Source organism: Nitrospinaceae bacterium (genome assembly GCA_018669005.1).
Taxonomy (GTDB): domain Bacteria; phylum UBA8248; class UBA8248; order UBA8248; family UBA8248; genus UBA8248.
Genome location: JABJAL010000076.1, coordinates 1 through 55319 on the forward strand (window position 1 = coordinate 1; position 55319 = coordinate 55319).

At 52.8% G+C, this 55319-nt stretch carries 51 protein-coding genes, 1 tRNA gene and 1 pseudogene; 35 read left to right on the forward strand and 18 right to left on the reverse strand.

Translation table 11 applies throughout. The features are described from left to right. The 3 genes from HOJ95_11840 to HOJ95_11850 form a co-directional block, all read right to left on the reverse strand. A partial coding sequence (locus tag HOJ95_11840) for a hypothetical protein (GenBank protein MBT6395391.1) occupies window positions 1–989 on the reverse strand: 989 nt, incomplete at its 3' end. A 107-nt stretch (window positions 990–1096) separates the two neighbouring features. Beyond that, window positions 1097–2068: a TAXI family TRAP transporter solute-binding subunit gene (locus tag HOJ95_11845; protein ID MBT6395392.1), complete on the reverse strand. Its 972-nt coding sequence runs from the start codon at window positions 2066–2068 to the stop codon at window positions 1097–1099. A gap of 175 nt (window positions 2069–2243) precedes the next feature. Further along, window positions 2244–2621: a hypothetical protein gene (locus HOJ95_11850; protein MBT6395393.1), complete on the reverse strand. Its 378-nt coding sequence runs from the start codon at window positions 2619–2621 to the stop codon at window positions 2244–2246. Window positions 2622–2699: 78 nt separating this feature from the next. Between HOJ95_11850 and HOJ95_11855 the strand changes: the two genes are divergently transcribed. Beyond that, a complete protein-coding gene (locus HOJ95_11855) occupies window positions 2700–3146 on the forward strand; it encodes a hypothetical protein (protein MBT6395394.1) in 447 nt (148 codons plus the stop codon). An 80-nt stretch (window positions 3147–3226) separates the two neighbouring features. On the opposite strand, the gene HOJ95_11860 is transcribed toward HOJ95_11855, so the two are convergent. From HOJ95_11860 to HOJ95_11870, 3 genes are all read right to left on the reverse strand, one after another. Then, window positions 3227–3679: a hypothetical protein gene (locus HOJ95_11860; protein ID MBT6395395.1), complete on the reverse strand. Its 453-nt coding sequence runs from the start codon at window positions 3677–3679 to the stop codon at window positions 3227–3229. A 148-nt stretch (window positions 3680–3827) separates the two neighbouring features. Continuing rightward, window positions 3828–4700 carry a DMT family transporter gene (locus HOJ95_11865; GenBank protein MBT6395396.1) on the reverse strand — a complete coding sequence of 291 codons (873 nt, stop codon included), beginning with the start codon at window positions 4698–4700 and terminating at the stop codon, window positions 3828–3830. A gap of 24 nt (window positions 4701–4724) precedes the next feature. Next, window positions 4725–5606, reverse strand: a complete 882-nt coding sequence (locus HOJ95_11870; GenBank protein ID MBT6395397.1) for a DMT family transporter — start codon at window positions 5604–5606, stop codon at window positions 4725–4727. A gap of 455 nt (window positions 5607–6061) precedes the next feature. On the opposite strand from HOJ95_11870, the gene HOJ95_11875 reads away from it, so the two are divergent. The 8 genes from HOJ95_11875 (at window position 6062) to gatB (ending at window position 14623) form a co-directional block, all read left to right on the forward strand. Beyond that, window positions 6062–7543, forward strand: a complete 1482-nt coding sequence (locus HOJ95_11875; GenBank protein ID MBT6395398.1) for a DegQ family serine endoprotease — start codon at window positions 6062–6064, stop codon at window positions 7541–7543. A gap of 12 nt (window positions 7544–7555) precedes the next feature. Then, window positions 7556–8461 (forward strand): hypothetical protein, encoded by a 906-nt coding sequence (locus HOJ95_11880; protein MBT6395399.1) that lies wholly within the window; start codon window positions 7556–7558, stop codon window positions 8459–8461. 30 nt (window positions 8462–8491) lie between these two features. Beyond that, a complete protein-coding gene (locus HOJ95_11885) occupies window positions 8492–8632 on the forward strand; it encodes a hypothetical protein (protein ID MBT6395400.1) in 141 nt (46 codons plus the stop codon). A gap of 21 nt (window positions 8633–8653) precedes the next feature. Continuing rightward, window positions 8654–9406 (forward strand): methyltransferase domain-containing protein, encoded by a 753-nt coding sequence (locus tag HOJ95_11890; GenBank protein MBT6395401.1) that lies wholly within the window; start codon window positions 8654–8656, stop codon window positions 9404–9406. Between the two features lie 74 nt (window positions 9407–9480). Continuing rightward, window positions 9481–10596 (forward strand): ATP-dependent 6-phosphofructokinase, encoded by a 1116-nt coding sequence (locus HOJ95_11895; protein ID MBT6395402.1) that lies wholly within the window; start codon window positions 9481–9483, stop codon window positions 10594–10596. 33 nt (window positions 10597–10629) lie between these two features. Further along, the gene (gene gatA / locus HOJ95_11900) at window positions 10630–12102 is read left to right on the forward strand and encodes an Asp-tRNA(Asn)/Glu-tRNA(Gln) amidotransferase subunit GatA (protein MBT6395403.1); all 1473 of its coding nucleotides are present in this window, start codon (window positions 10630–10632) and stop codon (window positions 12100–12102) included. A gap of 19 nt (window positions 12103–12121) precedes the next feature. Further along, window positions 12122–13159, forward strand: coding sequence for an isocitrate dehydrogenase (locus HOJ95_11905; GenBank protein ID MBT6395404.1), 1038 nt, complete (start codon window positions 12122–12124; stop codon window positions 13157–13159). Between the two features lie 15 nt (window positions 13160–13174). Next, window positions 13175–14623 (forward strand): Asp-tRNA(Asn)/Glu-tRNA(Gln) amidotransferase subunit GatB, encoded by a 1449-nt coding sequence (gene gatB, locus HOJ95_11910; protein MBT6395405.1) that lies wholly within the window; start codon window positions 13175–13177, stop codon window positions 14621–14623. Between the two features lie 6 nt (window positions 14624–14629). Here gatB and HOJ95_11915 read toward each other — a convergent pair whose 3' ends face one another. Both HOJ95_11915 and HOJ95_11920 read right to left on the reverse strand, forming a co-directional pair. Then, window positions 14630–15178 (reverse strand): hypothetical protein, encoded by a 549-nt coding sequence (locus HOJ95_11915; protein ID MBT6395406.1) that lies wholly within the window; start codon window positions 15176–15178, stop codon window positions 14630–14632. Continuing rightward, window positions 15139–15615, reverse strand: coding sequence for a cytochrome c (locus HOJ95_11920; GenBank protein ID MBT6395407.1), 477 nt, complete (start codon window positions 15613–15615; stop codon window positions 15139–15141). The genes HOJ95_11915 and HOJ95_11920 overlap by 40 nt, the downstream gene beginning before the upstream one ends. 1125 nt (window positions 15616–16740) lie before the next feature. Between HOJ95_11920 and HOJ95_11925 the strand changes: the two genes are divergently transcribed. Both HOJ95_11925 and HOJ95_11930 read left to right on the forward strand, forming a co-directional pair. Further along, window positions 16741–17757, forward strand: a complete 1017-nt coding sequence (locus HOJ95_11925) for a hypothetical protein (GenBank protein ID MBT6395408.1) — start codon at window positions 16741–16743, stop codon at window positions 17755–17757. Window positions 17758–18105: 348 nt separating this feature from the next. Continuing rightward, window positions 18106–18318 (forward strand): cold-shock protein, encoded by a 213-nt coding sequence (locus HOJ95_11930; protein MBT6395409.1) that lies wholly within the window; start codon window positions 18106–18108, stop codon window positions 18316–18318. Between the two features lie 130 nt (window positions 18319–18448). Here the strand turns inward: HOJ95_11930 and HOJ95_11935 are convergent, their stop codons facing one another. Continuing rightward, window positions 18449–18880: a methylmalonyl-CoA epimerase gene (locus tag HOJ95_11935; GenBank protein MBT6395410.1), complete on the reverse strand. Its 432-nt coding sequence runs from the start codon at window positions 18878–18880 to the stop codon at window positions 18449–18451. A 233-nt stretch (window positions 18881–19113) separates the two neighbouring features. Between HOJ95_11935 and HOJ95_11940 the strand changes: the two genes are divergently transcribed. Next, window positions 19114–19998, forward strand: a complete 885-nt coding sequence (locus HOJ95_11940) for a hypothetical protein (protein MBT6395411.1) — start codon at window positions 19114–19116, stop codon at window positions 19996–19998. 6 nt (window positions 19999–20004) lie between these two features. Here the strand turns inward: HOJ95_11940 and HOJ95_11945 are convergent, their stop codons facing one another. Next, complete coding sequence (locus HOJ95_11945; GenBank protein ID MBT6395412.1) at window positions 20005–20739, reverse strand: TVP38/TMEM64 family protein; 735 nt, start codon at window positions 20737–20739, stop codon at window positions 20005–20007. Window positions 20740–21010: 271 nt separating this feature from the next. Between HOJ95_11945 and HOJ95_11950 the strand changes: the two genes are divergently transcribed. From HOJ95_11950 to HOJ95_11960, 3 genes are read left to right on the forward strand one after another with little or no spacing between them, the layout of a single operon-like run. Further along, complete coding sequence (locus tag HOJ95_11950; protein MBT6395413.1) at window positions 21011–21757, forward strand: methyltransferase domain-containing protein; 747 nt, start codon at window positions 21011–21013, stop codon at window positions 21755–21757. Further along, on the forward strand, window positions 21646–22989 hold the full coding sequence (gene queG, locus HOJ95_11955) for a tRNA epoxyqueuosine(34) reductase QueG (GenBank protein ID MBT6395414.1): 1344 nt from the start codon (window positions 21646–21648) through the stop codon (window positions 22987–22989). The genes HOJ95_11950 and queG overlap by 112 nt, the downstream gene beginning before the upstream one ends. Before the next feature lie 49 nt (window positions 22990–23038). Further along, window positions 23039–23842: an alpha/beta fold hydrolase gene (locus tag HOJ95_11960; protein ID MBT6395415.1), complete on the forward strand. Its 804-nt coding sequence runs from the start codon at window positions 23039–23041 to the stop codon at window positions 23840–23842. Window positions 23843–23857: 15 nt separating this feature from the next. Here the strand turns inward: HOJ95_11960 and HOJ95_11965 are convergent, their stop codons facing one another. Further along, on the reverse strand, window positions 23858–24634 hold the full coding sequence (locus HOJ95_11965) for an inositol monophosphatase (GenBank protein MBT6395416.1): 777 nt from the start codon (window positions 24632–24634) through the stop codon (window positions 23858–23860). Between the two features lie 216 nt (window positions 24635–24850). Between HOJ95_11965 and HOJ95_11970 the strand changes: the two genes are divergently transcribed. The 8 genes from HOJ95_11970 (at window position 24851) to HOJ95_12005 (ending at window position 32134) form a co-directional block, all read left to right on the forward strand. Continuing rightward, window positions 24851–25618 (forward strand): GntR family transcriptional regulator, encoded by a 768-nt coding sequence (locus HOJ95_11970; protein MBT6395417.1) that lies wholly within the window; start codon window positions 24851–24853, stop codon window positions 25616–25618. An 18-nt stretch (window positions 25619–25636) separates the two neighbouring features. Then, window positions 25637–26083, forward strand: coding sequence for a heme-binding protein (locus tag HOJ95_11975; GenBank protein MBT6395418.1), 447 nt, complete (start codon window positions 25637–25639; stop codon window positions 26081–26083). A 47-nt stretch (window positions 26084–26130) separates the two neighbouring features. Beyond that, window positions 26131–27060 (forward strand): MBL fold metallo-hydrolase, encoded by a 930-nt coding sequence (locus HOJ95_11980; GenBank protein MBT6395419.1) that lies wholly within the window; start codon window positions 26131–26133, stop codon window positions 27058–27060. Window positions 27061–27225: 165 nt separating this feature from the next. After that, the gene (locus HOJ95_11985; GenBank protein ID MBT6395420.1) at window positions 27226–28203 is read left to right on the forward strand and encodes a tripartite tricarboxylate transporter substrate binding protein; all 978 of its coding nucleotides are present in this window, start codon (window positions 27226–27228) and stop codon (window positions 28201–28203) included. A gap of 128 nt (window positions 28204–28331) precedes the next feature. Continuing rightward, a complete protein-coding gene (locus tag HOJ95_11990; protein ID MBT6395421.1) occupies window positions 28332–28787 on the forward strand; it encodes a tripartite tricarboxylate transporter TctB family protein in 456 nt (151 codons plus the stop codon). Window positions 28788–28790: 3 nt separating this feature from the next. Then, a complete protein-coding gene (locus HOJ95_11995) occupies window positions 28791–30290 on the forward strand; it encodes a C4-dicarboxylate ABC transporter permease (GenBank protein MBT6395422.1) in 1500 nt (499 codons plus the stop codon). A 16-nt stretch (window positions 30291–30306) separates the two neighbouring features. Then, window positions 30307–31314: a Gfo/Idh/MocA family oxidoreductase gene (locus tag HOJ95_12000; GenBank protein ID MBT6395423.1), complete on the forward strand. Its 1008-nt coding sequence runs from the start codon at window positions 30307–30309 to the stop codon at window positions 31312–31314. Between the two features lie 16 nt (window positions 31315–31330). Then, complete coding sequence (locus tag HOJ95_12005) at window positions 31331–32134, forward strand: alpha/beta fold hydrolase (protein ID MBT6395424.1); 804 nt, start codon at window positions 31331–31333, stop codon at window positions 32132–32134. Window positions 32135–32253: 119 nt separating this feature from the next. On the opposite strand, the gene HOJ95_12010 is transcribed toward HOJ95_12005, so the two are convergent. The 4 genes from HOJ95_12010 to HOJ95_12025 form a co-directional block, all read right to left on the reverse strand. Beyond that, entirely contained in the window at window positions 32254–33291 is a 1038-nt protein-coding gene (locus tag HOJ95_12010) for an adenylate/guanylate cyclase domain-containing protein (GenBank protein ID MBT6395425.1), read from the reverse strand. Window positions 33292–33375: 84 nt separating this feature from the next. After that, complete coding sequence (locus HOJ95_12015) at window positions 33376–36579, reverse strand: efflux RND transporter permease subunit (protein ID MBT6395426.1); 3204 nt, start codon at window positions 36577–36579, stop codon at window positions 33376–33378. Beyond that, the gene (locus HOJ95_12020; protein MBT6395427.1) at window positions 36576–37178 is read right to left on the reverse strand and encodes a metal-dependent hydrolase; all 603 of its coding nucleotides are present in this window, start codon (window positions 37176–37178) and stop codon (window positions 36576–36578) included. The genes HOJ95_12015 and HOJ95_12020 overlap by 4 nt, the downstream gene beginning before the upstream one ends. Window positions 37179–37207: 29 nt before the next feature. Beyond that, the gene (locus HOJ95_12025; protein MBT6395428.1) at window positions 37208–38545 is read right to left on the reverse strand and encodes an efflux RND transporter periplasmic adaptor subunit; all 1338 of its coding nucleotides are present in this window, start codon (window positions 38543–38545) and stop codon (window positions 37208–37210) included. A 375-nt stretch (window positions 38546–38920) separates the two neighbouring features. Between HOJ95_12025 and HOJ95_12030 the strand changes: the two genes are divergently transcribed. From HOJ95_12030 to HOJ95_12050, 5 genes are all read left to right on the forward strand, one after another. Continuing rightward, window positions 38921–40525 carry an FAD-dependent thymidylate synthase gene (locus HOJ95_12030; protein ID MBT6395429.1) on the forward strand — a complete coding sequence of 535 codons (1605 nt, stop codon included), beginning with the start codon at window positions 38921–38923 and terminating at the stop codon, window positions 40523–40525. A 235-nt stretch (window positions 40526–40760) separates the two neighbouring features. After that, complete coding sequence (locus HOJ95_12035) at window positions 40761–40907, forward strand: hypothetical protein (protein ID MBT6395430.1); 147 nt, start codon at window positions 40761–40763, stop codon at window positions 40905–40907. A 656-nt stretch (window positions 40908–41563) separates the two neighbouring features. Beyond that, entirely contained in the window at window positions 41564–42151 is a 588-nt protein-coding gene (locus tag HOJ95_12040; protein ID MBT6395431.1) for a hypothetical protein, read from the forward strand. Window positions 42152–42288: 137 nt separating this feature from the next. After that, window positions 42289–42828 (forward strand): TRAP transporter small permease subunit, encoded by a 540-nt coding sequence (locus HOJ95_12045; protein MBT6395432.1) that lies wholly within the window; start codon window positions 42289–42291, stop codon window positions 42826–42828. Next, the gene (locus tag HOJ95_12050; GenBank protein MBT6395433.1) at window positions 42828–44174 is read left to right on the forward strand and encodes a TRAP transporter large permease subunit; all 1347 of its coding nucleotides are present in this window, start codon (window positions 42828–42830) and stop codon (window positions 44172–44174) included. Before HOJ95_12045 ends, HOJ95_12050 begins: the two co-directional genes overlap by 1 nt. A gap of 74 nt (window positions 44175–44248) precedes the next feature. Here HOJ95_12050 and HOJ95_12055 read toward each other — a convergent pair whose 3' ends face one another. From HOJ95_12055 to HOJ95_12065, 3 genes are all read right to left on the reverse strand, one after another. Further along, window positions 44249–45340 carry an ABC transporter substrate-binding protein gene (locus HOJ95_12055; GenBank protein ID MBT6395434.1) on the reverse strand — a complete coding sequence of 364 codons (1092 nt, stop codon included), beginning with the start codon at window positions 45338–45340 and terminating at the stop codon, window positions 44249–44251. Window positions 45341–45655: 315 nt separating this feature from the next. Next, window positions 45656–47788, reverse strand: coding sequence for an oxaloacetate-decarboxylating malate dehydrogenase (gene maeA, locus HOJ95_12060; GenBank protein MBT6395435.1), 2133 nt, complete (start codon window positions 47786–47788; stop codon window positions 45656–45658). Between the two features lie 817 nt (window positions 47789–48605). Next, window positions 48606–48682: transfer RNA gene (locus HOJ95_12065), tRNA-Arg, on the reverse strand. A 355-nt stretch (window positions 48683–49037) separates the two neighbouring features. Here HOJ95_12065 and coxB point away from each other — a divergent pair. The 7 genes and pseudogenes from coxB to HOJ95_12100 form a co-directional block, all read left to right on the forward strand. After that, window positions 49038–49706 (forward strand): cytochrome c oxidase subunit II, encoded by a 669-nt coding sequence (gene coxB / locus HOJ95_12070; protein ID MBT6395436.1) that lies wholly within the window; start codon window positions 49038–49040, stop codon window positions 49704–49706. An 81-nt stretch (window positions 49707–49787) separates the two neighbouring features. Then, window positions 49788–51338, forward strand: a pseudogene (locus HOJ95_12075) (cytochrome c oxidase subunit I). A gap of 441 nt (window positions 51339–51779) precedes the next feature. Further along, on the forward strand, window positions 51780–52715 hold the full coding sequence (locus tag HOJ95_12080; GenBank protein MBT6395437.1) for a hypothetical protein: 936 nt from the start codon (window positions 51780–51782) through the stop codon (window positions 52713–52715). Continuing rightward, window positions 52712–53617, forward strand: a complete 906-nt coding sequence (gene cyoE / locus HOJ95_12085; GenBank protein ID MBT6395438.1) for a protoheme IX farnesyltransferase — start codon at window positions 52712–52714, stop codon at window positions 53615–53617. Before HOJ95_12080 ends, cyoE begins: the two co-directional genes overlap by 4 nt. 137 nt (window positions 53618–53754) lie before the next feature. Next, window positions 53755–54429 (forward strand): heme-copper oxidase subunit III, encoded by a 675-nt coding sequence (locus tag HOJ95_12090; GenBank protein MBT6395439.1) that lies wholly within the window; start codon window positions 53755–53757, stop codon window positions 54427–54429. A gap of 68 nt (window positions 54430–54497) precedes the next feature. Beyond that, window positions 54498–54734: a hypothetical protein gene (locus HOJ95_12095; protein ID MBT6395440.1), complete on the forward strand. Its 237-nt coding sequence runs from the start codon at window positions 54498–54500 to the stop codon at window positions 54732–54734. 19 nt (window positions 54735–54753) lie between these two features. Continuing rightward, window positions 54754–55319 (forward strand): bb3-type cytochrome oxidase subunit IV (locus HOJ95_12100; GenBank protein MBT6395441.1); only part of this gene is annotated, 566 nt, incomplete at its 3' end.

Below are 55319 nucleotides of genomic sequence, written 5' to 3' on the forward strand. Positions count from 1 at the left end.
TAGGAGAGATCGATGAATACATCTCCGACCTTGGTTTTTTCGAGAAAAACACCGAATAGGATAAATAGAAACACATAACTCGCATAAACATTTGCGATGACACCAAAGATGCCGTCGTTTCCATAAATGAAGCTGACAACTTCATTATATGAAAATCCTTTATGAAGAAGCCGCCCGGGGAAATAATTGCCGTACATGGCGTAGCAAAAGAACGAGACCCCCAACAAAGGAAGCACCCACCCCAGTATCCGGCGACACATCTCGATAGAAACGATGATAGCGATCGTGCCCATAAAAACGTCTGGCCACAGAACCAGTCCCGCACGATCTCCCCGGTCGGCGAAATTCATGATGTATTCCACCGTGAAGACGACAACCCCTGCACAAAGGAGAAGGTCCACCGAAGAGGGCCGCCTTATTGGAGCGCCCTTTCGAGCCGGAAAGAAAATAAATGTCAAGATGGCAGTAAAGACCACATAGAATGGCAAATAAAAATGAAACGCATAGATAGCCAAGCCCGGAAAATGAACCGTCTCCCAAATCGCCGAGAGCGATTTTTCCGTACCCGCAGAAAGAAGCGGGGAGAGGATATAGACGATAACCTCACCAAAACCCAGACCAAAATCTACAGGCGCCTTGTTCGCCGCGCCGTAGAGAAAATAGAAAGCAAACACAAGCGAGGACAGTAGGGTCGTCACCTTCGGCAGAAGGCACAGCCCCGAAACGTACAACCAGATCAAGGCATAAAGCCAAACTTCGAGAGCCGGGAATGTTACATCCTGCCATTCCCACGAAATTTCATAGGGAAGATAAAGATTATATTTTTCACCGGCAAAGAAAATTATATAGATAAAAAACATGCTGGACAGAAACAACCAAACCGGCATGCTTTTCTTTTGAAAACCAGGAGAAAGATCCCGACGGTCTGCCGACTCCGGGGCAAATACAAACCGCACCCACACCCAGAGAAAATTGAAAAAATTCCCCATCTCCGCTCTTTCCCATCCGACTTCGATGATAACCAGTTAAATCAGAACCCCCCGGAAGGACACAATCCCTCCGGGGGGGGGGCAAAATTTCAAACTCAGCAAAGTCTCTAATTAACTTTGTAGCCCTTCTCTTTCCAGTAACGGGCTGCGCCAGGATGAAGGTTCATGTTGAAATTTTTCATCTGATTAATGAACTCACCCGACTTTGAAGCAAAGTCCAGGCCGATCTTCCATCCCTTGAATACGTTAATCAAGAAGTCGCGGTTCGCCTTGTCATATACACGGCTGGCCACTTCATAGACGACATCGTTGGAAACCTTCACGTTGGTAACCGCGAAGATAGTGTAGGCAACCGTCTTGAACTTCTTGCCTTTCATACCGTTATAAGCGCTAGCATCCTTGTTGGCCTTGTAGTAGCCAGAACTCATGGCGACGAATTTATCACGCACATCATCGGGAATGCTGAGAATGCGGAGGGGGTGACTTCGTGAGGCGCGAAGAATCGCCGGCGAGGGAACAGGATTCGGAATGCCAAAGGCATCAAGCTTGCCGTCGATCATGTTCGTCGCGGCGGCCGCCCAACCCATATAGTCCTTACGGATTTTACCGGTGACACCAATGTTGTCGGTGATGAACTTCGTCATGAAGAGCGTCGAGCTTCCGCGGGGGCCCATATTGAAGCGCTTTCCGGCGAGATCGTGATAGGTCTTGATGCCGGATTTCCGGAACGTCGCCACCTGGAACCAGGAAGTGGAAACGGGGCCGATACCACGGATGGTATTCTTCGGTTTGCCCTTGTGAAAAGGTTTTTTGCCTCGCTGAATGAAATCGACAAAAATTCCGTTCGTCATGCCGATTTCAGAGCGGCCATTAGCAACAAGGCGGGTATTCGCGACAAAACCCTTTGACTCGCGGTTGGTAACGTTGACCTTTTTACTCGTCTTGTTCACGGCCTCGGCAAGACCTGCCGCCATTCGAAATGCGCCTGCGCCCTTACCAGCGCCGACGATGGTGATGTTGGTAGCGGCACTCACCTGAGTAGCAACGAAACCAACTGCAGCAATAGCCGTAACTGCCATTTAGAAACTTTCTGTAAATACGCATGGACTCCCTCCAGTTGAAATAACAGAGAAACAAATTCTTTTTACATAGGATGATTCTATCCATTCAATACACTTTCGCAAGTAACATTTACACTAAATTAAATTTATTATTAAAAGAGCCTCCGCATAATAAAAACATTTATCCCGATCTTCATCTCCCCCGCCTTTCGGCAAGTACGCCCACCAGGAGAACAACAAGGATATTAGCCAGATAAGAGCCCCATACAGCCCATAGTCCGAAATATGCCCATCTGCCAATATCAAGAGCAGGGTAGGAGAAATCCACCCACAGACGCAGCCCCGTGAGGGCACCAGCAAGATTTCCCGACTCTGAAATACGGTTGGCCTTGCGGTCATAGGTGTAAAAAATACCAACCACAGCGGCAGCTAACAGCGAGGGCAAGAACAGGATTTTTTCCGGTCGGTTTAACCCGTAGAGATGAATCAGTATGCCCGATATCAAGCCCATCAGGATCATATGGAACGCAAGGCAAACAAGTAGCCGCGCCCATTTACGAGAGTCTTTCATACTCTGGCGTGTTCCCGTATACGGTGTAGGAGACGTCCCTCGCCCCACACCTCGCAGCCATACTGAGGAGATATCTCTATGCCGCCTGTCATTCGCCTTTTTGTGAAAACAAGTCTCATCTGTTTTGTCATTACTTTTGCATCAGGCTCCCTTTTCATGCTGGCAAACGCCATCTGGCTCATGAGGATGCCAAGAGAATTGCTGCTTCTCCATGCTCACATAGGCTTCGTCGGCTGGCTCGGACTTATGGTAATGGGTGTGGCGCTCTGGATGTTCCCCCTGATGCGGGGCACTCACCCCGAAACAAAGGGTCGCTACCATTTACCCTCCGTCTACGGAATTTATTATCTCACCATGGGCGGGCTTATCTTCCGAATAATCGGCGAGCCCTGGCTCTGGCGAACGGCGCACCCATTTGCACAATTTACACTCATCATCTCTGGGCTGGCACAGCTCGCCGGTATTGTCCTGTTCGTCTTCGTAATTTGGCGACGTGTACGAGAGGTAACGCCTGGCGTTCTTTAATAGCTGACACACTTCGCAAAAAATATAGCCGGGCGAGCCTCTCTGTATCGCCCGCCCGGCTATTTCGAATCACCTTGCTACTAAGAGTAATCGCCCGCCCGAGCGCTGAAGGGCGGATCGCCACCGGCGTTCCAAACCGTCCAACGTTTGGGGTGAACAATAAAGCGCACACGATCCACCTGGGCCACTGGGCCAGCCATAAATTTCGGGGCTATTTCGGGACCAAGATAACGCTCGGCGCATCGACCGATAAGATCGTGATCCGTGCCGACACCCTCGATGAGTTCCACCTCACCCTCACAAACCACGGCAGCGTAAGGCGGATCATCCTTGTCCACCACAACCGAAATTTTCGGGTTCCGCTTGACGATGCGGGTGTGGACACCGGACGATTTCGTGCTGATAAGAAACTTGCCGTCTTCCCAGATGTACCAGATCGGACGAATCAACTGACCGCCGTCCTTGCGCGACACCGCGAAACGACACATACGTTTTTCCGCCAGAAACGAATCGATGAATGCCTTGTCGCCCATACCGTTCTCCTTTTTTTTCTTGAAACCGGCAAATCGCCGCCCAGGCTGTGAATGCCTCTAGCGGCCCGTCCGGCCCGACAGAACCCGAGTATCCAAAAATTGAAAATCCTACGCTCGAAACCAGCCTACCTCCCACAAGGGGATAGGATCAACGCCCTAAAACGATGAACACCATTCCGCCCACAGTGAAAAATACGCCAAATACCATGGCCGGACGAACACGCTCAAACCCCCGAAGGAATAAAGCCGTGAAAAAAATCGAAAAAATCGGGGATGAGGCGATAATAGGGGTAACGACGCTGACATCGCCCATTTTGATGGCAATATTCATGAAAACCTGGTTCGCCGAATTCAGAACTCCTAACAATATTATGGCAATGATAGTCGAGCGGCCACCCCACCGGAACAGTTCGGCTGGCACCAAAGGCCGAAGGCTGGAGAGAACAATTGCCCCGACAAAATTCGCCCATGCCACGGTAAGTATGGGATCGGGAAAAGAGGCAAGCCCTTTTTTTCGAATGAACGCACTCATTCCGAGCGAGAGGGCACTCGCGAATCCCCAAAGAATGCCTTTATGAAACCAACCCTTCTCAGAGGGCTCGTAGCTGACAAAAACAACCCCCATGATCACCAAAAAAGTGCCGAAAAGCACCGCTGGCCCCGGTCGCTCACCAAGAAATAAAACCGCCAGCCCTAGCGAGAGCAACGGGGCGGTGGACATCATGGTTGTCAGCCTCGGCGGGCCGATAGTGAACAGCGCCTTGTAGTAAACAAAGCGCCCATAGCTGTATGCAGAGATTCCGAGAAGAGCGAACCAGCCCATTCCCACGACGGTCATCTGCCCATCGACGTAATAGTACGCGCCCAACAACCCAAGGACGACGACGTTGACGATGTTGGTCAGCAAGGATGCCGCAAGAATGCCGATGTGGCGCAAAGGGCGCGCGGTGGCCACGCCCTGCAAGGCCAGCATAGCCGCAGTCAACAGCGCCCAAATAATAGCTGTTGAATTATCGGTCAATTTAGAATTTCCAGGTAAATGAGATCAACCGTGCCGTCCAATGCCGATGGTGGCCATTCCAAGAAAGGTAATCATAATTCCCACCACCACACGGCGATTCAGGCGCTCTATGTCGCGCAGGAATATAGCCGAAAGCAGCATAACGATTACAGGGGTCGTGCTCATGATGGGTATGGCGAGAGACATTTGCCCCTGAAGGGAAATATTCATGACTACCTGTTGAATAGAATTAAAAAAAATGGCCAGGAATATTACGGGTGCCAGAGACCAGCTTATTTTTTCCCACGACAAAATATTGTTGGGCAGGGCGGTGCGCAATATCTCGCCCGTTGGAACAGCCACCAGAGCGGCCCAGGCTGTGAGCAATGCAGATGCCGGCATAATGTGCATTCCCCGGTTCCGCATGTAACCTCCCACAGAAAACAACAACATGCAGGTGAGCGACCATCCGATTCCGGCCTGGAACCACCTCCCCTTCGAGGGCGCATAGATCACCGTGATCACCCCCACAACCACAAACGCTGTTCCCATCAATACGAGAGGGCCAGGCCTCTCGCCAAGGAGGACCGTGGCAATCAGAAGCGTCGGCAAAGGGGCCAAGCTGGCTATCGTGATATGGCGTGAGGGGCCCATGGTCCGCATGCCCGTGTAAAAAAACCATCGGTTAATGCAAAAATTCGTCACACCGAGTACACCAAACCAGGCAAATGCCTCCCACCGAAACATCGAAATGTCGAAAATATAAAGCCCATAGAAACCCAACATCACAGCGTTTCCCATGTTGGAGATCTGGGCGAGCGTGAACGAGCCTACCTTCGCCAGAGCACGCGCAAATGTAATGTTCGCGCCCGCCGCGAGGAAGGCTGCAAGAAACGCCAAAAGTACGGTTTCTGTCTCGTTGGTCAACGAATATTCCTAAAATAAACAATCAGAGGTGCTCGAACTCCTCAGGCCCCAGCTGGGTAACCCCACATTCAGCAAGTACCTGCCAATATCGAGACCCCACAGCTCCATCCGCCATTGAAAGGCGGGGAAAAGGTGCCCATCAAGCCCTTAAAATTGGTACAAAACCACCAATTTCAAGCCTACATGGTATTTTAATTATCGAGCCCGCTCGGGCCTTACCCATTGCAAGAAAGAGCCGGGTAGTAGAAAATACGCCGAAAGGGGATTTGCCTCTTAAATCCCACAGAGAAATGAATATTGCAATAAAATTCAGCTACTTACAACGACCAAGCTGAGCCCTGGCAATTTCGTTTCACTCGCAGATTGCCTAAACGTCAACAATGGAACCCGTAGCGTCGAAATAGGCGGTAAACAATAGCCGCTTTTAGTAAAATTGAACAGGAAGGAACGTCAACATGTCATTGGTCATAACCCGGAGTTCGGCATCAATCGCAAAAACCGCGATGCAAGCATTTTTCATGCTGCTCATCGCACTTTCATTCACTATTTCGGCTCCCGCTCACGCAGCAACGGCAAAGATCAAAGGCCTTCCCTCACTGGCCGATCTAGTTGAACAACTAAAACCATCTGTTGTAAATATCAGCTCCGAAACAATTGTTAAGTCCCAGTCTCGCCGAGGTGTCCCTGGTATGCCAGGAGATCCCTGGAGCGAAATGTTGCGGCGCTTTTTCGAGGGCCAGCAGGCACCTCCCGGCTTTCAGGGCAGACCAGCGCCCAAACAGAAAAATACCAGCCTCGGCTCCGGGCTCATTGTTGATTCCGAGCAGGGGCTCGTCCTGACGAACAACCATGTCATCGAAAAAGCAACTCAAATCACGGTAATGACCCAGGACAAAAAGCGACGCAAAGCAACTGTCGTCGGTCGGGACCCCAGAACCGATATCGCCCTTTTGCGTATTGAGAAAAAAGAGGGCGAAAAACTTCCCGCCGTCAAACTAGGCAACAGCGACAAGCTTCGTGTTGGCGACTGGGTAGTTGCGATCGGCAACCCCTTCGGGCTCGCTCATACCGTTACGGCGGGGATCGTCAGCGCCAAGGGCAGGGTCATCGGTGCCGGGCCCTACGATAACTTCATCCAAACCGATGCCTCGATCAACCCGGGCAACAGCGGCGGCCCCCTGTTCAACCTCTCCGGAGAGGTCGTCGGCATTAACACTGCCATCTTCAGCCGAGGTGGCGGCAACATCGGCATTGGCTTCGCCATCCCGATCAACCAAGCTAAAGATCTGATGCCCCAGCTTCGAAAGGGCACTGTCGTACGCGGATTCCTGGGTGTCTCGATTCAACCTGTTGACGATGCTCTCGCCAAGGCGCTGGGGCTGAAAAACACAAAAGGGGCACTGGTGAGCAGCCTGGTGACCGATGGACCCTCGGCCAAGGCTGGTGTTAAGCGAGGCGACGTTGTTTTGTCTTTGGACGGCAAGGCGGTGGAAAGCCCTCGTGCCCTATCCCGCATGGCCGCCCGCATCGCACCGGGCCGCAAAGTAAAGTTGATCATATTCCGCAACGGCAAATCCATGAATATCACCATTATTTCCGGAAAAATGCCCGGCCCAGAACAGGTGGCCAGCGCCTCGGGAAATACCTCGATGGGCAAAAAACTAGGGATCGAGGGACAAAACCTTACACCTGAAATCGCCCGCCAAATAGGCGCGGAAACCAAGTATGGCGTTCTCATCGTCAGCGTGAAACAAGGCAGCCCGGCAGACAAGGCTGGTATCAAGCGCCGCGACATCATCATCGAGGCAAACAAAAAAACTATCAAAAAAGTTGGAGATCTTTCCGCCGCAATTAAACGCAGCAATAAGGCGGGAAATTTATTCTTGATTGAGCGCCGAGGGGCCACGCGCTATGTTGTCGTTGAAGGCCTAAGTTAAACCGGAGGGAAAATGGCGAAAGCCACGGGTACAAGCGAAAGCCTTATTGAAGCGGCATCCGTTATCTGCGGCCAGCTTGGTGCAAATGCGGTATTTGTGCACGCCGACGCCATGAAAGATCTGGAGGCCCTCTCTCAGCTCCCGGACAACATCGAGCGTTTTGTCACCACATGCTCGCCCGAATTATTCGAGGAGCTAGAGGACAAGGATTACCGAGTATTCCGACTTCCGGCCCTGTCGCTGAATCGAATCGACGCTATTAAGATGGGTGTGGTCATCGCGCTCAGCGAAGGCGCGATTTCGAAAAAAGACACCATTGTCTGCCTCTCCGGCCTTTCGGAAAACCAGCGGATTGACACTCTTATTGTTTTCCAGCTGGATCAGGAAAAAGAGATGATGCTCACCTCCGAGACCAAGAGCGAATTGAACGGGGTGGACCCGAAAGTATTTTCAGCCCTCCTGTCGCTCTCGCTCGAATTGGCCTCAGAGGGGCGCGAGGGGAAATCCAGGGGGGCGCTCTTCGTTCTCGGAGATCATGATATCGTTCTTCAATATTCGCGCCAGATGGTCATTAATCCATTTCATGGCTATCCTGAGGAGCAGCGGAACATTCTAGATCCCGCCCTCAGGGAAACGGTTAAGGAGTTCAGTGCAATAGACGGCGCTTTCGTCATCAGGGGAGATGGTATTATTGAGGCTGCGGGCCGCCACCTGAACGCTGCCGGGGATATCGAACTTCCGGCAGGGCTCGGCACACGCCACATGGCCGCCGCTGGCATCTCCGAGGTAAGCGAGGCAACCTCTTTCGTTATTAGTGAATCTACAGGCACCGTCAGCGTCTTTAAGGACGGGAAAATATTCATGCAGATTGGAAAATCGCAACCCACCAAGAGAAAGAAAACGACAAAAGGCAGTTAAACAATCTCACTCAGTTAAGGAAGACTTAGGATGAGCGCATTCAGCAAGATATCTAAAAAATTCAACATCTACGGCGTACTGTTCGGAGCAACGGCTGGTGTTATCGCTGCCCTTTTAGGAATCGCCTCTGTACTCATCATGTTGGATATGCTTGGCATTTCCATTCCTTAACCCTACGGGAATAACGCCTGGATGATCCTCGACACGTTCGAGCGCTATAAACATAATCTATTCCTGTCTCCTATCACCTCCGGCACCCTTGAACATATCGGGAAGGTTTGCGGTATCACCGACTCATCCACCGTACTCGACATCGATTGCGGAAAAGGCGGGGCGGCGTTGACGCTGGCGGAAAAATTCAAATGCGCCGTCACCGGCATCGAATCCCAGGCCGAATTCGCCGAGGAGGCGCGGCGGCGAGCCATATTCGAAGATCTCGATCACTTTGTGAACATTATCGACTCTGGCCCCGAAGAATTGCCGTTCGACGATTTTTTCTTTGACCTCGCCTTATCTCTTGGCCATGTTCGTCCTTTTAATACCGCAAAAATACTTCTCGAATTATCCCGCGTAGTACGGGACGGGGGATGGATTGCGATCTCGGAAATGGTTTGGAAGTCTGGCGATTCCGACTCTGCCAACCCCGCCGTCAAGGAATGGGTTAACGGTTTTTCGCCTAGCCGAATTTCGGGCCTCGATGAGCGGATCAAGGAGCTATCCGGGGCCGGATTCTGGGTCGAATCGGCAGAACTTGAGGAGGATAAGTCATGGGAGGATTTTTACGCCCCTCAGGCTATGGCTATTTTAGAAAATCGTCATGAACACATAGGCTCCGCCGAGGCGAAATCAATACTCGATAAGTGGCAAAATGAACTTGAAATATTTCATGCCGCAGGCGGCAAAGAATCGCTGGGCTATGCTTGTTTTATATTGAGGTTGCCGTAGCACTAAAAAATTCGTCGGCATATGCTTTGTGCCTCGCCCTGTAAAACCGGACATCTACGCCGGAGGTCACACCAATGGTTAGCGAAAAAAAAGAGGCGAGCAAAATTCGCTCTCTTGGAATTTTGACCGGAGGCGGTGACTGTCCAGGCTTGAACGCTGTTATTCGGGCTGTCGTTCTCACCGCCGAGCGGGCTGGTGTTCGCATTCAAGGAATCCGCAACGCATACAGTGGATTAGTCCACAATCAATTCATCGATCTTGACTCTTCAAAAGTTGACCACCTACTTCAGTATGGCGGCACGATCCTAGGAAGCTCGAACCGCGATAATCCTTTTGAGTTCATGATGACCATCGACGGCGAGCGCCGCCCAGTCGATGTTTCCGACACGGTAATCAGCAACTTTCATAATGCTGGCCTTGACGGCCTCATCGCCATTGGTGGAGACGGAACGCTGCAAATAACGCATCGGCTCACCCAGAAAGGGCTTCCGGCGATTTGCGTGCCCAAAACTATCGACAATGACCTTCTCGCCACAGACGTTACTTTTGGATTCGACACCGCGGTAGGAACCGCCACCGAGGCCATCGACCGTCTGCGCACGACGGCGGAGAGCCACGGACGCTTGATGGTCGTCGAGGTGATGGGCCGAAACGCCGGATGGATAGCCCTGTTCTCGGGCCTGGCGGGTGGGGCCGACGTCATTCTTCTTCCCGAAATCCCTTTTACAATAGAAGCCATCGCCAACGACATCCGCATTGATCGCTCCTCGGGCAAGAATTTTAGTATCATTGTCGTGGCCGAGGGCGCCCATCTCAAGGACGGCGAGGTCGTGATTCAGAGAATGGCGGACGATCCGACTCATCCGCAGCGGCTTGGAGGAATCGGAAACATCGTGGGACACCTTCTTGAAGAGAAAACTGGATACGAAACGCGTGTTACGGTGCTCGGACATATCCAGCGGGGCGGGACCCCCTCGACCTACGACCGGAACCTATCCACACGCTTTGGCGTACACGCGGCCTTGACCGCCATAGAAGGGCGGTTCGGTCATCTCGTCGCCCTGCAAAACGGATCGATAACCCTGGTTCCCATGGCCGACGCCGCCCAAGGTCAACGCTTGGTTTCACTCGACAGCGATTTCATCGGAGTGGCACGCTCCGTCGGAATTTCTTTTGGCGATGAGAATTAACTAAACTGCCTATACCGGCAACACGGAGAATGCATGAGCGACATCATCTCATTAACTGCCCGGGAGCTCTCCGGCAAACTCAAGACAAGGGAAATCTCGTCTGAGGAAGCGACCCGGGCCTATCTCGATAGAATCGAGGAAACCGATGAGCGGGTACACGCCTACCTCACCATTTTAAGAGACAAAGCCATCGAGGGGGCGAGGCAAGCCGACAATCAACTTGCAGGAGAAGGCGGCGGGCCCTTGTTGGGAATGCCGGTGGCCATCAAGGATCTTCTCTGCATGAAGGACACCCCCACAACATGCGGCTCGAAATTCTTGGAGAATTTCATCGCGCCCTACGACGCCACCGCCGTTCGCAAACTCAAGGAGGCGGGTGCCGTTATTCTGGGCAAACTCAACATGGACGAATTCGCGATGGGCTCATCGACAGAGCACAGCGCCTTTGGCCCAAGCCGGAATCCTTGGAACCTGGAGACTACTCCTGGCGGGAGCAGCGGCGGATCGGCAGCGGCGGTTTCGGCACGCTCTTGCGCCCTGTCACTGGGATCGGACACAGGCGGCTCAATTCGCCAGCCCGCCGCCTGCTGCGGTGTGGTGGGAATGAAACCTACCTATGGGCGCGTATCGAGGTACGGGCTTATCGCTTTCGCAAGCTCGCTCGATCAGATCGGCCCCTTTTCACATACTGTCCACGATAGCGCGATGATGCTGACCGCCGTGAGCGGACACGATCCGTTGGACTCCACTTCGGCCGATGTCCCCGTCCCCGACTACACCGAAGGGTTGAAGCGGGGCGCAAAGGGGCTTCGAGTTGGGATACCAAAAGAATATTTCATCGACGGAATGGACCCGGAGGTCGAGGCATCGGTAAGACACGCCATCAAGGTCATGGAGGAGCAGGGGGCTGAGATCCATGAAATTTCGCTTCCCTCTACCGAGTACGCAATTCTCACCTACTACATCATCGCTCCGGCAGAGGCGAGCAGTAACCTGGCCCGCTATGATGGCGTACGCTTTGGGCTCAGGGAAGAGAGCGGCGCCTCGGAGTGGGGCCCGCTCCACGGCATGTATGCAGAGAGCAGGGAGAAGGGCTTTGGCGAGGAGGTCAAGCTTAGAATCATGCTAGGCACCTATGTCCTCTCATCAGGCTACTACGACGCTTATTACACCAAGGCCCAGAAGGTTCGCACGCTGATCTGCCAAGAGTTTGCAGAAGCGTTCAAGACAGTCGATGTCATCATGTCGGCGACGGCGCCGACGCCAGCCTTTCGCTTCGGCGAGCGGATAAATGATCCGATCAGCATGTATCTCTCTGACGTGCTAACAATTCCCTGCAACATGGCCGGCCTTCCCGGTATCAGTCAGCCTTGCGGATTTACATCTGATAAACTGCCAATAGGGCTCCAATTCGTGGGGAAACATTTCGGCGAGGAAGATATCTTTCGCGCTGCGGCGGCGTTCGAAAATGCCACCGAGTATCACCTCGCCCAGCCGCCACTTTAGAACAATATAGAGGAGTGCCATGAACGACGTGCGAAACATCACCGAGCTTTTGGGAGACGGCATCGCCGATGAGCTTAGGGATAGCGTGCATGCTGTCGCAGGGGCGCTTCCTGGCGAATACCATTTTGAAACGGTGGACCTTTCGTACGAAAATCGAAAAAAGGGGGGCCGGACACTCTACGATGAGGCGGTAAATTCGATGCTGCAAACCAGCATCGGCCTTAAATACCCAACCGCCACCATCGAGGAAAGCCCTAACGCCATCCTCAGGAAACTTCTGAAATTCTCCGTTATCCACAGACCGGTGACCACCATTCCCGGGATAAAAACTAATTTTTCGGGGAAAATCGATCTTGATATCGTCCGCGTTGCAACGGGCGGCACGTATGATGATCCCGGCCAGATGATCGGCGACTACGCGGCAGCGAGCCTGCGAATCGTGGACAGAAAAACCTGCGAGCAAGCTGCCCACTACGCCTTTTCTATCGCCATGCGCGAGCGCAAATCACTCACCTCCTCAAGTAAGTACACAATCCAGCGGGTAACAGACGGCTTGTTTGAAGATATCGTCGATGAGGTAGCGGGAGAGTTTCAGTTCTCTGGCCAGATCGTGCACAACAGAGAGCTTTTTGATGCTCTGCTGGCAAAGCTCGTGATGAAGCCAGAGCAGTTCCAGGTTGTTCTCGTTCTCAACGAATATGGAGACTTTCTCTCCGATCTTGCAAGCGGGCTCGTTGGAAGTCTTGGCTTGGGTGCATCCGTGTCTCTCTCCTTTGATGAGAAAAATCGCGTCTCCGTGGGCATGTTTGACGCCAGCCACGGCACCGCGCCCGACATCGCAGGCCAGGACAAGGCGAATCCAACAGCCATCCTCTTGGCCTTCTCGCTCCTTTTGCGGCATATCGGCGACACTAAAGCGGCAAACGCCCTACAAGACGGGTTATTTGATTGCATGGGAAAAGGAGAGACTACCGGTGATTTAGGTGGGCCTCACGGAACGACATCCTTTACTAAAATCTTAATCGAGCACGTTCAACAGAATTTAACAGCATCCTAAAGGAAACCACTGTCGATGGATTTTGAAACGATTATTGGGCTTGAAGTTCATGCCCAGATGAACACGAACACCAAGATTTTCTGCGGCTCTAGCGCGGCCTTCGGCGGCAAACCCAACCATCACACCTGCACGGTGGACCTCGGCCTTCCGGGCGTTCTCCCTGTGCTTAATAAAGAAGTGGTCGAGTACGCTCTTCGCCTCGGAATCGCCATAGGCGCCAAAATCACCCCGCTCTGCCGCTTCGCCCGTAAACACTACTTTTACCCGGACCTACCCAAGGGCTATCAAATCAGCCAGTACGAAGAACCACTCTGCGAGGGCGGCGAGGTGAAGATATTTCCAAAAGATGGGGAAATGAAAACTGTCCGCATCACAAGAATTCACATGGAAGAGGATGCCGGTAAACTTATTCATGGCGAGGAGATGAACGACACCTCCCACTCCTATGTAGATTTAAACCGGGCGGGTGTGCCCCTTCTTGAGATTGTCAGCGAGCCCGATCTTAGAAACCCCGAGGAGGCGGAGACTTATCTTAAGAAAATTCACACCCTCGTTCGCTATCTAGATATCTGCGACGGCAATATGCAGGAGGGAAGCCTTCGATGCGATGCAAATATTTCAATACGCCCCCGCGGCTCAAAGGAATTTGGCGAAAAGGTCGAGATCAAAAACATGAACTCGTTCCGAAATCTGAGACGGGCGCTTGAGTACGAAGTGGAGCGTCAGCGAATAGCCTACGATGAACGCGAGGCCATCATCCAGGAAACCCGGTTGTTCGATGCCGCAACGGGAACGACACGCCAAATGCGAACCAAGGAGTACGCGCACGACTACCGCTATTTTCCGGATCCGGATCTGGTGCCCCTCAAAGTTGGCCAGGAATGGACCGACAAAGTGCGGGCCGATCTTCCCGAGCTTCCTGACGACAAGCGCGACCGCTTCCAGAGCGAATACGAACTGCCATTATACGACGCCGAAATCCTCACCGCCGAGCGGTCGCTGGCAGACTATTTCGAGAATACCGTTAAGGAGGCGAGCGCCGGGGCGACGAAAGCGGTAAGCAACTGGGTGATGGGCGATATCCTTCGGGTCCTGAATGAGAAGAAACTCGACATCGACGAGTGCCCCGTCTCCCCCTCACAACTTGCCTCAATGGTCTGCCTCATCGACGATGGAACCATCAGCGGAAAGATCGCTAAGCAGGTGTTCGATATCATGGTTGAATCGGGAAAAGACCCGGACGTCATCGTCGAGGAGGAGGGTCTTCGCCAGATAACCGACAGCGGAGCGATCGAAGCGACGGTAGACGAAATTATCGCCGCCAACCCGAAGGAAGTGGATGGCTATCGAAGAGGTAAAACCAAGCTCATTGGATTTTTCGTGGGTCAAGTCATGAAAGTGACCGAGGGCAAAGCCAACCCCCAAGCCGTACAAGAAATGCTCAAGGAAAAACTAGGGGCCTGAGCAACTCTACCCGAGTGAGCGCAGATGAACCCAGCGATTCTGTTTCGTTTCAAATCCCCATTCCATTTGCCCCTCTGCCAGTAACTCGACAGGGCCATTCTTCTGTTTATGACACGATTCCACCTGCACCCGGTAGTAAACGACAAAGTGTGGTTCAAAGCGTGGCGAGAGATGTTTTTCACGCATTGCAAGAATGCACAAGTTCCGTACATCGCCGACCTCGCCAGAGGTAAGCGCCGAGGTCGCCTGGTCTGAACGAAACCATTTTTTTAGATCGCTGCCAAATTTTTTTTTCACCTCTTCCGCATGATCAGGAAGATAGAAAGCCTCGAGTAAGGTATTCCAGTTGCGCCAATTCGTTCCCGTCTCGAACTGGGTCAGCGTCATCAACAAACCTTCGCGACCGGGAATTTGGTTGTCCCCGATCAGAGATTGCGTGCAACCTGATACCAAAAGAGCCGCTCCGAGTAATACAGGCAAGAAAAACATTTTCTTTATATTCTTATTTGGCTGTTTCATCGTCTTTTCTTTTTCTTTCTGAAGGGTTTGTGGCATGCACCACAACTCTTTCCAAGTACGCGAAACGCACTCATCGAGGATTTCGCATCTCCGATTCCGGCAACCTTCGCGAGCGCTCGGGCGGCGGTCGAGGATTTTTCTGTAAGTTTTTTGTAGCGGTTAAAATCGTCCCATACTTCAGATTTTATTCGGGACTTTTCTCCGAAAGCGCTCCCTTTGGGACTCAATTCGGGTATCCGGTCAATAAGTTTCGCCACTTTCTCAGAAGCTTCCGCCAACTCTTTTAATTGACCATTTTTGACGAATACCCTAATGCCGCGCAATGTTTTACTGATGGACTTCATCGTAGCCGTCCGAATTTTTTGAATCTTTTCAAGCGACTCCGCACCTCGTGCGGGAGACAACAATGCCGCTGAGAAAAACACAGCGGCAACACAAACAACTAGGGCATGAAAAAAATTACGATTACGCATTCAATCTCCATATCAACAACATAAAAAAGATATTTTTATTCCCGACTTCCCCCTTATCTGTAATCGTAGGAACTCATGCAGGGTGTTGTCAATTTAAAAATAATTATTTACTGCGGATCGATGAATTCAGATCGTACCCAACCAGTGCCTCTAAATGTAACCACCCTGACCCACCTGATGGGCTGACGCATATTATTGCTAAATCCTTCTTCTGCCCACATCAGATGAATGGAATCCTCGGGCTCATATTCCAACACCCGACCCACTGTTCCAGACGGGAGTTTTTTAATTCGCACTGCTCTTTTAAACATCCCACCCGGTCTATCCCAGAGCCAGACATGTACATCTCTCGGCTCGACCATTAAATGCCTGGGAGTAGTTCTTAGCACCACCTTTAAATTCGAACGTACTTTTCTATTTTGCTCAATTTGACTTTGTCTATTTTTATCGAAGGCAGCTTTTTGCATCCCCGAGCAAGCACTGAGGAATACAAGGGACACCAGCAAAATTGACCGTATCGGCAAACCCCTTAACCGCGAAATCAGGTGAAACCCATTGTGCCGATTCTTAAATTTATGTGGTTGATTCGTGTACCCCATCCCCTCTTCTCCCTTATTTAACTCCCCGATATTCGGGAATCAATAGCAACTATGCTCCTCCCAGTTAAGAAGCAAGGCTTATACCGCTCAACGGCAAGCGGAAGAAAAAAGTTAAACAAGCGCAACCAATTGATATTATTGATCTTTTGCTTCTAATTAGTCTCTTCTATCATCTACAACCGATCAGTAAGGCTCAAAATACCCTAAAAAGAGGTAATTAATACCGGAAAAAACCTCCACATACACAGATTTCGCGTGATTAAATACCATTTCGACCATCCTGAAAAATACTCCCTCTACCAAACCTCCATGGGCTCTTTTGGATATTCATAAACATCGGCTCTACCAAGTAAAACACCTACTAGTATATCCTTCCTCGATTGTCCCGACCCGATCATACATCAGGCTACGATTTGACTTGCCCCGGGAAAAATGCAAATACACTTTTTACACTGGAAGCAAGCTAACTAAATATCATACAGATTCAGCACCCTGTATCATTACGAAATTATACGGAGCTATTTTTATGTCTGATTTGATTCGCCTCCTGGTCGTTGATGCTTTCTCGGGTCACTATCCCGATCATATTAAAAATTATTCGAAAGGGCTGCCCTTCGAGCTAATCTATCCCGAGAAGGACGACGAAGATTCTTTAAAGAGCGCCGCCGAGAATGCCGAGGCCATCCTTTGCTATAAGGCCCCGCTTCCCGGATCCGTGATCAAAAGCGCCCCCTCCATTAAATTCATCCAAAAACACGGCCTCAATTTGAAAAATATTGATCTTGACGCCGCCCGCGAAGCGGGTATCCCAGTGGCAACAATGCCCTTGATGCGCAACGCCACGGCGGCTGAACAAGCTCTGACGCTCATGCTCTGCTGCGTGCGCAAAGCCATGCCCGGCCACCGAGCAGTAGCTGACGCCGAGTATCTCAAGCTCGGGATCGAGCCCATTGTTACGAGCCAGTGGGACATGAACACGAACTGGACTAAAATTGAGGGGATAACAGAGCTTTTCGGTGCCTCGGTTGGAATCGTCGGACTGGGCGACATCGGTATGGAAGTTGCCACCCGTTGCCGCGCTTTCAACATGGATATTTTTTACACGCAGCGCACGCGCCACACCAAGGACGTGGAAGAGGCTTTCGATGCCACCTATCTCCCCCTGGATGAGCTTCTTGCCCAGTCGGATTTTGTCGTGTTAATCATCCCGCACACCCCCGAGACGGAAGGATTCATTGGCACAGAGCAATTGTCCAAAATGAAATCCACCGCCACCCTCATCAACATCGGCAGGGGAGGACTCATCAACGAAGATGAGCTCGCGGGCGCCCTCAGGGAAGGCCAAATTGGAATGGCCGGGCTAGACGTTTACCGCCGTGAGCCATTGCCTGAGTCGAGCGAACTTAGAGGCCTCTCAAATATCGTCTTCTCTCCCCACGCTGGAGGCGGCTCCTACCGGGCTTGGGGAACGGACATACCGGGCGTTCTTGGCAATATTCAGAAATTCTTCAACGGAGAACGCCCCCGGGGCGTGGTGACATAACCTGATGGCCACGACGAAATCATCAATCGCAGATTAAAGTAATTCCCACTGTCTCAAATTACACAACAAAAAAACCATGGGCCGATATATAAAATTGTCGGGCCCAGGCTTTAACGGGATACGGGATTTCAGTTTAAGTAGCTGAAATATAATAGCTTAACCTCTACCAATTTTCCCTTGACAGCTCCCCTCTTCTCATCTAGCGTATTTACATTCGTGTGGTTTTATTTTATTGAAGGACTAAATAGGCAGTGGCCTGCCTGCTGCCATAATTGGTCTATCTAAAGTTACATGTATCGTTTTATCAGATAGGTCCGCTCGGGCCACCTAGAAAGGAGAGTGGCGGAAGTGTCTCAAGGAACTGTGAAGTGGTTTAACGACGCCAAGGGTTTTGGGTTTATCACGCAAGAGGACGAAACAGATATCTTCGTCCACTACACCGCTATCCAACAGGAAGGCTTTAAGTCCCTCAAGGAAGGCGATGCAGTCGAGTTTGAGGTTGCACAGGGCCCCAAAGGTCTCCAGGCAGCCAACGTTAGAAAAGCGGAACCCGCTGCCTGATTGTGGAAATTCGCCTGAAGAAAGACGCTCGCGCCATCCCGATAACAGGGGGATTGTGGTTAGTCTCGGCCCGAGCGCCTATAGATCGTCATAGCCGAAAACGCACCATTTCCGGTCCCACTCACTATCTTTACACCCAATCTGGGATTTCTTCGTCTTCTTTGAGATACTGAATCAATTCTGTGAGAAGGCCGCCCGTTGTCGATGGGTCGGCAAATGCTATCAGGCCGTTACGCGAACCATATTTCGCCGGACCCATGAATTTCACTCCCTTTGCCTCCCACTCCGCCATTGTCGCACGAAGGTCATCCACGCGAAGGCAAATATGATGCACCCCCTCGCCCCTTGATTCGATAAATTTATTGATCGGCGCCTCTGGGTCGTTCACTTCCACAAGCTCCATCAAGCCGCCAGGCGTCTCGTAAAAATCCAGCCGGGACACCACCCCTCCCCGGTCATACTCCTTGCGCTCGGCAAACTTAAATCCCATCAGATCTACCATGAGCTCTTTTTTGCCATCTACGTTCTTGACCGCATAACCAATATGATCGAATTCAGGCATGTTTTTATCCTCCTATGCACAATCTATCCACGCGGTCCAAGCCGCTAATCCGAAACAAGCATGACAATTAAAAATCAAGCGTATCGCGAGCGAGGCGGGGCCGCAACATTACTCCCAAGTGATATTTGGGCCAAACCTTGTGCCCTCCTGAGAAAGACGGATATACTCCGCCCGCACCGGCAAGCCGCATAGGCAAGCCCCCACAGTCCCGCACTCTCATCCGGAAAATCAAGATGATTTACGTCTTACGAATACTTGAGATTGTCTTTCCAGTTCTTGCAATCACAACACTAGGCTTTTGTTGGGGGATTTGGAAAAAACTGGACCCGAAAGTGCTCGCCGAACTCGTCTTGTTTCTATTTGCGCCGGCGGTCATGTTCGATGCCCTCGTCCGGCAGACAATCGACGCAAACCAGCTTCTCCAAGCCATCGGCATCTCTGTCGCCATACACATCATTCCGGGCAGTATCGCCTGGGCCATCTCGACGCTCGCGGGCATCAAGCACCGCATCTTCGTGCCAGGCATACTTCTCATGAACGCGGTATCCCTACCATATCCACTGGCCCTTCTCGCCTATGGAGAGGCCGGGCTTGCCCAGGTTGTCCTGCTCTCGATTCCGAACGTTTTCATCACCTTCACTATTGGGATTTATTTCCATGGTGGAAACTCGATGAGCTCCGAGCCATTCCGCATGCCAGCGCTGTGGGCCGCCTTCTTGGGCCTAATTGTAACGATGGCCGCCATCCCGATTCCCAAATTTTTTCTTAGTTTCGCCAATCTAATGGGAAAGGGATTATATCCACTCGAGCTGTTCACGCTGGGCTACCGACTTCGCTCGGTTCATTTCACTGATATCCGTTTCAGCCTTCTGGTGGCTGGCCTGCGCGTCGGACTCGGTTTCTTCACTGCCGTGCTCATAACCCACTTCATGGCGCTTGAGGGCACCATGCGGGCTGCAGTTTTTCTTCTTTCGTGTAGTCCACCGGCCGTCCTGAATTACGTATTCGCCGAGCGCTACGGCAATGAAGGAGGCCTTGCGGCCTCGGTAGTATTCACTGGAATTTTGATAAGCGTCGTGTCAACGCCATTGGTTTTACTGTATCTGGAGCTGACCTAGGTGCCCTTAAGCCGACTTATCTGCCTTTCCCCGCAGCCAAATTCGAATCGACTCCTTGTAGTAGCCCGTCAGGGCGCCGACAACGATAATACCCACCAGCATGGCGAAGAACAGACCATAGCGCTCGTTGTAGAGATTGGCTCCCTGTAGGCCGAGGACGATGGTCCCCGGTATCCGGCCCAATGTCGCCACAATGAGAAATGAGCGAATACTCAGAGGACTCAAACCCAGCAGATAACACATATAATCTTTGGGAAATCCCGGTATCGAAAAAAAGATAAAGGCAAATATCGCGCCCTTGTTCGTCACCAGAAAATCGAATTTTTCGATCACCGTGCGGGAAATTAATTTTTCAACAAACGGCCTACCCAACCATCTTCCGATAGCAAATGCGAGGTAGCTCCCGACCGAGAGGCCAATCGTGCTGTATAACGTAGAGACCCACACCCCGTAGATATAACCACCCAGAAAACCGGTCAGCTCGCCGGGTATCGGAGAGAAAACGACCTGCCCGATCTGAACACCCATAAATACGAGCGGCCCCCACAAACCAAAGGAGTTTATCCAGTCACGAAATCTATCCTTTTGCGCCTGAAGCTGCCCCAGGTAGGCAACCCCCTGGGCAAGCTCCTCCCAAAAAAAAGCCACGAGGGCGGCCAGGACAATCATCCCGGCGAACAACCACAGGAAAATTCGTTTGCGTCTGATAAGAGAGCTTTTATCTACATAATCCGCATTCAATTTTTCACTCCAAAAACCCTCATGACATAATTCATAAAAGGGCCTCAACAATACCGGCTTTAATTTTTAACGACTATGACTAGGTACCATTAAAAAAAACACATAAAAAGCCTCTTGTAAAAGAGGGATAAAGCATTCATCCCGCTCCTGCCTTATAGCAAAACCTTCGTCTCTCTTGCCGATTCGATGTATGATGAATCTTCAAGCGCCCTCGGCATCGAGTGTGGGGCTTTTTATTTCATTGCACCATCACAGATGGAGCGTCATGAACATGGCGATCGCTGTCGGCGAGTGGACCACCGAAACTCAAAATCTCTCCTACCAGAGCGGGCTGGGACCCGGCATGCACGCCGGTATGGGAGAAACCTGGCTCACCGCCACAATGGAGACGCTTCCCCTCAGGGGAGGGCACCTGGATCTGGGCTGCGGCTCGGGGAGGATGACATTCGCCCTCAAGGAGCGCTGGTCGCCCGGCGGCTGGTCGATCGGCGCGGATCGAGACGAGTCTTCGATTACCAGGGCCATACATCGGGCCGATGAAGACAATCTATCGGGCGCAGAGTTCCATCATTTCAATGTTGAAAAAGAAAATTACGCCAAAATCCTCGCGGGTCGAGACCCAGACCTCATCACGGCTCATCTGTGCATGGGTCTAGAAATAGTAGAGCGAGCGGCAGCGGCTCTCCCGATTGGGGGAACTTTTGCTTGCGTGGCGCTCCATGCCGCCCTGTGGAGCGAGGCGGGCTTCACAAGCCGCTTTGCATTAACGGAGTCCGATGTCGAGTCCATGTTCAAACGCTTCGATCTCATCCCATCGTTTCTTCGCATCGAAAAACGAATCGTCGAGTTCAGCAGCGAGCATGAAGCCATCGAGAAGTATTTTCATAACGGCGAGGCGATCCCGGGATGGAAAAAAGATGGCCGCTGGGAAGCGGTGCGCCGCTACTTCACGGGAGGCGGCCATTCTCTTACAGTCGCCGCACAGCTGCAGTGTATCGCCAGAAAGACAGCCTCGTGAGCAGCCTGCCAATTTATTCCACTAGCGCGCTCCTGGACACCACCTCGCCCGCCGGCAAGGCAATGGCCGTCAAGGAACTCGCCCGGCGCCACGGGTTTGATCTCGCTTCCATCGCGTCCCCCGATCTTTCTGCGGCTCATGAACGATACCGAGAATGGCTCGCAAGGGGATTTGCCGGAGAAATGACTTACCTCGCCCGCAGGCCTGAGGTCCGCGAGGACCTGCGAAACGTATGGCCCGAAACGCGCTCAGCCCTAGTCGTGGCCATGCGCTACCGCCCTGAGGAAACCTGTGCTGAGTCTACCAACTCCAATCGTGAGCCCGCCGGAGAAATCGCCTGCTACGCCCATGGCGGTGACTACCACAAGTTCATAAAAAAACGTCTCATTCGCGTGCTCCGTGACTTAAAAGAAATTGATCCTTTATTTGAAGGCAGATCCTACGTGGACACCGGCCCGATTCTAGAGCGAGACCTGGCCGTTAACAGCGGCCTCGGCTGGGCTGGGAAAAATTCCTTGCTGCTGAGTCGCGAGCTGGGCAGTTATTTTTTCATCGGCACATTATTGTTGAACCAAACGTTGCCATTTGATCCGCCAATGGCACGTGAGCATTGTGGCACATGTTCCCAATGCATCGACGACTGCCCGACCGGCGCAATTGTCGCGCCGAACGTCGTCGATTCGAGACGATGCATCTCCTATCTCACAATAGAGCTTCGCGGCCCCATGCCAAGAGACCTTCGCCCGTTAGTGGGAAACCACATTTTTGGTTGTGACATCTGCCAGGCGGTTTGCCCCTGGAACGACGGCGCCCCCAAAGCGGTGGAGCCTCGCTTTGCCCCCCGAGCAGGGATGAGCACCCCGAACCTGCACGAGCTTATCTTGCTCGATGAAAAAGCGTTCAGAGAGCGATTCAAAGGAACCCCGGTCATGCGCGCCAGATACGGCGGTTTTTTGCGAAATGTGGCGGTGGCCATTGGAAACACGGGCACGGAAGCCTCTCTTTACCCGCTGGCTCGGGTGCTTCGACACACCGAGCCGCTGGCTCGCGGACATGCTGTCTGGGCACTCAGCCGAATAGGGGCTCGCTTCCGACTTGAAAGAATTCGGAGAATACTGGAAGCTCGTTTATATTCAGAAAGCGAAGAATGGGTTAGCGAGGAGATCGAACTTGCTCTCGGAGAGATGATATCCTCCTGGGATCCTGCCTCCTCGGGGGCGAACATCCAATAGCGAACTTACGTAAGTTCCGGACTGTGAAGCCGACAAAAAGGAAGAGACCATGAAGTCCATCCGCGCCAACAACATCAACATAGCCTATGAGGATTGCGGCAGCGGCCCGCCGCTTCTTTTGCTCCATGGTTTTTCGCTCGATCACTCCATGTGGTCAGCCCAGATGGAGGAACTACAGAGAAGCTACCGCCTAATCGTTCCCGATTTGCGCGGACTGGGAAAAACCGAGGACCCCATTCAGCCATTCTCCGTCGCCGACATGGCGGACGATGCTGCGGCGCTACTTGAGGCTATTGATATCCCGGCTGCGGCTGTAGCTGGTTTTTCTCTGGGTGGCTATATACTTGCCCAAATGCTAATCCGTCACCCGCTGAAAGTTCGCGCGGCAGCTTTCGTGAGCACCCAGGCTGGCGCCGACACCGCCGAGCGGGCCGAGGCACGCGTAAAAACCATGCGGTATGTAATCGACGAAGGCGCCAAAGCGTTTGCCGAGGCGTTTGTGCCCCAGCTGTTCTCGCCCACCTACGCCGCCGCGCACCCAGATGAGGTTGGGCAGACCTACGAAGTCATCTCCGGCCAGAGGCCAAACAGCATTGCGATGCTGCTCGACGCCATGCGCCAACGCGAGGACATGACGCCTTATCTCGATAAAATCAATCAACCCTGTGTGGTAATCGGTGGTGAGGGCGATGCACTAGTATCCTCTCTGGCAATGAGAAATCTTCAGGAAGGTTTATCCGACTGCAAGATCGAATTGATTGAAAGGGTGGGCCACATGTCCACCGTCGAGGCGCCAGACAAGGTATCGTTCGAGCTCGATCAACTCATGCAGCGCGCCGGCATGTGGATGTAATTCGGCACAGAACTGCTAATCCCCTGACCAGCTTACCTGCCCGCGAAGCCAATCGACCTGCCCGGATGCGGCAGCAACGACCGGCTCGGGCGACCTACGCCCGTCCGCAATCATGGCATAATCGATTTTTTCTCCCGACAGATAGCGAACCGCCCCTCCCACGCACTCAAGAATTAGATCTGCAGCAGCAATGTCATATGCACGTGTGGGCTCGGAGACTACGCCATATGCCGAGCCCGTCGCCGCATAGAGTAAATGGACGGCAATTGCCGCCACAGAGAGTCGCTTGCCCGGAAACCGGATGTCGAGCGCCTCGATTTCCGAGCAGGGGACAAATAGCGGGGTGTGATCACCGGGGGGCTCACCAGACAACAAGTCGAGCGGTGCGCCGTTTTTGTGTGCCGCCCCTCCCGAGACCGCCGAGTACATTTCGCCTAGAGCGGGGACATAGATCGCGCCGCCCACAACCCGCCCACCGAGCATCCGAGCCACCGACACCGCCCAAAAAGGGAGATTGCTCAGGTAGGCGAGCGTTCCATCGATAGGATCGACTGCCCACCAGCAGGTGTCATCTCCAATGGGATCGTCACCGCTCGCACCGCTCTCCTCGGCCAGGATGTACTCTCCTGGAAACTCCGCCTTGATACGGGAGAGAATTAGCCGCTCGGCGGCACGATCCGCCTCGGAGACGATGCTTGTCCCCTTGTGCTCGGTCTCGACCTTGCCGAAAAACCCAAGGGCCACCCCGCCAGCCTCACGCGCAACATCTTCAAGAAATGCTCGAAGCGCCATTAATTTTTCCTCTCCATCCAACCAAATAATCGCTCTAATTGTCTCTATAGCCTTTCAAGCAGGGGAGCCTCAACATAAGCTCCCCCCATCGGGGCTTCAGGTGGCAATATTTTGTCAACAGTTTCGAAGAAAACTGTTGACAGTTTCACGCCCCTTCCTTAGATTACCTCTATACCATCCAAGTGAAAAACAGGTAGTCCCAAAGAGGTAAAACATTTGTCCGTCACACAGAAAGATATACGTCGAGAGGCTAACCTGACCGAGCTTGCCTACCAATATTTAGAGAAGAGCATCCTCGATGTTCGCCTCGCTCCGGGTATGCGCGTTAGCGAGGCCGAGGTGGCCCGTTCGCTACAAATGAGCCGGGGGCCGGTGCGCGAGGCCCTTAGTAAACTCGAATCCGTAGGCCTTGTTACGCGAGAGGCAAACAGGGGAGCCCGTGTCACCGATTTTGATGAAAAAGAACTCGAGGACCTCGACGCACTAAGGAGCCACCTGCTCTCCATGGCAGGCCGTCTGGCCGCAGAGCGAGCACGGCCCGATCAGATCGATAAAATGAACGGAATCATCGAGAAAATGAGCGCTGTCATTGGCTCTGACGATTACTCTACCTACCCCGATCTAAATTCTCAATTCCACAATCTGCTCAACGAGATGAGCGGCAACGAAAAGCTCTCGGAAATGATAAATCAGATTTACCGCCAAATTAGCCGCTACCACCTTTTGGCCATGGTATATCGAGAAGGCCTGGAGGATTCCTTTAAAAGCCACAAACGAATTCTCGAGACAATTAAAGCGAGGGATGCGGCCTCCGCCGAGCGAGAACTAGCGGACCATGGTCGGCTTTCCTATCAGGTGCTTCTCTCGAATTTCAGCCGTATTCGTCAAGCCTTTCAGTCTAATGCCGCAAGACACATACAAAATGATCACTCTTCCGGCAGCGAGACAAAAAACGGCTCGTTGCCGAGTTCCATTACAAGTTAGTCAGGAGGAACAACGTCAATGCCGTTCGTACAAACAACACGCCTCTCCTCAAAGGGGGCGAGAATGATGATGGAGGCCGCTATTGGCAAGGCCGAGTCCTACGGCATCGCCGTCACAGTTGCTATCGTGGACGCCGGTGGCCATATGCTCAACCTAGAGCGTATGGACGGTGGTCGCTTCCACACCATCCATTCCTCGACGACCAAAGCCGTATGCTCTGCCTCCAACAAACGTCCCACGACAACAAAGGGCGCGCAGGCACAAGATCTCGACACCCTCCATGCCGTCGGGCTCTCACTCGCCGCAGGAGCCGAACGATGGACGGCAATGGAAGGGGGCTTTCCGATTATTTATGGCGGCGAGTGCGTTGGCGGCATCGGCATCAGCGGCGGTGATTGGGAGCAGGACCAGGCAATCGCCCAGTCGGCTATCGATGCTGTAGGTGCGGGCACTTCGATTGATTAACGGTTTGACTGATTCAAAAGAGTTATTTTTCTTTGGAGATGAAATTCATGGCACGCCTTGTTAAAGCGCTTCCAGGCCCGGCTCGCACGAATGGTTTCGTGAATACGACTCCTGGGATTTTTGCTGCAATCAATTTAAGCGGAGGCAAAGGAACCACACTTGCCGGAAGAGCCCTCGACAAAAGAGGTGGAGGGGGCGACACGAATTTCGGCGTCATCTTGACCAAAGATAAACCTGTCATTATTGATAATGATATTCGGGTCAGAAAAGAGTTCACCTCCGGGCTGAAAAAGATTACCCGAAAGTCACCGGGACTCATGCTCCATACCCACCACAATTTCGATCACACCTCGGATAACGCCTATTTTCATAAACAAGGAACCATATCCTTCGGAACCGATATTGTTCGCCGGGAGATGGAGCGGGAATTCAACGCGGGCATCTGGGTCAGTCAGATGGCTGGCCGCCTTCTCAAGGTAGAGCATTTTGACGGCAAGATCGGAATCGAAACTCCGAGAGTCACCTTCGATGACGAGATAACCATCCGCTACGGTGGCCGTACGTTCCAGATGATCTCCATCGGACACTGCCACACGAAATCTGACACCGTAATCTGGATGCCCGAGGAAAAGGTGCTGTTCGCAGGTGACGCCTTCACCTATCGCACCCAGCCGGTGGTTCGAATCGGAAACATATTAAATTGGATAGACACGCTCGACCGGCTAAAAAAGTTTCCCGCGCGCCAAATTATTCCGGGGCACGGCCCGATTCCACCCAGGGGAAATAAATGCCTCGATGAATTTAAAATCTACCTCACAAGGCTGCGAGATCGCACCGCGCGGGCACTCAAAAAAACTGGGACACCAGTAAAAGCCGCCAAACTTGTTCGGATGGATGAGTACAGGAACTGGTTCCGTGCACCACTCGTATATGTGAACGCCCTCAAGATGGCCAAAGAGCTGAAGGGGAAAATCTAACTGAGAGTGCAAAACATTTTCGATGCGCTTACCGATCGTGAATCAATCGGCTCTCATTCCGACTAATTTGTGTAGCAAGGGGGTCCGCTTTTCGGACAAAATATTTTTTTGATCTTGAATGTGCCAATGCACATTCGGAAAATGTAACCTAACAGGAGGTTCTCCATGAAAAAATTATTTGTGTATGGCGTAGGCGTGTTCTTCGTGTTCGCGCTCATGGGACACATGAACCCGGCTCAGGCCGCCTATCCGACAAAAGCAATTCAGTTCATCATTCCCTTTGGCGCAGGTGGTGGCGCTGATATCGAAGGGCGCTTGCTCTCGAAGGAGATGAGCAAAATCCTCGGGGTGCCTGTCGTACCAATCAACAAGCCTGGCGCGGGTGGCGCGGTAACTTTCACCTATGTGAAGAACTCAAAGCCCGACGGACACACCATTGCATGGACATCCACCTCGATCCTGACGACCACCAACATCGGGAACGTGCCCTTCAAGTGGAACGCTCTGGACCACATTGGCCGCGTGGAGATTCAGCCTCTGCCCTTCACGGTGAAGGCATCCTCTAAATGGAAGACATTCAAGGACTTCGTCACAGACTGCAAGAAAAATCCCAATACGCTAAAAGTAGCTCTTCCCAGCATCGGATCGAGCACCCATGTTTCGGCCGCTACACTTCTGGGCCAGGCGGGATGCAAGGCGATCATTCTTCCCACGGGCATTAAGCGTCGCAACTCGTCTCTGCTGAGCGGCGAATCAGACGCGATGGACGCCCCGCTGACGGGAACCATCCGGCTAGCCAAGGCTGGGAAATTTCGCATTCTCGTCATCCCCGGCTCAAAACGCAATTCTGTGATTCCCAATGTTCCGACGATGAAAGATCTTGGCTACAACTATCCGCCCGTCGATTTTTTCCGGGGCCTGGCTGTCGCCAAAGGAACGCCTCACCTGATTAAGGCAAAGATCGCTGATGCCATGATGCGCGCAGCGCGTTCAAACGCATTCACCAAATTCGCCAAGAAGAAAGGCTTCACCGTTGCCCCGCTGGGCCCGGTCGGCATGAAGGAATACCTGACCGCCCAAAACAAAGTCGTCGAGGCTTCGATGAGAAAACTGGGGCTTTATCAGTCCAAGCGTAAAAAATAACAAGGAAAACCAAAGACATATCGGGCCGCCCCGGCAAGTGTCCGGGGTGGCCCTGTTTTTCAATTAATAGCTTCGCTGAAACATTTTGAATAAATTATTTATGGCGAAGTCGGTCGGCGGGGAAAAGTATGCGCGCGAAAAATATCGGCGCCTCCATATTTATGATGGCCTTCGCGGTGCTGTACGGATACCTCACTACCGGTCTCCCCGAGCGCACGCTTCCAAACACGCCGGGCCCGCCATTCATGCCCTGGATTTTGACAATCTGCTTGTTTGCCATATCGGCTATCTGGTTTTTTAATAGCCTAAAAATCAGCTCCGACTTAAAAGAGCTTGTCGAGAAAAAAGAACACCTGCTCTTTCCCGCAGCCGCGCTCGGCATGTTTTTATTTTTCCTGGTGGCGCTCCCATACCTCGGCTTTTTATTAGGCGGGATTCCTTTTTTTGCCGGGCTGATGCTGGCCTCGGGAGAGAGAAGACCTTTGTGGATTATTGTCTTTTCGATTGCGATACCTGTTTTCATTTTCTTTTTATTCCGTGAAGGATTCATGATAATCCTTCCCCCGGGCGAGTGGTTGGACTAAATTATGAACGCTGATATCTATCAAGGTTTCCTCCAGGCCATTCAGTTAACTAGTCTTCTGGGAACCGCTGTCGGTGCATTTCTTGGACTCACGGTCGGTATGATCCCCGGCATGACAATCAGCGCTGGCATCATCATCGTGTTGCCGTTGACTTTCGTGCTACCCCCTGCCATCTCGATCTCCCTACTACTCGGTCTTTATTCCGGCGGCATGATGGGCGGAAGTTTCTCGGCAATTCTTCTGAACATTCCGGGAACCCCTTCGGCCTCGGCCACTGCGATGGACGGCCACCCGATGGCAAGACGGGGCGAGGCGGGGCGCGCCCTGGGCGCCGCCATAATCGCGAGTTTCGTTGGTGGATTGTTCAGCTTCATCTGCCTTTATTTCATCGCTCCGAGCCTCGCTGAGCTGGCGCTGCAGTTTCGAGCACCGGATCTTTTTGGCCTCGTTTTTTTCGGGCTGACCGTCATATGCAGCTTCGCCGCCAAATCCATCGTCAAGGGACTTCTCTCGGGTCTGATCGGGCTCATCCTTGTTACCATCGGGCTGGACCCCATCATGGGAAACCCCCGTTTCACATTCGGGGACCCTGATTTGCTCTCGGGGATTCATTTTCTAACCGCCATGATCGGGCTCTTTGCCATTCCGCAGCTCGCAGACAATCTTCTCGACATCGTAAAAAGAGGGGCCTCGTTTCATGCCGAATCAAGTTTTGGCAGAGTGCTGCCCAGCCTTGCTGACCTGAAATTAATGCGCTTGCCAATTGCAATCGGGGCCTGCATAGGCACCTTTATTGGCATTCTCCCCGGCGCGGGTGGACCCATCGCCGCATTTATCAGCTATGACTACGCCAAGAAATCTTGCGAGAACGGTAGCGCATTCGGCAGCGGCACCATCGAGGGCGTTGCCGCGCCCGAGGCGGCCAACAACGCGGTAACCGGAGGCGCGCTTATCCCGATGATGACGCTTGGTATCCCCGGCGATCCGGTGACAGCGATTCTCATCGGTGCGCTCTTGGTCCACGGCCTCGCCCCGGGGCCCCTGCTTTTTATGGAGCAGGCCGATTTCGCCTACACCATAATCTTCTCGTTCTTTTGGGCGAACGTCTTCACTTTCATCATCGCCCTATCGAGCCTGCGCTTGCTGGTCAAGGTGCTCGAAACACCGAAATCTATACTGCTGCCAACGATAGCCCTCCTATGTGTTGTCGGAAGCTATGCGCTTCGTAATTCATTTTTCGATGTCTACGTCATGTTCTTTTTCGGCCTGTTGGGGCTCTCGATGAAGTGGCTCAAAATTCCGGTTGTGCCGCTGCTCCTTGCGCTTGTGCTGGGCAAACAGCTTGAGGAGCATTTAAGAGTTTCCCTGACCTCATCAAAGGGCGATGTGACGATTTTCTTCACTTCGCCTTTCAGTGTATTTTTCCTGTGTCTTTCGGTCCTATCGATTGCATGGCCGTTCATATCGGAATGGCGAAAACGAAAAGCCGCAGCCGCTTCATAATCAAGGAGAGAGTAAATTGAGTTCAAACCCGGTTCGCGTTGCATCCCTCGGCATGGGGTGGTGGTCTGACGTTTTGGCCGACGCGATTCAAAAGTCGAATGAAATTGAAATTGTCAGCTGCTTTACCCGCTCGAATGACAAAAAAGCGGCCTTCGCCGACAAGTACGGGTGCAAGCAGGCGGCGAGCTACGAGGAAATCCTGGCCGACCCGTCAATTGAAGGCGTTATCAACACCACACCGAACCACGTCCACGTCGAAACAACGCGGGAAGCCGCCGAGGCAGGCAAACATATATTTCTCGACAAACCTATTGCCAACTCGATTGCCGACGGCAAAGAAATCGCCCGCATCCAAAAAGACTCGGGCGTCGTGATCGCCATTGGCTACCAGCGCCGCCGGGAAAATCAATTTCAGTGGGTTAAAAAAGAAATCAACGAGGGCCGGTTCGGTAAACTCGTCCAGGCCGAGGCCAACATCAGCCGCGACCGGGAGGGGCAATTTGACCTCTCTTCCTGGCGCTATACAGCCGAAGGGATGCCGGGCGGCGTCATGCTTCAGATCGGGATTCACTATGTGGATGTTCTCGAATTTCTCATGGGCCCCGTCAAAGCCGTTTCCGCGCGAACGGCGCAGCTTGTTCTTCCGGGCGACAACCCCGATGTGGCGAATCTCCTGATGGAGCACGAAAACGGCGCACAGTCGATACTCTCGGCCAGCTACGCCTCGGCGTCCGAGTATTATCTGATGAACATCTACGGAAAAGAATCGACGGCCTACTTCGATCTGTTCGAGGGGCTTCGCTGCCTGCGGCGGGGAGAGAAAAAACCCGAAAAAGTCTCGTTCGAGAAAAATGACACCATCAGGGAAGAGCTTGAAGAGTTCGCGAGTTGTATTCGAAATGGCGGGGAGCCCGAGGTAGGCCCCATGCGCGCCACAGAATCGCTTGCGGTGATCATGGCGGGCATAAAGTCAGCCGCCGAGGGCCGCCGTGTCGAGATAGCCGAAATTATGGACGCCAAATAGCCAGGAGATAAAACGAATGCCCCGAATCAAGGCTGGAGAGATACACCTTAATTACACGGACACGGGCGAGGGAGAGCCGTTTCTTCTCATCCCGGGCTTAATGGGTCTCTTGAACGCCTGGGATTTCCAGGTCCCCCATTTTTCGAAAAACTATCGGTGCATCACCTTCGACCACCGGGGCACGGGCGAGAGCGATAAGCCTGAGAACGCCTACTCGACAGACTACATCGCAAGGGATGCAATTGCGCTTCTCGACACGCTGGGAATAGAAAAAGCCCACGTTGCTGGAACCTCCACCGGGGGCTGCGTCCTTCAAAATCTCGCGCTCGATTATCCGGATCGCCTCAAGTGTTGCATCTTCACGAACACCTGGACCAAGGCGGACCCCTACATGACTCGCCTTCAGACCTCGCGCAAGCAAATTGCCCAGGCCTACGGCACCGAGGAATATATTAAATTCAGCTCGCTGTGGACCTGCGGGGCGACCCAGTTTCACAACATGTACGAAAACCTTTTGGAGCTCGAAGAGCGCCAAAAAGCGACCATCGCGCCCGTTGAGGTGCTCGTCGCCCGGATCGATATGACACTCAACCACGACAGGAAAGATGAGCTAACGGAAATCAAAAAACCCTCGCTCATCATCGCCGCCAAGGACGACGCCCTCACCCCGCCCTATTTTGCGCAAGAGCTACAAGGATATATCGAGGGGTCAGAACTCGTCGTGCTAGAAGAGGGCGGCCACTACAGCTACCGTCGAAGCCATGAAGAGTGGAACGCGGCGGCCGAGGCGTTCCTCAACAAAAACAAAGGCAAGATTTAAACCCCCACCTGCCGGGAATTTTTGAAATCTCTCCCCAAAAAAACAAAAACCCCCGCGCCCAAATGAATGAGCACGGGGGCAACGATCTACATTCTCTTACTTTTCTTTTTGTAATGTATTTAGATATCAGTGCGATCCACGGCGCAGAGCTTCAGCGCCTCAGCCTTTCCGTGCAACGACACATCCCCTAGCTCAACAACGGTGTACTCCGGTCCGAGAGAGAGACGCTCTATGAGTTCCGCCGATACCAGCAGTTTTTGACCGAGCTGATTACAGAGCGCCTGGATTCGCGCCGTTGTGTTGAGCACATCCCCGTTGTAGACGATATCGCTCTTAAGCTCGCCGATTTGAGCCGTGATAACCTCTCCAGTGTGAACGCCAGCCTTGAACTCGGGCACGACTCCGTAGGTTTGAAGAAAATGATCCCGATGGGCGTGGATTTGTTCTTCAATGAGGAAGAACACCCGAATACAGTTCGCCTCCTCCAGTCCGTTCCCCACCTTCCAGGTCAAGACGACTTCGTCGCCCACGTATTGGAATATCTCCGCATCGGTTTCCAGAATCGGCTCGGACATCTCCGCGAAGTAACGATGAAGGAAGCCGAAGTAGTGTTCTGCTGCCATCTTGTCTGCCAGCGTAGTGGAACCCTTCAGGTCCAGGAACATGAAAATCCGGGACTCCCGCCGGGGGCGGTGGTAGCGTCCGGTTACGTACCCCAATAGCAGGCCAGGCCCAAGCAACCGGTCAAGATTAATGAAGAAGAGAAGAAAAGTAATCACAACGAGCCCTTCAACTATCCCAATGAGGGTCTCGCCTTGGAAGATGGCCTGGCCATATGCCTGCCAGGTGATCCCATCTACAAATACGTCCAAGAGATTGAGAACGGCAAACGTCAGGTACATGACCCCAACAAGAATAAGTGCTTTTACCGCCAAATGAACAAGAAAAGGAAGGTCCTTCAGCCAAGACTTAAACAAGAAGAGCTCGGCCACACCAACCGCGAACCCTGCCCCAAAGCCCATGGCAAACGAGCCCGGTTCAAGACCGTATCCGTGAGCGAATCGAAGAACTACAGAGAATGGAATTGTAGCCAGGCCGAGCTTCGCCGACGTCAGCAGCCTTCGGCTTGTATAAGCATTCATCGCCAAGACATGCATTTATCTGATCTCATATAACGTCCTGGTGGTTTAATATCCCGGTGAATCAGTGAATGTGAGAAAATCAGAGGGCTTCGCCGAGTTCTACGGGCGGTTCTCGGGGAAGGTCTGCCCGACCGATGCACCACTGGCGGCGCCGGTGCCCCAGGAAGCCTCGCCAGAATGTCCGTTTTCCCCGCCCCGCAGGCCGGTGTTGAATCTTGCGGGCATGATCTTTTCCTGAAAATCTACCCACAACGAAAAAATCACGGGAATGAGAATCAGCGTGAAGATGGTGGAGGTGGCCAGCCCGCCGAGCACCGCCGCGCCCAGGCCGCGATAAAGCTCGCTTCCTGAGCCCGAGGAGACAACCAGCGGCAACATGCCGAGAACCGTGGTGGTCATCGTCATGAATATCGGGCGCATGCGATCTCGGACGCTTTCAAGAATGGCCGTGCGCATCTCCATCCCCGAGCGGAAATGGTTGAGCGCCTGATGGACCAAAAGAATGGCGTTGTTCACGACAATGCCGGTGAGGATAATGAACCCGAGCATGACGAGCGTGTCCATCTTGATCGAGGGCTCGATGTAGTTCATTAAACTGACCGCAAGAACACCACCCGTTGAGGCGAGCGGGACCGAGAACATGATTATGAGGGGATAGCTCCAGGCCTCAAAAAGCGCGGCCATGAGCAGATAAGTAATAACGAGGGCGAGGAGGAAAGACCATTTAAGCGCATTCCATGTGCGCTCAAGGTCTTTTGCCCGGCCGCCCACCTCGACAGAATAGCCAAGCGGCAGCTTGGCCCGGATGGGATCGATAACCTCACGCCTCATGCGCTCAATAGCAATTTGAAGGGGTAGCTCATCCGCAAGGTTCACCGTGAGCGTCACAGAGCGATAGCGGTCGATGTGTTCGATTTTCGTCGGGCCCAGCGCTTGTCTGATCTCGGCGATTTCGCTTAGTTGAACGGACCTGCCGTCGGGGGTGTAGAGGGTGATCTGTGAGAGTTCCTGTGTTCGGGTGAACCTCGTCTGGGAGCCCCTAAGCACGATATCGAGCTCTTTGCCCTGATCGCGGAAAAGCCCAGCCCGTGTTCCGTTCACCAATGTTTCGACGATGTCGCCCAACTCTGTGACCGAGAGTCCTAAGTCTGCCGCTTTTTCGCGGTCCACGTGAATCTGAAGCTCGGGATTCCCTAAGTCAAAACTACTATTGGCAAATCGCACACCGGGAAGGCGGCGGGCCTTTTCGGCTACCTCACCGGCGATTCGCTGTATCTCCTCAAGGCTGTCGCCCGTGACATCCACGTTCAGGTTGATTCCTCCGATGAAGCCCGAGCCCCGTCGCCGGAAAAGGGATACCTGCGTAACAAAAGCACGGATGCCGGGGATTCCCTGCACCAACCCGAATAATTTTTTGGTGAGCTTCCTCATGGAATCTTTGTCCGAGTACTCCGCCTTGGCGAGAAGGCCCATCAAAGGGTTCGTCGGGCGCACCACGGCGAAGAAGCGATCAAGCTCCTTGACGCGAGTAAGGCGACCCTCAAGCTCGCTCATGATTTTGTCCATCTGATCGATGTTGAGCCCCGGGGGCGTCCTCAGGAAGACGAACATCAGGTTCCGGTTTCCCTTCGGCAGGTAGTCAATCGGCGGGAAAAAATACCAAGCCAGAAACACCGAAGTCACCGTAATCGAAACGGCGATGAGAACGCGGAACACCACCCCGCGCATCAAGGTTTCGATCAGCCGCACAAACCATTCCCTGAACCAACTCCCCAGGGCATACACACCCGTCAGAGAAATAAGACGCGACAACGGAGACTCCGTATCGGTGCGGCGAAGCATGCGCGAGCTCAACATCGGCACCACCGTTACCGACACGATCAGGGACAGCCCCACCGCCACACTGATGGCGATGGCAATATCCCGGAAGAGCTGGCCCGATTCGTCCTCCACGAATATGACGGGCAAAAATACCGCCAGCGTCGTGAGCGTTGAGGCCAGCACCGCGCCCCACACCTCGACACCGCCGTCCACCGCCGCCTGCCAGCGGTCCTTGCCCATCTCCCGGTGGCGGAAGATGTTCTCCAAAACAACAATGGAGTTGTCCACCACCATGCCGACCGCGAAGGCGAGCCCGGCCAGCGAGATGATGTTGATCGATCGGCCCAGCATAAAAATAAAAATAAAAGTCGATATCACAGCAACAGGTATCGCCACCGCGACCACCACCACGCTCGACATGCTCCCGAGGAAAAGAAGCAGCACACCGATGGCCAGCGCCCCGCCGATGAAAATATTATTGACGACGAGACCGCGGGATTGAAGAATGTAATCCGTCTCGTCATAGACTTGGCGAAGCTTAATGTCCCGTCCCTGGTAGCTCCGGTTAATCTCCTTGATTGTTTCTTTCAGCTTCGTCATGACCTCCAGCGTGTTGGCGCCCGTGCGGCGCCGGATGCTGAAGGCGATGGTGGGCTTGGCCGAAACGCGCACGCGCCGGGTCACGTCTTCATAATCGAATTCGACCTTGGCGATATCGCGGAGATAAACCGCGCCGCCCGGCTGACGGGCGACAATAGTGTTGAGCAACTGCTCCAGCTGGGTGAAATTCCCCACCGTCCGGACGACATAACGGCGCTTGCCCTCGTCGATTTTTCCACCCTTGGTGTTCTGGTTTTCCCTAATCAGCACCTCGCGCAGCGTCTTCACCGTGATGCCCCGCGCGTTCATGGCCTCGTAGTCCAGGGTGATGCGAACCTCGCGGTCCTCGCCGCCGAACATGAACACCGCCCCGACGCCCGGCACGCGCTCAAGTTTCGGGCGAATCACATCGTCTCCGACGACACGAACCTCGTTGATGGGACGTTTCGTATCCACAACTATCCAGGCGATGGAATCCTCTGCATCGGAGTTCACTGCGCGGATGGTCGAGCGGTCGGCGTCGTCCGGCAGGTTGCGCACCAACCCCATTTTTTCGGAAACATCGAGGCGGGCGATATCCTTATCTGTTCCCCAATCAAACTCAAGAATGACCCGGGAGCGGCCCTCCTCACTGCGAGAGGTCATCTCGGTCAATCCCTCAACCGAGGTAAGCTTTTGCTCGACTGGCTCTGAAACCTCTTCTTCAACCTCAAGCGGAGCGGCACCATCGTATCTGGTCTCAACGGTAATTACGGGCCGGTCAATTGTGGGCTTCATCTGTACCGGAATACGCAACAAACTAATCGCGCCGAACATTACCGCAAGAATGACGCCGACCATCGTCGTCACGGGATACTTCACGCACCAACCCGGAATGTTCATCCGTTCACTCCTTGATTTTCCGACGACTTCCGGAGAAGAGACGCATCGCCCGGCACAGAGTTGCGGGCCCTGCCATGAACCATATCAAACCACCAGCGGCTTACTGGGTCAGAGAGCTTGGGGTCGCGCCGCCGCCAAGCGATATAAGCAACATATCCGGCCAGTGCTACAAGAGACACCAACCGCCCTGCTTCCGGCACAAGAGATACCCAGACGGCCACCACAATCACACCCAACGTCAGAGGGCCATCAGCCCATGAAACTGCCGGAAACCGGGTGCGCTCCCAACCAAACGGGGAGGTCAGGGCAACCCCTGAGCGATTAAAAAGATCGCTCACCGTATGGCCCAGCGCGGCGAGCAGCCATAGCCAGGCCGCATGCCAAAAATTCCAACCCAACAGAAAAAGAAACCCACCCGCGATGGTTGCACTAATTAACAACCCGGCATAACCGTGGGTGAGGGAGCGATGATAATTTTGATAACAAGGCCTGCCCGCAACCAGAAGAGCGGCGTCCCAATCAGGTGAAGTGCCCGCCACGGCGCAGAGCACAAGCTCTGCCCCCGTCGCATCCCCGCCCAACGCCAGGGCACCTACCATTACGCCAGCTCCCGCGTGAAAAACCCCGTTCATCCTTGGCTGCCTTTTTTCTTGCCGCCAGCAGCAGGTTTACCCGAGCCGGGCTTACCCGCACCGGGCCTGCCACCTCGGCGTCCTCCTTTTCCTCTTAGGCTGACAGCCATTCCGTTGCGGAGCTTTTCATTTCCCTGAACCACCACCTTCATCCCGGGCTTGACCAACCCGCCAGGAACCTCGACGAGAGAATCGACATTGCGGCCCGGCAAAAATGAAACTTCCCGGACTTTTCCTTTTTCAAAAATAAAAATCGACACACCCCTCGGGCGTATCAAAAGAGCATCCTTCGGCACCAGAACGGCCTGCTTTGAGTCGCCATACTCAAGAATTATCCGGGCGAACATACCGGTCTTGATCTCATAATTTTTCGTATTGTCGAGTTCGACTTCCACCGGAAAAGTTCGGCTTTTTGTGTCTCCCTTGGGGATGATTCGAGCAATTAACCCCGTAAACACACGCCCGGGAATCGCATCGAGCTTCACCCGTGCCGAATCTCCGACAATCACATAGGATATCTGGCGCTCGGACACAGGGGCGCGGACAAGTAGCTTCCTCGTTTCCACCACCTCGCCAACCTGCCCGCCTTTAGCCACCCATTGCCCCACCTCTACTAATTTTTCGGTCAGGAACCCGGAAAGTGGCGAGCGGATTACGGCTTTTCGTAATTTATCCTGAATGAACGCGACCTTTGCCCGCATGCGCGCCACCTCGGCATTCGCCCTGGCGACCTCCTCTTTGCGGGGCCCAATTTCGGAAATACGCAGATTACTCTGCTCTTCAATGTACTTACTTTTGCTTACCTGAAGTTTCGCCACCGCCTGGTCGTAGCTCGCTTTATCCAGGATCTTTTTACGGTAAAGGTCCTCGACCCGCTTAAACCCAAGCTCGTCCCGGTCGAGTTCGGCTTTGCGCTCCTTGAGCCGCGAGCGGTAGACCTGTATCTCCTCGGGCCTGCTTCCACTTTTCAGCCGCAGATAATCCTGCCGGGCCTTGGCCAGCTCTGCCTTTTCAATTCGAAGGTCGATTTCAAGATCTGATCTCTCGAGCGCCGCAATTACGGTCTTTCCGGCCACAACGGGATCACCCTCGCGAAGGGGAACAGATTTGACGCGCCCCTCTATCTCGCTGCTCACCCTTGATTTCCGGTAGGGATCGACGGTACCGACCACAGTGAGCTGGCTACGGACACCTCGTTCAATCACCTTTTTAACGGAAACGACCGGGGGGCGTCTTTTTCTGCCCCTCCCGCCGGGGGCAGCCAGAGCATCCACCGCAAATAAAGAGACAAGTGACGTCAGTACCACCAGGAACCTAAACTTTCGAAAATTCAAGAAATCACCCATCCTTTAGGGGCATATCCACCCTATGATCAGAAAAAACTATCGAAAACAACGCATTCCGTGTACCAAGGAAAAACGGGTGCTATCTTCCCAAACGCCCCTAAAATTCGCAACCAAAAAGAGCCGATTCAACAGGAAAGCCCCCCCCTAAAAGACAAATGGCCGCCCAGCTTCCCTTCCTGGCATTTGGTTTAATAACAACATTTTATGATATTTAATTCTGCCGCATAGAGCGAACTTTCTGATTTTCGCAATATAGATCTTGAGTCATCCTCGCCTAGGCCGCATAATGGCTTATCGGTTATCTTCCGAATACACGCCCCCACCCAGTTTCACCGTTGCCGCCTTCGAAGGTTTTTTTATTCCATGCGGATTGTTCTTGCCGGTCATAATGTCGATGTCGAAGTCCTCCGAGAATTTAGAAATAATTTTCTTGAGCCCGTTGCAAAAGAATGGACACGTGAGGGGCTCTGTAAATTAAGCAAAGAGGCGCTTGAGAAAAAAGCCAGCGCGCTGGGAAAGCAAGCGGCAGAGCTGCTCGCCCAGGACAATTTAACCCCCGAGACGATAAGCGCCGCCTATGCGCGAATCAGCCGCGATGCCCGGCCTGTAGATGAGCTTCGAGCCATAGCCCGGACCGAAGTGGAAAAAGCCCGCAAGAGCAACGACAGAATTATATTCGGATTCGGGCACAGCTCTGTCGCCGAGCATGCCGCTTTCAACATCGATGTTATCGGGGTGAGCCGATACGCCGTCGAGGAGATTCAAAAATTTCGCCTGCTCGCCTTCACCGAAAAAAGCCAGCGCTACATCCTGCTTGAAGATGACTTCGTCGTTCCCGAGGAAATCAAAAAGAGTGGGCTTGAGAACCTGTTTACATCCACTATCAAATCGCAAAATGCTTGTTATCATCGCCTCTTTGAAAAACTTCGGCCCTGGGTTTTCGAGCAGAACGCAGAGCTCGCTGTATCGAAGAAAAACCACGGCACCCTTGAGGGATGGGCAAAAGAGGACGCGCGCTACATCGTCTCCCTTGCGACCGAGGCCCAGATGGGCATGACCATCAGCGCCCGAAACCTTGAGCACGTGATTTCTCGCTGCGCCTCAAATCCCGTCGCTGAGGTTCGCGAATACGGAGAAAAACTTTTCGCGGCCATCAAGGACGTGGCGCCCTCGCTCGTGAAATACACCGATGCGAGCGAATACAACGTCAAGACAAGACAGGCGCTCGACAGCTCTGCAGAGGAAGTGTTTGCCGAGCTGGGCCACCTTTCGCCCTCGCCGCCAGCACATACAGAAAGAGATGTATCCCTGGTAGACGCGACACCGGAGGCAGATATTCTCCTCGCAACTGCGCTGCTTCACTCGGCCTCCTCGCGCACGATTGAAGAGTGCCGCTCGGCGGCGCGCGCGATGGGCGAGGAGGAGCGGACCAGGTTCATCGCCGAGACTTTCCGCCACATGAAAGGGCACGACTCGGTGCTCAGAGAATTTGAGAACGTCCGGTGCGTTTTCGAGATTACCTTGTCGGCGGCCTGCTTCGGCCAACTCAAGCGGCACCGCATGGCCACGATGAACACCCAACCCTACGACCCCGCGCTGGGCGTAACGACGCCCTTGGCCATTACCGCCGCCGGCGCCGAGGGGGATTTCATGGGTGTCGTTGAAGAAACGAACGCCGCTTTTAACAAAATCGCGGAGCGGGCGCCGCTGGCCGCGCCCTATGTTCTCACAAACGCCCACCGGCGACGGGTGCTTTTCACCGCGAACGCCCGGGAGCTTTATCACATCTCGCGCCTGCGGGAGGACCCGCATGCGCAGTGGGACGTCCGCGAAATTTCGGCGTCCATGCTCCGGCTGGCGAAAAAAGAAATGCCCGCCACCATGCAGTTCGCCGTCGGCAAGCATCTGGTCGAGGAAACGCATGAGCGGCTATTTCCGGACATACCCCGGGAAGTCGCCGCCACGTAAATATAAATACCCCTGCCGCCCCCCCCCCGCCGTACCACAGTTGGCATTTTCAAAACCCGCAATATCTCACCTCAAGTTTTCGGCTCTTGAATATACGCTCCGGCACGGGCCGGCCTTTTTGTCATATTGGCGCGGGAGAAAGGAGAACTTTCTGCGCTTCCATTTCGTCTGATATGTCATGAGGGCACGAATTGACGATTGCCCTCCTGGTTGCCGCTAAATGGGAGTGTTTGAAATGTACCTGGATTTTGCGTTACTCGGGTTGGTTGTCGTTTCGTTTTCCGTGGCGTTTTATTTCGTCAAGTGGGGCGGGGATTCGAACACCCACGTAGACAGTTCAGATTCGTGGAGATTTACCGATCTGGGCGGGGGAGGCGTGTGAACCGCATCGCGCTCAATAATGCGCCTACCGGGCGCTGCGGTCATATGTGCCCTTTTCTCCCCCAACATTCCAGATAATTTACTTTTATAAACGCGCCAAAATCAGCAGGATCCGACCTTTTTGTCATTTTGACGCGGAGGCGGGAGAGAATTTTGCCGCCAAACTTTGGTTCTAGTTTGTACGAGGGGATAAGTTGACAGCAGCTCTTTTAATGCCGCCAATTGAAGGAGCCTTTTATGTACTGGGATTTTATCTTGCTAGGTTTGGCGATTCTCTCCTTTTTGGTCACATTTTATTTCGTGAGGTGGGGCGGGGATTCAAATATTCACATGGATAATTCAGATTCCTGGATATTCACAGAACTGGGCGGGGGGGTCTGATTTCTCTACCCACTTAGGCATCGCCGCCGAGTGGGGCGTTGCATGGCAATTCAAAAATAACAGGCCTGCGCTCAAGCGGCTTGAGGCCGCCCCTGGGTAATGCGCCCGGGCCTCCCGCCGGGGTTAAATTCGAAAGTCCATATCAGCTCCTATCGATATCTGAATAAAATACAATTACTTACAATCAAACGGTCAGCTTTGTTAGAATGCACCTCCTGGGGAGTTCAAGCTTCCCTGTTAGACTGCGCCTAACTCAATGGAGGCAGGGGAGAGAGCGTGTACTTAAGATTCCTGGGCGATTGGAATTTTCTCAACTGGTGGTGGTGGAAACCAATCATCGAGCCCATCGTAGGGCTTCTGTGGTTTTTATCGTTCATTGCGGTCGGGGCGATTATCTACGCATACATCAGCAGTCAAACCCGGATGCGCGACTACCGGGAAATGGTTCTGACCCCCGATGAGAGAGACTTCGATCTGCCCGACGATGAGGCGGAATATGGCGCATATATGGACCAATATTTCCCCGATGTTTTTGAGGATGAAATCCTCGAGATGGAAGAAATCCTCGACACCGTTATTCGCGAGGACATCCATCCCGAAATGGCGCAGGAGATAGAGCAAAGAGGCATCCCGGTTCATCTGATGGCCTTGCCCGCACCCGGCGTGGTGAAAGACGTTGGGAGCATTCCGCTGGCCGTATGGATTCCCGCGATGGGGGCAATAGAAATTTATGCCGCGCCAATGAAAATGCATTGTGGCGGAGATAGAAGCGCCTACCGGGTATATATGGGAAACCTGCTTCTTCATGAGATGGCCCACGCCCTGGGGCTGGATGAGCCAAAAATAAAGGATTTTGGGGTTTAACGAGCCCCCTAGGATTACGACGGTCAACTCATGCTCAGCAAATACTTGTTTTGGAAATAATGTGTTTTACATATTTTTGATATGCTCCTGTTTCATTGAATCGTTAATCTAGGACTCTTATCGATGCGGAAAGTTCGATGACTTGCCTAGGGAAATTTTCCATTTTTATCGACGCTCTTAATGAGCGGGTAGGCCGAGCTACCTCCTATTGTACCTTCTTCATGGTCATCATTACGGTGATCGATGTTCTTCTGCGCTACCTTTTCAGGGCCGGTTCAGTCGGCGTACAAGAACTTGAATGGCATCTTTTCGGATTCGTTTTTCTGCTCGGAGCCGCCTACACACTACTTAAAGACGAACACGTTCGGGTGGATATTTTTTACGCCCGAAGGAACAAGCGGGGGCGAGCCTGGGTAAACCTTATCGGCTCGATAATTTTCTGTTTGCCGGTAAGCTTCGTCATCATATGGACCTCACTCCCCTTTGTCTTGAGTTCGTGGCAATTCCTGGAGGGCTCGCCTGATCCGGGAGGGCTACCCGCTCGCTACATTCTAAAATCGGCAATTCCCGTTGGATTTTTCCTCGTCGCCCTCCAGAGTATCTCGATCGCCATCAAATCCCTGGAAGTAATTCTAACCGTGGAACAGACGGATAAAACCATAGCGAGCGCCGACTAATGGAAGATCAGATTGCCTTTTATCTTCCCCTGTTAATGTTCGGGACACTTCTTCCGCTTCTCATGCTGGGATTTCCGGTGGCCTTCACGCTCGGGGCCGTAGGCCTTCTTTTCGGGTTAATCGGAGCCGGAATGGAACTGCTCTCCTGGAGCGATTTCAATTTCCTGCCGCTTCGTATTTGGGGAATCGCTACTAATTTCACCCTGCTCGCCGTCCCCCTATTCGTGTTCATGGGGGTGATGCTTGAAAGAAGCGGCTTGGCCGAGGATTTACTCGAAACGACAGGCCTTGTATTCGGCAAGATTCGGGGTGGCCTCGCCATGTCGGTCGTGGTGGTCGGCATGCTCCTCGCCGCCTCGACGGGCATCGTCGGCGCCACGGTCGTAACGATGGGGATTCTCGCACTTCCCACCATGCTCCGCCGTGGATATTCACCCGAAGTCGCCACGGGCACGATTGCGGCTTCGGGAACTTTGGGCCAAATCATCCCCCCTTCGATTATCCTGGTTCTCCTCGGGGATATTATGGACGTTCCCATCGGCTCGATGTTCGTCGGTGCGGTTATACCGGGGCTTGTTCTCGTCGCCTTCTATCTTCTCTGGATCGGGGGAGTCGCATGGCTAAGGCCGGATCTCGCTCCGGCAATTCCCGCAGAGGAAAGGGACAGCGTCAGCTCCTCAGAACTGAGGCAACGAGTATTTCGTGCACTGCTCCCCCCACTGTTGTTAATTGTGCTCGTGCTAGGGAGTATTTTTGGCGGCGTCGCATCTCCCACGGAAGCGGCCGCCATGGGCTCATTCGGCGCCATTATTCTCACCTTAACCAGCGGAAAATTTACGGTTCAGATTCTTCGCGAGGTCATGCTCTCGGCACTGACGATAACCTGCATGGTATTCGTAATTCTGGTGGGGGCCACTTTCTTTGGGTTGGTATTTCGTCTTTTGGGTGGAGATGAAATTGTATCGGACATCATAAAATCGATTCCCTATGGACAAAACGGCGTACTGATTGTGGTCATGGCGTTGTTTTTTGTTTTAGGTTTCGTTCTGGATTTCATAGAAATCACTTTCATTATCGTGCCTATCATGAAACCAATCGTGAAAGAACTTGCGATTGATCCGCTCTGGTTCTCTATACTGATTGCGATAAATCTCCAGACTTCCTTTCTCACACCGCCATTCGGATTTTCCTTGTTCTACCTGAAGGGAGTCGTGCCACCGAACGTCACAACAATGCACATCTACCGAGGGGTAGCGCCGTTCGTGGTCATCCAGATTATCGGTCTGATTGTGGCTTTTATCTTCCCCGAAACAGTCACTTGGCTTCCCAAGGCCATCGGTTGGTAGGCCCCCGCTTAATAGAAACGAAAAAAGCCCCCTCCAAGGAGGGGGCTTTCCCGTAATAAAATCTTTTTAACGCATTACGCTCCCACTACCGCTCGAGCAGAGAGATAGGCCGCATCTGCAATTTTCGCGACACCATCAACGTTCTTCTGGAAAGTTTGGTAATCCTTGAGCACCTTGGCACTCGCTTTGTCCTTGCCCGAAAGGTCAGCATACACATCCTGAGACGCTTTATAGAACCCCTTCAGAAGCTCATCGGACCAGCGGCGGAGTTTAACACCATGCTTGGTTACCAGTTCATTAAGCGCCGAGCCATTGGCTGAATCAAAACGCCCCAGCGTCCAAAGATTTGCCTCGGCTGCTGCAACACGCAGAGCAACCTGATAATCCTTGGGCAGCTTTTCATGTGCTTTGATGTTGACCGGCATTTCGAGAACCGTTCCTGGCTCATGCCAACCAGGGTAATAGTAGAACTTAGCCGCCTGATGAAGACCCTTCAATTTATCGTGGAAAGGACCTATCCATTCCGTGCCATCAATAGTGCCGCGCTCAAGCGCAGTAAACACCTCAACACCTGGAAGCAGGACCACGTTCGCTCCCATTCGGGCAATTGCCTTTCCGCCCAGACCCGGGATGCGCATTTTCAAGCCCTTGAACTGCGCCACCGTAGTAATCTCTTTTTTAAGCCAGCCGCCCATCTGGATTCCAGTGTTTCCTGCTGGTAAAGAAAAAATCCCGAAAGGCTTATAAACCTCATCCCAGAGTTTTTGGCCGTTGCCGTTAGTGAGCCAGGCGTTAACCTGCTGGGGATTCATCCCCCATGGAACGGCGGCAAAAAACTGCGCGGCCGGCACCTTGCCAGCCCAGTAGTAAGAAGCGCTGTGCCCCAGCTCGGCGGTACCTTTTGTGACGGCATCGAAAATCCCGAGAGCGGGAACAAGCTGACCTGCACCATAAATTTTAATCTGAAATTTACCGCTGGTAAGCTCTTTAACGCGGCGAGATATTAGCGCGGCGGCCTCGCCCACACCTGGCGCCCCAGGGCCCCATGTCGTTACCATCTTCCAGCGAACCCGTTTTTGTGCGTGCACCGCAGGCGGCGCAGAGGCATGGATAATACCCGCGACGCCAGCAAGACCTGCTCCTGTGATAAATTTTCTTCTGTCCATAGCGAACCTCTCCTTGTGAGTTGCGGCTCATTGCGTTCACGCCCGGTAAGGAGAAAACCCAATACTCCTCCCGGCTTCTTGGGTAAAACTAATTTCTATTAAGGTGAATAAGAATAGTATCAATCCCACACAGGGGAGGACAAGCAAAATATATTGGGGTAAATCGCCTTTAAATCAGCGATTTTAAAACGGCCAAACACATGCAATGGTCTTTTAAATGCCTGAAAAGTGGGCCGCGAAGGCCTGAGAAATCATCTTGTCAGGGTCGGGGGTCGTTGGGCCTTATCTTCTGAAAAGGAGAGGGAGGGGGAGTGATTAACACTTGTGCAGCGCTTGATCAGCACGCTCTAAAACTCGGGTGGCATCGTCGGTTTCGGGGTCGAATTCGGATATGCCGATTGCACAAGAAACGGGGATTTTTTGTCCGTTTGCGTCATCGATCTTCATATCGGCAATTTTCGAGAGAATTCTATTTTTGAGCACTTGAGCACCGTCGCTTTTCGTTCCGGGCAAGAGGATAGAGAACATGCTTCGCTCGTGGCGGGCAGCGACATCCGTGTCGCGGATCATATCTTCTATCAACCGCGCCGTTTGGATGAGGAGTTCATTCGCCATCTCCTCCCCATGCGTACTGTGAACCTCCCGAAAATATTTCAGCTCAAGAACAAGCACGCACAAGTCTGAGCCGTAGCGTTTGGCTCTTGTGGTTTCCAAGGCCGTGAGCTCACGCAAGACACGGTTGTTGTAAAGACCCGTCATCTCGTCGTGGCGCGTGAGGTGCTCGTGATTTTTTAGGCGCATAGGAAGGTAGCGCGGTTCCCACCGCTTTTCATCCAGAATGCGCTCTATCTCTTCTTCGGCGACAGTCGGATGGGCGAGCCCTTGTTTATAAGCCTCACTCGCGACGGCTAATCCAATCCGGCGACTCACCTGCCGTAGATTCTGGAGGTCGGGTAGAAGGGAGCCCTGGGGATCACTCAAGACAGGTGCACATTCGCTCAAGGCACGGGCGGCGGCCATAATCATCTCGTCTGAAATACGACTCGCCTTAACGGCCAAAGCGCCAAGACCGATGCCGGGAAAAATGTAGCTGTTGTTGTTTTGAGCGATCGAATAGGTCGCTCCCCCGTAGCTGACATCCTCGAACGGACTGCCCGAGGCCACCAGCGCGCGACCGTCTGTCCATGCGAGCAAATCGGCGGGGACGCCCTCGACACGCGAGGTGGGGTTCGAGAGTGGAAAGATAATGGGCCTTTCCGTGTAGCTCGCCATCTCCCGAACAGCCTCCTCGGTGAACACGCCGGGCTGGCCCGAGACGCCGATGAGTACGGTGGGTTTCGCGTTCCGAACAACATCCTCAAGGTTGATGCCCTCGCCGCCGTTAACCTGCCAATTGGCCAAATGCTCTTGGGGTTGAACCAATTTTTGCTGAAAAGCGGGCAGATTACTCAGCCCATCGTGGAGCAGCCCGGGACGGTCGATCATAAAAAAGCGTGCTCGCGCATCGGACTCAGAAAGCGCCTCTTGCACCATGGCGGCGATCAATTGTTCGGCAATGCCGCAGCCGGCCGACCCAGCCCCGAAGATGCATACGGTATGGTCGCGCAGGTGGGTGCCGCTGGCATGGGCGGCGGCGAGCAAGGTGCTTAGCGTGACAGCCGCAGTTCCTTGGATGTCATCGTTGAACGAACAGATATCGTCCCTGTAGCGGTGGAGCAGGGGCCCTGCGTGGTGCTGGGCGAAGTCCTCCCATTGAAGGAGCACACTGGGAAACTTCTTTTTAACCGCCTGAACGAAGGTGTCGATAAAATCGTCGTATTCGGTCCCCTCGATACGCTCGTGGCGCCAGCCAATGTAGAGGGGATCGTTAAGACGCTCCTGGTTGTTCGTCCCAACATCGAGGAATATAGGAAGGGTCGTGGCAGGGTGGATACCTGCGGCGGCGGTATAGAGCGCGAGCTTGCCAATGGGAATGCCCATGCCGCCCGCGCCCTGGTCTCCCAGGCCAAGGATTCGCTCACCGTCCGTCACGACGATTACCTCTGCCTGAGGCGTCGCCGCATTGTCGAGGATTTCGTCGATTCGCCCCCGATCGGGATATGAGATGAACAGGCCTCGCGGTTTACGATAGATCTCGCTGAAGCGCTGGCAAGCCTCACCGACAATGGGGGTATAGATTATGGGCAGCATTTCAGTGAGATGCTCGGTCACAAGTTTGTAGAAAAGGGTCTCGTTTCTGTCCTGCAAGCTGCGCAGATAGATATGTTTGTCGATATCGGATTTTTGCTGGCAGTAGGCCCCGTACACGCGTCCGACTTGTTCTTCAATGCTGAGAATTTGAGGCGGCAAAAGGCCCTCAAGACCAAAATCGCGTCTTTCATCTTGCGTAAAAGCGGTTCCTTTGTTCGTGAGTGAGCACTCGACCAGAAAATTGCCGGTCAGGGGCATTGCATGAATTTCAGCCCCAATGGTGTCGGCCAATGCTTGTTTGTGGGGCATCGACAACGCCTCCATTGTCGAAAGAGGAGATTCGACATTCAAATATAATTCTTTAATAGGCTTATTCTGAAATTCCAGATACCCATCTTAAAAGAATGGTAGCACAGGTTATTCACCCAGGCGCCGTATGTATTCAACGATCGGGACAGGTTCTCAACCAGGGCGACGAAAAATCCTCTCCGGTCTTTATCGCAGTTCCCTCAAGTATATTCCGCAGAGCGGCATCCTCGTCATATGGTTGAAAAGCTTGAGAACCGTTATCGGCCATTCTTTTGATTTCCCCTTTCAATTATGAGGGAAAATCTATTTTCTTAGGTGAATTTGAGACAATTATCAGTCCATTTACACCTAGCGGCAAGTTGCCAATTTAAGGCATCGAAAAAAACATTCCAGCCACGACCCCGCAAATGTTCAATATGTTCTCCGACTATTTAAATTTTCAGCTTATATATATATAAACCGCCGATTAAATTTAAAATTAAAAGTTTAGAATACGTTTTGAATACTTGGTCTGGAACTAAATATATCGAACGTAACAAAACCTAAGGTTTTCTCATCCCATAAATAACGGTTTCATCGATCCCATATCGATATAAATAGAGCGTTTTAAATAGATTTTATTTTTCTCATTCTTCGTGCCCATCAGACATAAAAATTTGAACCCCACCTTTACCTTGAACCTCGTGCTCATAAATTCAAAATCTTATTATCACCTTCTTAAAACCAAAAAGGGCTTAGCCGGTTAAGGCTAAGCCCTTGATATATTTGGTGCGCCAGGCACGATTCGAACGCGCGACCTTCTGATCCGTAGTCAGACGCTCTATCCAGCTGAGCTACTGGCGCAACATGGCGCTCTCTTAGTACCCAACCCCCTAGTATGCGTCAAGGGCTAAAGCCTTTCATTCAAGTAACATGGGGATGGTGCCGTCAGTTAACGAGAAGCAGGATAAAGATCTTACCAAATCCTTTATTCTTAATGTTCTCCCACTACATACAACAGATTTACAGGTCTTTAAATCCTTAGAAAGTTCTTGTTTTTGTTAGCTTTATTCATCTTGGGTGCTTGAATGTTTCAGCTCTCATCCGTTAAACTCCGCACCTGGTAATACGAGGAAATACTCTTACAAGAAGAGGTCCGGTAACTTACTAAGGATACCGTTCTGTCCGATTTATTTCGTTCTATGAGGATTGTCTCCCCATGATGAGCTGGCTCCCTGAAAACATTTCTGCAGATGGTGGTGATCTGGATTTCCTTTTTTATGTCATCTATTACATTACAACGGCAACGTTTGTTCTCGTTGCCGCTTGCATGGTTGCTTTCCTGATTCTCTATCGGCAAAAACCAGGTGTCCGGGCTACCTATACACACGGAAACAACACCCTCGAAATTATATGGACGATAACGCCCGCTTTCATCCTGGTCGTCATCATGTTCCTCAGCCAGGCGTCCTGGGCAAAACTCAAACTTGATCGGCCAGCGAATCCCGATGTCCGCATCCATGTCGTCGCCAAGCAGTTCAACTGGCTTGTGGCCTACCCCGGCCCCGATGGAAAACTCGGCACCAAGGATGATGTAAAGCTCGACAACCAGGTAAACGTTCCCATAAACAAAACCGTTCTCATCACCATGACCGGCGAAGACGTTATTCACAGCTTCTTCATTCCACATGCCCGGGTGAAACAAGACATCGTTCCCGGCCGCGAGACCGTCGTTTGGTTCAAACCAATCAAAACAGGGAAATTCGAAATTCCCTGCGCCGAGCTTTGCGGCACTGGACACTCGGGAATGAAAGGCGAGTTGGTCGTACATACAGCAGAGAGCTACAAGGCTTTTATTAATAAAATAAACACAAAGAAATCTTCCTAAATACCATTATGATTCCGCGCTCAAGAAAGGCAACAAACAATCTTTCTTGATGTTTAATATCGCCAAGGGGAAAAACAAGAAATGAGCGATTCGACGGCAGCCGTTGGCCACGATCACCACGAAAGTACTTTTCTAAACACTTATGTATTCTCAACAGATCATAAAATGATCGGCAAGCAATTCTTCTGGATGGCGCTGGTGATGATGATCCTGGGCGGTGTGCTAGCGCTGATGTTCCGCTGGCAGCTCGCCTGGCCTGAAACTTCTGTCTGGGGGTTTGGCTGGCTTTCTGAAGATAACGATTTCATGCCCACCGGCATCATCGGACCCGACAAATACAATATGATGGTGACAATGCACGCCACCGTCATGGTGTTTTTGGTGCTCATGCCCATGTTCTCGGGCGCATTCAGTAACTTTTTAATCCCGCTGATGATTGGCGCGCGCGACATGGCTTTCCCCTTGCTCAACATGCTCTCGTTCTGGGTCGCTGCGCTAGGTGCTCTCATCATGATGAGCGGCTTTTTTGTCGAGGGCGGACACGCCGCCGCAGGCTGGACAGCCTACGCACCTCTTTCTATTAAAGAAGAATATACCGGTGTCGGAATGGGGCAGACCCTCTGGGCGCTCAGTATCTTCACACTAACCATTAGTTCGCTGATGGGCTCGGTAAACTACATAACGACCATTATCAACATGCGCACGAAGGGAATGACCTGGTTCCGTCTGCCGACGACAATATGGGCGCTTTTCGTCGTGGCAATACTTTCGTTGCTGGCGCTCCCGATTCTCGGAGCGGCGGGCGTTCTGATGATATTCGACCGCGTTTTTGAAACGGCCTTTTTCGATCCACAGCGGGGCGGCCAGCCGCTTCTTTGGCAACATCTGTTCTGGTACTTCGGCCATCCGGAGGTCTACATTCTCATCCTCCCGGCAATGGGCATTGTCTCAGACATCCTGAGCGTATTTTCAAGGAAACCCATCTTCGGCTACCGGGCGATGGTTTACGCCATTATCGGCATCGCCTTCATCGGATGGGCCGTCTGGGGACACCATATGTTCCAGAGCGGCATGAACCCCCGGCTGGGTCAGGCGTTCATGACAACGACGATGCTTATTGCCATCCCCTCGGCCATTAAAACATTCAACTGGCTGGGGACCTTGTGGCGTGGCTCAATTCGCTTCACCGTTCCCATGCTTCACGCCCTGGCTTTTGTTTCGATGTTTGTCATCGGCGGCCTGAGCGGCATCTTCATGGCCTCGAACACGGTCGATATTTTCATCCACGACACCTACTTCATCGTGGCGCACATTCACTATGTCCTCTTTGGCGGAAGCATGTTCGGCCTCTTTGCCGGCATCACATTTTGGTTCCCAAAAATGTTCGGTCGGATGCTAAACAACTCTCTCGGTCGTGTGCATTTCTGGATCACAATCATTGGCTTCAACATCGCCTTCTTCCCGATGCACATCATCGGCATAGGCGGCCATATGCGAAGAATCTACAACCCACTTCAGTATGATTTCCTCAAAGACCTTGAGCCAATAAACGTAACGATCACCCTCGGCGCTCTCATGCTGGGTATTGGACAGATTATTTTCGCGCTCAACATTTTCGGAAGCCTTTGGAAACTAAACATGAATTGGTACCGAAAAGCGGCCCAGGTGATTTCCTCCTACCTGACAGCGTTTGTGGCCTACAAATTCGTAACCTTCTACTTCGAGGGACTAACCAAACCTACAGAGCCAACCATGGTTGGGCGCACCATTGCGGGGATTGTCGCTATCGTCGTCTTCGCCTGGATTTATCGTTATCTTTCGGCCAAGATGGGTGAGCTCGGGGAGACTGCACCGCAGAACCCCTGGAATGCCAACACGCTCGAATGGGTGGCACCTGTAATCCCGCCGCACGGCAACTTCGGACCGACCTTGCCCGAAGTACACCGGGGCCCTTACGAGTATAGCGTTCCCGGCGAAAGCGATGACTGGGCTCCCCAGACGAAACCGCTCAGCGATAGTGCTGCGGCGGCATCGCACTAACTCAGTTTCAAGAAACATCGGGGAAGTTCACGTATGGCACAGAGAGGGAACTCTGCGTCCAGCGCTTTGCGGTGGCCGCACTACCTGGCCATTTTGACATCGGGCACAACCGTAATTCTAATCCTCGCGGGCGGGCTCGTTACGAGCATGAGCGCTGGACTCGCTGTGCCCGACTGGCCCACCAGCTTTGGCTACCACATGTTCCTCTTCCCGTGGGCCAAGATGGTGGGGGGAATTTTCTTTGAGCACTCCCATCGCCTTCTTGGCTCGCTTGTTGGAATACTAACGATCCTCACGGCAGCGACTCTGTGGCTTTACGAACCTCGCAAATGGGTCCGCTGGCTCGGCATGGCAGCCATTTTTCTCGTGATTGTTCAGGGTCTTCTGGGCGGATTCCGGGTCATTTCACTCAAACTCCTTCTGGCCATTATCCACGCCTGTGTCGCCCAGCTCTATTTCGGACTCATGGTCAGCATCGCTGTTTTCACCTCTAAAAGCTGGCTGGCAGACACTACGACCCGGACCGAGCCCAACAGCAGCACCAGGAGAATTGCCCTCCTTACAGTGGGTCTGATTTATGTTCAAACTATTTTCGGCGCCGTGCTGCGCCATACCGGAAACCGGCTCGATGCCCATCTTTTGGTGGCATTTTTAGTCACCATCCATGTATTCTTGCTGGCGGCGAAGATACTCCGTGATCCCGCCGGCGGCGAGGCCATCAGAAAGCCCGCAAATACCATTTGGGTTTTGCTGATTTTACAGCTTGCGCTAGGGGCTGGCTCTTATTTTGCTAAATATACGGTCATCGGCGATGCCGTATTGCCAAGCACTATAATTGTCCTGACTGCGGCGCATGTCGTGGTTGGCGCTCTATTGTTTGCAACTTCGATTACACTGGCGCTCCGGGTCCACAGTGATCAGCTTCGGTCCCGCTTCGACACAACTCCACAAGAGGCATCAGTAGCGTGATAACCAGGACCGAATCCATCGACGACAGCCACGCCATCTCCAGGCGAAGGGCTGCGGATTTCCTAACGCTCACCAAACCACGAATTATCGCCATGGTGGTCTTTGCCTCTGCTGCGGCATTTTACTTGGCCTCCGCTGGACGCATGGATTACATCTTGCTTATTCACGCACTGGTGGGGACGGCACTTTCCTCCGGCGGCTCGCTGGCGCTCAATCAAGCGGCCGAAGAAGACCTCGACGCACTCATGGAGCGAACGCGGCTTCGGCCCCTGCCTGCCAGGAGGCTCCACCGTTTCGACGCGCTGGCATTTGGGGTGACGTTGTTCGTCGTCGGTGTCATCTATCTTGTATTGCTGGTCAATCCGCTCACGGCTTTTTTGAGTGCCCTGACCGGTTCAACCTATCTGCTTATTTACACGCCACTCAAACGAACCAGCTCCTGGAATAGTGTTGTAGGCGCTATTCCGGGCGCAATGCCTCCGGTTATCGGGTGGGCGGCGGCGGCAGACAACGTGCCCGTGGAGGGCTGGATTCTCTTCTCGATTCTTTTTATCTGGCAGATACCACACGCGCTCGCCATCGGCATACTTTACCGAGATGACTTCAAAGCGGCCGGCGTCCGGCTTCTTCCGGTGGATGAACCTGACGGCAAAAAAACAGGGTTTCATGTCGTTAACTATTGTGTCGCTCTGATTCCGATTGCGATGGTGCCCACCCTCATTGGCATGGCGGGCACCGTATATTTTTTCTCATCTCTTCTTTTGGGCCTAATGTACCTCGCCTCGGGCATTCAGTTGGCCCGAAAGCGCACCGTCGATTCGGCCCGGCACCTGTTTTGGGTTTCGCTATTATATCTGCCGCTTGTTTATCTGATTATGGTGCTCGACCACGGCACATTTTAAGCGGAGAAGTATCGAGATGAGTACAGACAAAGATCGCAAAAAAAATATTCGACTTGGCATTTTTCTAGCCCTGTTTATCGTGACGCTAATGACACTTTCGTTGATTTTTGGAATTTTAGTGTAAGGCGGCTATTGAAATGCCAGATACTTTTGTAAAAGACCAAATCCGAGACGAGGGGAATGGCCATCTTCCTCCACCGGAAGGAGCGGGGCCAAATGGCGGGGGGGACGATGATCGTCCCGATAGGCCGCAGACCGCGCCGCTCATCGAAAACGCCCAGCTCGCCATGGTGATCTTCATCCTGGCCGAGATGATGTTCTTCTCAGGGCTCATCGGGGCTTTTTTGGTATTTCGATTCGGTGGACAACCGTGGCCCCCGCCATTTCAGCCGAGACTCCCGGTCGGTGTCACGGCAATCAACACGTTGTTTCTTCTGACCAGCAGCTACACATTTATTCGGGCCAAAAAGAGCCTCCGAAAAGGGGATAATCAAGGCCTCTGCACTTTTTTAACGATAACAGCCTCCCTTGGCATCGTTTTCCTGCTGATTCAAGGGTATGAGTGGCTCCAGCTGCTCAACTTCGGGCTAAGAGTCTCGACCGGAACATATGCCTCGACCTTCTATACCATCGTCGGGGCACACGCATTTCACGTATTCAGCGCGGTTATGTGGCTTTTGGTGGTGCTGACAAGGGCTTGGCGGGGTCATTTCTCGCCCGAGAACGCCACCGGCGTCACTACATGCGGCATGTATTGGCATTTGGTCGTAGGACTTTGGCCACTTTTGTTCTTTTTGGTCTATTTGATGTAATGACCTTTTAAATCATCGGTTTATGGACACTCGGGCTGGGCAATGATATAGTTTTTGAAGGAGAAAACATGAGCCCGAAGCTATCTATTTCCATATTCGCGATGAGTATATTGCTGCTGACCTCGCCCGGTGTTGCAAGGGCATGTTCGGTATGTGGGCTCGATGATTTTTCATACATGTGGAGCTACCTTTTCCTGACAAGCATTCCACTAGCGGCAATGAGCATCGTTGGTGGATATTTTTTTTATTCGTATCAGCGCGCAAACAAACCTTCGGACGACCCCGACGGGCCGTCCGCCAAATAAATTGTAGGGAGAAGTCGAATTGAGTCAGACGGCCGCCGTAGAAGCTGCTGAAACACCATTAACACCCGAGAGTTGGGGAAAGACCGGAATGTGGCTCTTCCTCTCGGGAGATGCCATGTCGTTCGGAACCTTGCTTGCGGGATACGCAATTATGCGGGCCAACAGCACCAACTGGCCCAACCCTTCCGAGGCACTCGGCATCTCGCTAACTGCCTTCATGACGTTCTTGTTGATTTGCAGCAGTCTGTCGATGGTCAAGGCCCTCGATGCCATCAAGCACGGAGAGAAGGAAAAATTCAAAAAATTCATGCTCATGACCATCGGCGGCGGAATCATCTTCGTCGGTCTTCAGGCCTATGAGTGGAATCACCTAATTCATGGGGCGAATCTCGGCCTCACCGAAAACCCGTTCGGCGCACCGCTGTTCGGCACCACCTTCTACATGATCACCGGCTTCCACGGACTTCACGTTACCGGCGGGGTGATTTATCTCACCTGTGTCCTCATAGCCGCAGGCAAGAGAGGGTATACGACGGATTGCTTTAATTTGGTGGAAAACGTCGGACTCTACTGGCACTTTGTCGA

Bases quoted from the DNA above. Each gene is read 5' to 3' on its own strand.
- queG (MBT6395414.1), top strand. From the start codon at position 21,646: ATGGAAAAAAGATGGCCGCTGGGAAGCGGTGCGCCGCTACTTCACGGG.
- coxB (MBT6395436.1), top strand. From the start codon at position 49,038: ATGATGAGCTGGCTCCCTGAAAACATTTCTGCAGATGGTGGTGATCTG.
- HOJ95_12005 (MBT6395424.1), top strand. From the start codon at position 31,331: ATGCCCCGAATCAAGGCTGGAGAGATACACCTTAATTACACGGACACG.
- HOJ95_11985 (MBT6395420.1), top strand. From the start codon at position 27,226: ATGAAAAAATTATTTGTGTATGGCGTAGGCGTGTTCTTCGTGTTCGCG.
- HOJ95_11905 (MBT6395404.1), top strand. From the start codon at position 12,122: ATGAACGACGTGCGAAACATCACCGAGCTTTTGGGAGACGGCATCGCC.
- HOJ95_11920 (MBT6395407.1), bottom strand. From the start codon at position 15,615: ATGCGTAATCGTAATTTTTTTCATGCCCTAGTTGTTTGTGTTGCCGCT.
- HOJ95_11885 (MBT6395400.1), top strand. From the start codon at position 8,492: ATGAGCGCATTCAGCAAGATATCTAAAAAATTCAACATCTACGGCGTA.
- HOJ95_11935 (MBT6395410.1), bottom strand. From the start codon at position 18,880: ATGCCTGAATTCGATCATATTGGTTATGCGGTCAAGAACGTAGATGGC.
- HOJ95_12030 (MBT6395429.1), top strand. From the start codon at position 38,921: ATGCGGATTGTTCTTGCCGGTCATAATGTCGATGTCGAAGTCCTCCGA.
- HOJ95_12035 (MBT6395430.1), top strand. From the start codon at position 40,761: ATGTACCTGGATTTTGCGTTACTCGGGTTGGTTGTCGTTTCGTTTTCC.
- HOJ95_12090 (MBT6395439.1), top strand. From the start codon at position 53,755: ATGCCAGATACTTTTGTAAAAGACCAAATCCGAGACGAGGGGAATGGC.
- gatB (MBT6395405.1), top strand. From the start codon at position 13,175: ATGGATTTTGAAACGATTATTGGGCTTGAAGTTCATGCCCAGATGAAC.
- gatA (MBT6395403.1), top strand. From the start codon at position 10,630: ATGAGCGACATCATCTCATTAACTGCCCGGGAGCTCTCCGGCAAACTC.
- HOJ95_12050 (MBT6395433.1), top strand. From the start codon at position 42,828: ATGGAAGATCAGATTGCCTTTTATCTTCCCCTGTTAATGTTCGGGACA.
- HOJ95_11940 (MBT6395411.1), top strand. From the start codon at position 19,114: ATGATTTACGTCTTACGAATACTTGAGATTGTCTTTCCAGTTCTTGCA.
- HOJ95_11850 (MBT6395393.1), bottom strand. From the start codon at position 2,621: ATGAAAGACTCTCGTAAATGGGCGCGGCTACTTGTTTGCCTTGCGTTC.
- HOJ95_11965 (MBT6395416.1), bottom strand. From the start codon at position 24,634: ATGGCGCTTCGAGCATTTCTTGAAGATGTTGCGCGTGAGGCTGGCGGG.
- HOJ95_12015 (MBT6395426.1), bottom strand. From the start codon at position 36,579: ATGAACATTCCGGGTTGGTGCGTGAAGTATCCCGTGACGACGATGGTC.
- HOJ95_11960 (MBT6395415.1), top strand. From the start codon at position 23,039: ATGAAGTCCATCCGCGCCAACAACATCAACATAGCCTATGAGGATTGC.
- HOJ95_12020 (MBT6395427.1), bottom strand. From the start codon at position 37,178: ATGGTAGGTGCCCTGGCGTTGGGCGGGGATGCGACGGGGGCAGAGCTT.
- HOJ95_11995 (MBT6395422.1), top strand. From the start codon at position 28,791: ATGAACGCTGATATCTATCAAGGTTTCCTCCAGGCCATTCAGTTAACT.
- HOJ95_11860 (MBT6395395.1), bottom strand. From the start codon at position 3,679: ATGGGCGACAAGGCATTCATCGATTCGTTTCTGGCGGAAAAACGTATG.
- HOJ95_12045 (MBT6395432.1), top strand. From the start codon at position 42,289: ATGACTTGCCTAGGGAAATTTTCCATTTTTATCGACGCTCTTAATGAG.
- HOJ95_11855 (MBT6395394.1), top strand. From the start codon at position 2,700: ATGCCGCCTGTCATTCGCCTTTTTGTGAAAACAAGTCTCATCTGTTTT.
- HOJ95_11915 (MBT6395406.1), bottom strand. From the start codon at position 15,178: ATGCCACAAACCCTTCAGAAAGAAAAAGAAAAGACGATGAAACAGCCA.
- HOJ95_11990 (MBT6395421.1), top strand. From the start codon at position 28,332: ATGCGCGCGAAAAATATCGGCGCCTCCATATTTATGATGGCCTTCGCG.
- HOJ95_11875 (MBT6395398.1), top strand. From the start codon at position 6,062: ATGTCATTGGTCATAACCCGGAGTTCGGCATCAATCGCAAAAACCGCG.
- maeA (MBT6395435.1), bottom strand. From the start codon at position 47,788: ATGCCCCTGACCGGCAATTTTCTGGTCGAGTGCTCACTCACGAACAAA.
- HOJ95_12055 (MBT6395434.1), bottom strand. From the start codon at position 45,340: ATGGACAGAAGAAAATTTATCACAGGAGCAGGTCTTGCTGGCGTCGCG.
- HOJ95_11880 (MBT6395399.1), top strand. From the start codon at position 7,556: ATGGCGAAAGCCACGGGTACAAGCGAAAGCCTTATTGAAGCGGCATCC.
- HOJ95_12010 (MBT6395425.1), bottom strand. From the start codon at position 33,291: ATGCATGTCTTGGCGATGAATGCTTATACAAGCCGAAGGCTGCTGACG.
- HOJ95_11980 (MBT6395419.1), top strand. From the start codon at position 26,131: ATGGCACGCCTTGTTAAAGCGCTTCCAGGCCCGGCTCGCACGAATGGT.
- HOJ95_11895 (MBT6395402.1), top strand. From the start codon at position 9,481: ATGGTTAGCGAAAAAAAAGAGGCGAGCAAAATTCGCTCTCTTGGAATT.
- HOJ95_12095 (MBT6395440.1), top strand. From the start codon at position 54,498: ATGAGCCCGAAGCTATCTATTTCCATATTCGCGATGAGTATATTGCTG.
- HOJ95_12080 (MBT6395437.1), top strand. From the start codon at position 51,780: ATGGCACAGAGAGGGAACTCTGCGTCCAGCGCTTTGCGGTGGCCGCAC.
- HOJ95_11890 (MBT6395401.1), top strand. From the start codon at position 8,654: ATGATCCTCGACACGTTCGAGCGCTATAAACATAATCTATTCCTGTCT.
- HOJ95_11845 (MBT6395392.1), bottom strand. From the start codon at position 2,068: ATGGCAGTTACGGCTATTGCTGCAGTTGGTTTCGTTGCTACTCAGGTG.
- HOJ95_11925 (MBT6395408.1), top strand. From the start codon at position 16,741: ATGTCTGATTTGATTCGCCTCCTGGTCGTTGATGCTTTCTCGGGTCAC.
- HOJ95_11950 (MBT6395413.1), top strand. From the start codon at position 21,011: ATGGCGATCGCTGTCGGCGAGTGGACCACCGAAACTCAAAATCTCTCC.
- HOJ95_11975 (MBT6395418.1), top strand. From the start codon at position 25,637: ATGCCGTTCGTACAAACAACACGCCTCTCCTCAAAGGGGGCGAGAATG.